A 57,671-nucleotide genomic window follows, 5' to 3' on the forward strand; every position below is an offset into this window, starting at 1 on the left:
ATTGCCAGGGCCACCACACTCAAAACGGTAAGTGTTGGCATATGAGCCGGTTTCCTGCCATTATCAAAAATTCCTATTTCAGGACTGAAGTGCACCTCAGAAAGTGGCTGCATTTGATAGCTCTGCACCCAATCCAAATCCTCGCTCTGCTCAGCCACATACTTATCCAAATCTTCCAGTTGAAGCATCACATCTGCCTCGCTTGTGTTTTTATTCAATCTCACCCAGAGTTGAGAAGAGCTATTCGTATTACCCGTCTCATCATTTCCAAACCTTTCTTTCAGCCATGATTTATCAATCGTAGCATGAGAAATAAAATCTGTGAATTCAAAGTCAGTATTGTAATCGGGCATTTTCACGATCCCGGAAACTGTTAAATTCAATGAGTCCTGATAGATCAAATCACGACCGATCATATCCAACCAGCTAATTTTTCCGAAATATTTTTGGGCTTGCTCACTGGTAAGGACAACTTTGAATGGTTCATCCAAGGATTCCTCCGGAGACCCAACCAGCCATTCATACTGATCAATGACTTTAAAGTATGAGGGAGCTGCTATTATAAAACCTCCTTGCCCATCAAATTCTTTTTTCTTTCCTGAGGGTTCTATTAAATCAACCTGAGCCCAAAATGTATGAATATAAGCGACCTCATCCAGTCCGGTAAAGGTCTCTTCAACATAAGGTCCGATGGGGACTGCCACCCCTTTATTAAGCGAAGTAAACGATCCGGTAAATGAGGTGTAAATTCTGTACACTTTTTCCTTCTCCGGTATCTGAGTGTTGAAACTCAATTCAAAACTCACTATACTCAAAATGGCTAGAAAGGCTCCCACTCCTATGGCCAGTCCAAGCACATTAATTGCAGCGGTCGATTTGTTTTTAAGCAGGTTTCTCCATGCAATCACGAGGTTGTGTCTCAGAAAAGTAAGTGATGTGTTTGCTTTGTTGTTTTTCATTTTAGTCCTTTTTAGTGCGAATGATCTGAAACTTCGAATGACGATCCACCAATAAAATAATTTCGCAAAACGAGCTCCCTTCTCTCGTATATGTTCATTGTAAACCTCATAAAGATCTCCTTCCAATTCTTCTAACCGATCGTCAGAACAGTAAAACCTGAATAGCTTCAGCGGTAACTTCGGTGGCTGATGGATACTCATGCTAAACTTTCAAATGCAATTTTGGGGATTTGATTTCTCATCCGGTTCCGCAATTCATTGGCAGTTTCCAGGGAGACTTTTCCTGCCTTCGAAATAGTGAAAATACGCTTCCGCTTGCCTCCTCTTTCACTTGACATTTCGCCCATTCTGGAATTTAGTAATCCTTTTTCCTCTAACCGATAAACAGCGGCATGCACCGAACTGATACTGACTTTTCGATCCGTTTGTTTGTTCAATTCCTGCTGAATAGCAACACTATAGGCATTGTCATACAATATTCCTACGGTTAGCAATACCAGTTCTTCAAACTCTCCCAGGTTAGTTCCCTTCATTTTTTGAAATATTAATTTCGTAAATGTAAGTATTATACTAAAAAAGAAAAGGAAGGTTACAGGTGTCTCATTTAAAAGTATTGCCCAATTCCAAGTACAAAACCATTGACCTCTGGTTTTTGTAGGTTAAATCCATAATCGATTCGAAATATTGCATTGTAGATTTTCTTGTGAATAAACCGAAATCCTCCTCCCGAGAAAAATACAAAATTCTGAGAATCAGCAAAGTCAGCAAAATCACCTCCCGGATTACGCCAGGAGCCAGAGTCAGAGAAAATAACTCCTTGAATTGCTACCTTATTTTTGTCCAAAAGGGTATGTCGATATTCTGCATTAAGAATGATAGCTCCTGTACCCCTATCCACTCTATTTCCCACCCCACGAATGTTCAGATAACTATCCAAAACAAAAGGGGCAAAAGGGCTTTCTTCGTTTGTACTTAAACCCAACCTCAATCGTGATGCAAAATTCCCTCTGTCGCCGCTCCTCCAAAAGTTCTTAATATCATTGAATGCGATATAAAATGCAGGGTCAGTGTCTAATGAATGTACCGTTTGAAGGTTAAGTTGATTGTGGAATCCTTCAAGGTAGTGAAAATGATAATCCACACGATTCCAAACAAATATTGCTTTTCCTAAAAGTTTATTTTTATCCACTTTATCAGGAGCACCCTCTATACTTCCAGATGTGAATTTCCTATAGTCCTCCGTAAAAAATGCAGCACCAAACTCCACTCGATCCGTAAAATTGAAGTGGCGAATTAAATTAGTTCCAATCGTATAGTTATCGTACTCATACTCTACTGTCTGATCGGAAAAGAACAATGGTTCCAGCGTAGACCACTTTATTATATTAAGGTTGACCCCCCAGTCACTTTGCTTAATTCGATCGAAAGTAAGATGGACAGCCAGAGAGCTACGGTCGTAATATTGATAGTAGGCTGTCAACTTATTCCCCCTCCCATCCAGATTTACTTCTGAAGCTCCTAGCTGAATCCAAAAATTTTCTTCAATTCCACCAAAACTGAAAATGGGCAAGAGGGTGTAGAGCTCTTGAAAAGTGAAAACAACTCCTACCCCGTCATTTTTGGATTCAACGTCAAATGAAACATCTGAAAACATTTCGAGATTAGACAGACGCTGCTTAGTGACCTGAAGTTGAACAGAGTCCAATTGATCGCCAATCCTAATAGATATAAACTGTTGTAAATAGGAAGGTTCGGTTTTCTTCAACCCAACCAATTGAACGGAATTGATCTCTTGTGAATGGGAATGGAGAACGTTCAAAAAAGCAAATACAACTATTGCAATGTTTTTCACTTTTGGTGTATCAACCGGATGCCCAAATTTATCGTTTCCCCGGCACCTTCTCCTTCGCTCCCATTCCAGAAGTTGGTGTATAGGCCTTCCAGCTCTATCAAATTAGGAACTAGCTGATATTTGAGTCCAATGCCGGATTGAATAAAATAAGAAAAAAAAGCTGAAGCTGCTTCCCCATTAAGATCATAGTGACGAGGAAAATATTCACTCATACCATAAACGGTCCATCGGCTTGTTGGAAAGTAACTATAAAAAATACTCGTTTGTGTTTCAAGAAAGTTATTCTCAACGGAGGATCCATCCTTTACCAAACGATACCAAAAGGCCTGTTGAAAAAACAATTGCGATTTATCGCTCAATAGCATGTCAAAAAACACCTGATTCAACCACAGGTTTGCATCCCATTCAAGGAAATACCTGGTACCAGACGCTCCTTCCGAATCATCAGCCGTATTGAATAGAAAAGTGCTTTGAATTGAAAGTCTTGGGATATTCTTAAATGGAGCAACTTTTATCTTGGGTCCAATACCTGTTAAACCAGTAGAAGAATTGAAGTTATCTGCAGAATTATTAGAGGTCTTAAGCCAAACATCAAAACCCACATTAACCTGATCATTTAAACCATATAGAAATTGGTTGATGGATGTGAAAAACGTTTCTCGAAAACCTTTGGAAAGTTTGATGCCATCAGAATCAAATTGTTTTGTCTGAGTGTATAAGTTTTGGAAAGTTTTATACTCCCAATCCCCTTTTTTAAACAAAATGGATGGGGTATAATTCTGAAGGTTACTTTGCGAGTGGATCGCTGTAGAAACCAATAAAAACAAGGTGATCAGCGTGATTCTCATTTCTTTTTTCGAACAAAGAAACGTGTAAGTCACATAAACATCGGTCAACCCAAAGACAATTACGCCAGCTTCTCTAAATCCCGGATCAGGATTCGTCTTCTATCAAAGGTGATCAGGTTCTTTTCTCTCAGCTCATTCATGACAGTGGTTACCGTTTGTCTGGATGTCCCAGTGAGGCTGGCAATGTCTTTATGGGTTAGATGATTTTTGATCATCATCTCAAAACCTACTTTTTGCCCCTTTTCTTCCGCCATTTCTCGTAAAAACTCCACAATTCTCGTTCGGGCATCTTTAAATACCAGTGATTCAATTTTGCGCTCCATTTTACGCAAACGGAAACCCACGATTTTCAAAATCTTGAAGCTGAGCTCTTTGTTGTCCAGCATCAAATTCTGTAAATCATCAATGGTCATGGCACATACACGCGTGTCATTATCCATAGCCTGTGCAAAATCCTGTCGTTTTTCTTCCCCGGCTAGTGCCAGTTCGCCAAAAATTTCTCCCCGTGTCAGAATGGCTTTTACAATTTCCTTACCATCCGGACCGTAGGTTCCTATTTTCACACGACCATATGAGACCATGTAAATGTTTTCGGAAGACTGATCTTTGAAATAGATGAAATCATCTTTCTTATATACTCCGGGAGTATGCTGATCCTCCATGTAAGGAGTCTTCTTTGGACACAAAACCTCGAATAGGTCCGTGTCTTCAAAATACCATAGATTTCTTTCGGCGCTCATGATTTTGTGATGTCGGGATTATGCAAATTTGCAACAACCACGGGTTAACAACAATTATAACTAAAAAGCTCCCGAATGGATTATTTATATCTGAAAGCTCTTCATATCATATTCGTAATAACCTGGTTTGCCGGATTGTTTTATATCGTAAGACTTTTCATTTATCACACGGAAGCCCTGGAGAAACCCGAACCGGATCGATCTATTCTATCCAAACAGCTTGCCCTGATGAGCAGAAAGCTGTGGTACATCATTACCTGGCCATCTGCTATTATAACAATAATCCTGGGCACATCGCTATTGGTTAGTCAGCCTTCGTGGCTAAAAATGCCTTTCATGCATATTAAGCTGGGATTTGTGTTTCTGTTGATTTTATATCACCTGGGATGTCATAGCATTTTCAGGCAGCTTCAAAAAGGAACTGCAAAGTACAGTTCCATTCAATTGCGCGTTTTTAACGAAGCAGCTACGTTAATACTTTTTGCAATTGTGTTTTTGATTGTATTGAAGAATGAGCTCAGCTGGATATGGGGCACGATGGGACTTATTAGTTTTGCGATCGTATTAATGATTGCGATTAAACTCTACAAAAGATTACGGTCTAAATGAAAAAACTAACATTTCTATTGATTATCCTGATTGCCTGCGATCAGCAGACCTCCTCAGAAAAACTTCCTGTCCTTGGCAATACAGTTTATGAAGAAAACGACACCATTTATCACACCATCCAGGATTTCCAACTGGTAGACCAGGATAGCAGTATCGTGACAAATGAGACGTTTAATGACAAAATATATGTAGCCGATTTTTTCTTCACATCCTGTCCAACCATCTGTCCGAAGATGAAGGCACAGATGCTTCGGGTTTATGGAAAATTTGAAGATAATCCTGAAGTGGCAATTCTTTCTCACACCATCGATCCAACCTATGACACGGTCGCTCTCCTCAAAGATTACGCAGAAAGGTTGGGTGTGAGCTCGGATAAATGGAAGTTTGTGACTGGAGATCAGGATGACATCTATGATCTGGCAGAAAAAAGTTACTTGTCCATTGCGGACGAAGATGCTGATGCTCCCGGTGGATATATTCACTCCGGCGCATTCTTGCTGGTGGATAAAAACAGAAGAATCAGAGGTTTTTATGATGGCACAGTCCCTGAGCAAGTGGATGTTCTGATGAATGATATTGAAAAATTATTGAACGAATGAGAAATAGATATTTTGTAATAGGATTTATTGCTGTTCTACTTTTTGGATGTGGAGGTGGAAAAGAGAAGCAGGAGGAGGAAAAATCAGGACTTAGCTCAAGGGACGAGATACGCTTAAAGCAGTATCAGGTACAGGGAGCAAAAGTTTACGCTACTTATTGTGCCAACTGTCACCAACAGGATGGAAAAGGACTCGCTTCCTTGTATCCTCCCTTAGCAGGATCTGATTATTTATTGGAAAATCTTCCAAGAGCAGCCTGCATCATTAAAAATGGGCAGAGCAAAGAGATTGTGGTAAATGGAGTAACCTACAATCAGATGATGCCGGGCAATCCTATCACAAACCTTGAAGTAGCCGAAGTACTCACGTTTATCGCTAACGCATGGGGTAATGAGGGCGGATTAATCGGAGTTAAGGATGTAGATAAATGGATAGATGAGTGTGCTGAGGAGTATTAATCCTCTAAAATCTCTTTCCCTTTCGCGAGCGACCCATTCATGTTTTCCTTAACCTGCTGAATGGATTTTTTCTGTTCTTCCAGGTATTTTCTGATTTCTTCATCTGTGCCTTCAAACTCAGGCTCATAATCCCGCATCCACTGCATCATGCTTTCATTCGCATCACCTATTTCATCTGCTGCTGTGGTGAGCATTGCAGCACGATCAGGATTGCTCTCAATCAATGAATCTGCCTGAAGCAAAAGATCTTTTCTGGTTCTTCTCAGCTCACTCATTTTAGGCATCACTTCATCGTGAATGGATAGCACTTCACTTTTAAGACTATCAAGGGTAATCTCGTCTGATTGGTTTTCTTTAGCTGTTCCGCATGCAGTCAAAAGAATGATTAATAGTAGGGATAGGTTTTTCATTTGATTAATCGATTTTTACTTCAGCGTCTTTGAGGATGTACATGAGTTGATCGTAATCGGTATCGTTGAGCTCTAGCCTTCCGGTCACCGTCACAGGTTTAGCAGTGTACTTCACTTCTTCTTTGAGGTAAGCTTCTGCTACCGTCTCAGGTCCACTACCTCCACAGAAAAAACATGCAGCGATAGGGAGAGAAGAAATGATGATGTGTTTAGGCTCGAACATGCCCTCAAAAGGAATGATGAACCCTTTCAATGAAACTGTCTTACCACTCATTTTTCGTACATCATCACCAAACTTAGGCACATAGATTTCACCGTATTCATCCTGTGATTTTTCGTATTTCACATCTGCCATTGTTTCCCAGTTTTTGCTGGAATTGGTGAATTGAGCAGTGGCTCCAACAGAAAACAAAAGAGTGAAAAGGATTAAGCATCCTCTTTTGTTAACCATTGAGATCAGTGAGTTTGTGACTTGAAAGTCGATCTTACCTATTCCTAAATCTAATGTCAGTTTCTTCATAATATTTTAATTTTCCTTTACACGAGAGAAATCTGAGTGTAACCTGATATTTCTTGTCTCCGTTTTCTCAGTGCAATCTCCGTGCGCTCAGCGGTTATCCTAAGCTTTTGAAAGCGTTTCCGAGATATCTGACTTATACGCAAGAAATGCCGGAATGATCGAGGCAAAAATACCAACTACAAGGCTTCCCAACATCACATAGTATTCGTCAGTCACAAAAAACATTCCACTCGTCTGGATTTGTTCCATGGAGTTAGTTAAAATACCAAATCCGGCATGTGCTAAACCAAATCCACACAGGCTTCCGATGATTGTAAGTACAATTCCTTCTGTGAGAATCAGCAAAAAGATTTTCAGTTGGCTTGCTCCCATCGAGCGCATGATCGCCAATTCGTATTTACGCTCTTTTAGTGAATTGATCAATGCAATAAAAACACTTGTGGCACTCAGAATGATGATTACAAGCCCCAGTACATTCACCACATCTACTCCTACTCCAATGATATTAAACAGTCGTGCGGTTTCGTATGGGGGTGAAGCTGCTTGTAAGTTGCTGGTTCCATTGACAATTCTTGGCAGCTGAACAGCTGCCATTGGTGAACGATATTTTAATAGCAATGAAGTAATGTCCTCATTTTCTAATTGTTCATTGGTCACTTCCAGTCCCAGTCGATCCAGAGACACCAGTTCATGATGATTGCCTCCCTCTTCATGATCATGCTCCTCATGATTGCCGTGTACTTCCCATACGCTTTGCACTGAAACCAAAATCAATTGATCCATGACAGAGCCTGTAGACGCCATAATGCCAACCACCTCAAAAGGATGCTCTTCATGCCCTCCTGCTCCTTCCGACAAACCGTGTGCACTTTTCAGTTGATCCCCAACATTGATTCCAAGGTTTTTTGCAATTGTAGATCCTACAGTGGCAGTCATTTCACTGCCAAACCATGCACCTTCAGCGAGGCTAGCTTCATAAAGCTGTGGATATTCTCGGGTTGTTCCTACTATCCGATAACCCTGATAACTATCCCCTAGCGACAATGGAATTGCTGAGGCTACCAGCCTATTTCTTGTGAGATTATTCGCATCCTCCAATGAAATATTCCCCGTAGGGAAGTCTATATGGAAAATACTTGCAAGAATAATTTGCAAAGGACTTCCTTTTGCCCCTACAACCAGATCAATACCTTGGGCATTTTTGTTGATTTCATTCTTCAGAAATGTGCTGGTGAGCAAAATGGAAACGATGATTGCCACTCCAAATCCAAAAAGCAGCACACTTAGCAATGAGCTGAGTGGCTTAGCAAAAACGTTTTTAATGCTGAGTGAAAATAGATTCATAAGTCCAGCTCGTTTTTAAATTCACTTTTCACGCGATGATCGTGGGTAGCAACAATAAGGGTAGCTCCTGTTTCCTCTGCTTGTGACTTAAGTAGATCAATTACTTTTTTACAATTTTCATCGTCCAGACTTGCTGTGGGCTCATCAGCCAATAAAAGTTTTGGTGAGTTGATAACTGCTCTAGCTATCGAAACACGCTGTGCTTGTCCCTGACTGATCTGATGGATTTTTCTATTTTTTAAATCCTTTATTCCCAGTTGAGCAAGTACCTCTTCAGCTCGTTTACCATCCGTTTTTTTCTGCCCCAGGTATTGGGATAAGGTCAGGTTCTCCTTCACTGTTAGAGACCTTACCAAGTGCGGTTTCTGAAAGACAATCCCAATGTTTTCTCCCCGAAATCGGTCGAGTTTGGCATTTGATTTTTCGGAAAGGTTTTCTCCTCCTACTTCCAATAAACCCTCTTTTGGAGGCATTAATCCTCCTATCAGATGCAAAAGTGTCGTTTTGCCACTTCCTGAGTTTCCTAATATAATTCCGTGATTTCCTTTTTCAACCTCCCAATCCGGATAGTCAATTGTTGAGCTTCCATCATAGGAATGCTTTAGTCCTTTGATTCGCAGCATTAAATTCCCAGTTGCTTTTTTATTCTCTTGATTTGATGAACATGATGAATTTGGTGATAAATAAATGAGTCAACAGCTCTTTCCAGGTTTTGCCTCCCGCCCATCGGATGTTTATACACAAGCTTATTCATCCATTGCTCAGGGTATTCATCTACAAACATCTGAATGGCCTTTCGAGTTTCAGCCCACTTCTTCTTAATCTCTTCGAATTCATATTCAGGAGGGTCAGAAATGTAGGAAGGCGCACCCCATTTCAATGAACTCTTTAAGGCCTGATTGGTCCACCACATTCGAAAAGCATTGCCCATTCCTGATTCCTTCATTCTGTCTCCAGCGTGTACTTTCTTTTGCATGTATTTCAATGAGGCGGTTTCTGCGTCATTCAGATGAGAAAAAACCTGGATAATGCTCCATCCGTACGTGTGATCACTTAATTTTTCAGCTGGAATACCATTCAGCGAATCATAGATTTTCTCCGTTTCAGCATTCAGCCTTTTCAGCTTTTCGTTTATCCTATTTTTCACCGATATTCATTTTTTGCTGAAAAATATAAAAAAAGTTATCTTCGTTCCTGTAAATCAGCCTTTTATAAGGTATAACCCACCAAATAAACCCTTTTAACCAAAGGTGGTACTAAAAGAAGTACCAAATTATAAAGTATTCTACAATCACCTGATGTATTCTTGTGATAGATCAGATACAAAAAGTTACTCTCATACGCTTGTATTATTGTTCGTACTGTTAGTTTTTAAAATTAATATTGCGTTGAATCACCTTTAAATTGCACGGAAGTGAGTATTCTCGACATTATCGCCTTATTTATCTTCCTTTCAGGAGCGTTTATTTTCATAAACACTTTTTACCTGAAACTGCCATCATCAATTGGATTGATGATTATGGCATTGGTACTTTCCTTTTTTGTCTTAATTGTTGGGAATGTATTCCCAGAACTGCACCTGGCAGAGCATGTGAAGGAGTATGAATTTGAGGAGGTGCTCTATCAAATCGTTTTGACTTTCATGCTCTTTTCAGGAGCTCTGAATATAGATTTTAGGAAATTAAGTAGTCAGCGAAGCTCTGTTCTTGTACTTGCGATTGTAGGAGTGCTTATTTCTACGCTTGTGATCGGTACCGGGGTATATTTCATGCTGGACGCCATGAATATCCATTTGGATTTTCTTTACTGTCTGGTATTCGGAGCATTGATTTCACCTACTGATCCGATTGCTGTAACACGAACAATCAAGAGATTTAATTTATCCAAAGAGCTTGAAATAAAAATTGCCGGAGAATCATTGTTCAATGATGGAATTGCCGTAGTGCTGGCACTAACACTATTAGATATTGCCCATGCGGGCGAAGATCATACACTGACCGTGTTTGAGACGATCTATATCGTAATCGCTGATGTTGGGGGTGGTATTTTCATCGGGCTACTATTGGGCTACATTGGCTACCGTTTGCTGAAATATGTAGACAATGATGCGGTTGAAGTAGAGGTATTGATCACTTTAGCTCTTGTCCTGGTTGGTTCACAATTAGCTGATTTCATTCACGTTTCTGCCAAACAAGCAGCGGTTGTAATGGGGCTGGTGATAGGAAATGAAGGAAAAAGCACCCATGTGGCCAGTGCTGCCGGTGACTATGTGTTCAAATTCTGGAAACTTCTGGAAGAAACTTTCAGTGCCATGCTTTTCGTGCTCATTGGGCTTGAAATGCTCGTTTTGGATCTCAGGTTAGATTTCATAGCAGCAGGATTTTTCGCGATATGTATTGTTTTATTCGGAAGATGGACGAGTGTCTTCGTTCCTATTAAAATGATGTCCGTAAAAAATCATTTTGCGCCAAATACTATTTCCGTACTAACCTGGGGCGCTTTACGTGGAGGATTGCCGATTGCACTTTCGCTATCCCTTACTGAGTTTCATGGAAAAGATGTCATAGTCACAATGACCTACATTGTAGTGGTGTGTTCAGTTCTTTATCAAGGATTGACTGTTCCCACGCTCATGAGGTCTGCCGGAAGTAAGAGTAATACATAAATAACCTTGCTATCTCTTCTGACGTATCTTGCTAAATTTATGGCATGATAAGACTTAGCTATGTGTGTCTTGTCTTTGCGATCTTATTTGGTTGTAAAGACAATAAAGGAGAAACTGAAAAACCATCCTCACCAAGGATTCGAAAATCGACCAGCATTGAAAGCCCATCACAGAATCAAAACTTTACCAGAGGTTCCAGCATTCCTGTTTCTATGGCCACTACAGATGAGTTCCCGATAGACTCCATTGAAGTATCTGTTGGCGATGAGAATGTCGTTTTTAGCGATCTGAATTTTGAAGTAGATATTCCAAATCGACGGGTTGGTTCCTGGAGGTTACTTATAAAAGCTTATAGCGGGGAAAATTCTGAAACACACTACCGGAATGTGGTCATTCTTCCTGAGAATAAACCTGAAGAATACACCTATACTGTGGTGAACACCTATCCGCATGACACAGAAGACTATACGCAGGGACTCCTGATAAAAGACGGAGTTTTATACGAGAGTACAGGACAGAAGGGCCACTCAACATTTAAAAAGAAAGACCTCAAAACCGGTGAAGCTTTGAAAGTGGTCAATCTTGCTTCCAATTTATTTGGTGAAGGGCTAGCAGTAATTAACGATGAATTTTATCAGCTGACCTGGACTGCAGGTCAGGGCTTTGTTTACAATCAAGAGATGGAGCAGATTCGAACCTTTAACTATACGGTTGAGGGGTGGGGGCTGACAACCTTAGGTGAGGAATTGATTTTAACTGACGAGACTGAGAAACTTTACTTTGTCGAACCAAAAAGCTTTACCATCCAGCGTGAGCTTGAGGTATACGACGATAATGGCAAAGTAGACTCACTCAATGAACTGGAGGTGATTGACGGGTTGGTTTATGCTAATGTTTATCAGGAAGATTATCTTGTAGTGGTGGATCCTGAAACCGGTGAAGTGCTCCGGAGAATAGATTGTACCGGCATGCTAACCAGTGAAGAAGCGAAAGATGCGGATGTCCTTAATGGAATCGCACATGATGAAACAACGGGGCAGATTTACGTAACCGGTAAATGGTGGCCTAAACTATTTGAAGTGACTTTTCAACCAAAAACCATACAATAATGACATTAGAGGAAATTACAGGCAAAATCCAAAAACTAGCTGATAAACATAGTGGACAGTTTCAAGGAAAAGCAAACTTTAAGTTTGATGAAGGGGTAGTTCATCTGGATGATACTGTATCACCCACGGTTGTGGTAAATGAAGAAAGAGAGGCTCCATTTGCTATAAAAATGAGTGCAGAAAATTTCAACAAAATTTTATCCGGTGATCTTAACGTGATGATGGCCTTTATGAGTGGGAAATTAAAAATTGAGGGAGACAAAGGTGCTGCTATGAAGTTGACCGCACTCTTTTAAGGATTAGCAAACGAAGAAAATTGAAGAGCCTCTATTTGAGGCTTTTATTCTCAATCATTTAGATCCATCGCCTCCAAATCTTCATCAGGCGTATTATCGTTTCCGAGATTTTCCCTATTTAAGTATTTTTCAAAATAGATGTAAAGCCCTGTAGCCATTATGACTCCTATTAGTGAACCTGCCATTACATCAATTAAAAAGTGTTGAGACAAGTAAATCCTGGAGAGAGCTGTAAGGCTTGCGCCAATCAAAAACATGGATGAATAATTATTGCTTTGAAGCATCAAAGACATGAACGCCCCTAAGGCAAATGCTGCCATAGCATGTCCTGAAGGGAAGGAGTTCATACTCAATACATCCACCCCACTTACAATATGTAAAAGACCCGGTTCAAAATATATAATAGGTCTGGGCGCCTCCGGAAATAGAATGAATTTAAAAAACAGGGAAATTGTTAATACTGAAATTCCAATAAGAGCAAGAATGAACCCAAATCGTCTATTCAAAAAAATCAATAAAATACAAATCGCAGTAAAAAAGTAAACACTGCCTGTATGGGTCCAATATTTAAAAAAGATATCCCAAACCGGATTGTGAAGACTATTGAGCCAAATAACGAAATCACCATGACTTTGATAGAAATAAAAAACGACAGACAACCCAAATAGAATAAGGTAAGGGATGTAAAAAAGACTTGCGTTTTTTAAGCGATTAATCATAGACTAACGCAAGATATACAGTTTGCCAAATCCATGTTTAAATGCCCGATCGGCACTGGTAGCTCTTTGCTTCAGCGCATTACCTTCAGAGTTTATGAAAACTTTATAGAAGTACACCCCATTTGCAAGCTGATCTCCGTATTCATCCCGACCATCCCAGGCATAACTTGTAATATTATTTCCGATTCTGATCGGCCCTATCTCGTCCTGGGTTATTTCCCTCACCACTCTACCGGTCACGGTCATTATCTGAATTTTTATTTGATCCGGAATTTCGCTTCCTGTCAGTGTGAAAACGAACCTACACCTGGTAGAGAATGGATTTGGGTACGGATAAAAATGGGTAACCGTTGATTCATTAATTACCTCAAAATTAATCTGATATGGCTCTGTGCCTGCTTCATTTCCTGACTCATCCTGCGCCTGAATCTGGATGGAGTGCATCCCGTCTTCCAATGGTCCCGGTTGATATGAAATCTGAAAATCCTGATTTTCAGTTGCCAGCGTATACGTCAAACGCGGATCAGAGAAATTTACCCGCTGAAACTGGCTCTCTTCACCAGGTAATTTCAATGAAATATTAATTCCCACTGTATCTGTCTTGAAAATAAATGGATTATCATCCCTCATCTTTACGACAATGTTTGGATTAGGAGAAACTATATCTCCATCTAAAATATGATACCCATCAAATGTAACATCAATTACGGGGTTGGTCTCGTCCGCTTCCACTTCAATGAGGTTAGCTAAAGTGAGTCGGTTGTTTGAAGTATACGCTTCATTTTCATTTGCCATCACTTCTACAATCAGGCTATTTCGTCCATCCATTTCAAATGATGGGAAATCAGTACTGAAGCTTGTGGTATCACCACTTGCAGGTGGAGTAATCTTGAAGCTGGATTCCAGTATTTCTCCTGATTGTTGGTTGACTAAAGTTGCCATAACACTCAACGAATCTGAAAAATCAATAGCTGAGAGGTTCAGGAAATTAAAAGGCCGGGAAATTGGCTCACCTTCCTTAATTGTCATTAATGATTTATCAGCCGGGAGCAATATTCCGTCAGGAGGATATTGATAGTTCAATTCCCAAAAATTCAACTGGGCTGGTGTTTGATCGGTCTCATCTTCAAAAGTGAAAGTCAATTCCATTTGAGGATAGAGGATTGGATCTACTGTAGAAACATCTATGGATTCTGTCCGTGCTCTAGATTCGAGGGTGGTCAGATTACCATCTTTGTCAATCCCCTTCAGTTCAATGGTTATGTTATCGTTGGTCTCTTCAGAAATACTATATGTAAACGCATCCCAACTTTTAGATGGCCCTATCCTTTTACTCTTGAATGCTCCGCTCACAAATTTGCCTGTTACATCATCCTGAAGTTCGATACTTTGCTCGGTTACTGGCGTAGCGGATCCATTGTCAATAACAGTGGTTGCGGTCCCAGGATCAGCTCCTTTTCTCCCAAGAAAAATAACCGGTTGTCCATCCGTCAAAGAAGCAATTGTTCCTAAACTCACCCCAAGAGATTCTAAGGTCGAAGTAACTTGTGCATCCCAATTGGAGTAAACTACGTTCCCGATATTGAACATAACAATCATATCTCCATCACGCATGTTATCAACCAACACCTGAAATCTTCTCTCGGTACCTATCATATCTGCTTCATCAAACTGATAAATGCGCTGTGGCAGCCTGCCACAAACTTCATTGTTTTCCACATCCCTTGCTGTTGTTTCTATTGGTTTGTATGGATCACCACTTTCCTTATCAAATGCAATCGCATTAAAAGTATTTGTAGCGCAAGTTGGATCAATGGTGTTCGAGGTTACGAAGAAATCAAGACCACCTATAATGGCTTCCATATCTTCATAAGAATAGGTAGTATTGTCTACTCCAAACGTGAAAATGTCTATAGGCGTCACATTTTCTAAAAACTCCCAATTGTTGGTTACGCCATTGTACTTCACTCCAGTAACATTATTTCCTTCGATCTGATCCGGCCTGTATTGGCCCCAACCTTCTCCTATGTTATTGATCAGCGTGAAAGAAGACTCAACCCATTCATTAGTTTCATCAGCACTTACATTGGCATACCTGGTTCTCCAATAAACAGTGGATGTGTCAGGCAATGAGAAGACAGAAAAATCGAATGCGTGAGAAAGGAGCACCTCACCTGAAACGGTAAACTGCCGTTGGTTTGGTCCGAAAAAATCAGGTTGCGTATCAATCTCTAATTGATAGGCACGCTCTTCTTCTAATAAATTACTGGACTGCCAAATGAAGTTAACTGAAGAGTTTGATTGAGTGCCATTGTCTATTGGGAAAAGGTGAACGGTATTTCCGCTGAATATCGGAACTTCTAAAGAAGCCGAATTATTTGTTTCGTTGAGTTCTTCAGTTTCATTCAATGGATCTAAAACAACTGAAAACAAATTCAATCCTTCATTATCTTTAAGAAGGTCATTCGGAATGAAAAACTCCAGCGTATCCTGCCGTAATGGTCGCTCGAATTCTTTTAAATAAACCTGCTGTGAGCCATCCACAAACGTTCGGGTAACCTCCACGAACAATGAATCCTGAACAGTCCTGCCAAAGTTTTTAACAATCACGTCAATTTTAAATGAATCCTGTGTAGCTAAAATTACATTAGCACCTATAGCGGATGCACTTAATGAATTATCCTCGATCTGATAATCAGGAAATTCAGCTCCAAAAATTTTATATGCCGGATCTCCCTGCAAGACCATTTGTTGTATTTGTGTCAAATTCACATCACTGGTTCCATATTGAGCAGCATATCTACTAGACGTTTCCACTATCACATTTCCTACTGTCTCACCTATATAGACATCATCACCAAACCCTAGTCCATAAAAGAGATCACTCCATCTTTTCAACGTGGAAGAAAGTGCAACATCTGAATGAGCGATAAAACCGATCGCTCCTAAGTTCGGGGTGTTGAGCCAGTCTTCTCCGAAAGTGAAACCACTGCCAAAAATCTCCCCTGCTTTACAACCATTGACGAGGAAAAGTGGATACTTGCCCTGATTTGAAAAGCCGAAAGAAGCATCGCTGACTCTACCTATTTCAATATCTGTAACGGTCCCGCTTGAGTGTCCAAAAAATGTGATGTACCCGACCCCCTTATTCACTCTATCAGTCACATCTACAAATTCAACCGCATCACTTGTCTTTTTCCCGGTATTGAATGCTCTCCCACCAATAAAATCATCTATTAAAATGGAGGTGAAGCCTTGGATGAAATTGGTGAAACTGTTGATCTCAGATTCTGTCAAACCTCCGCTTAATTGCAAGAAATCCTTTCTGAAAAGATCATCAAATGGAAGAGCCTCCATTTCTATTACCTTGTTTAAGTAGGCTGTTACATCAGAAGTAGTAAAAGCATTTAATCTCCCGACCGGTATGCCAGGCAAATCAGGATCACCTCCAATTCCTAGTGTATACATCAAATCACTTCCGGGCAGGCCATAAGTCGGCACATTAACCGCCATTTGATCTCCACGATAATAGTTGGTGTTCAGTGTAAATCCCTTCCCAATAATGAAGACATTTTGAATAGGATTTTGATTATTAGCATCAATAATAAAATTCCGAATGGCCAAAGGTGAAGGATCACCGTAACTATATAAGTTGAAAAGATCATCGATATTTCCAATCTGAATACTATATGCTCCCCCAGTTGCCGATTCACGATAATCCTTATAATCTTCTACTGGGTCTCCTGCCCCTCGTAAGTCAGGATGAGTAATGATCAAATAGTCCTTGTTTCCAAGATTGTATTCGGGTAATGTAATCGGCTCGATAACAGGTGCTGTCAATGGAGTCGTTACAGTTAAAATCTCCTTCCCCTGAATGGCATTCGGAATAACAGCTTCTACCCTATCAGAGAAATTAGTTGTTGCGATTCTGATGGCGTTGTAAGGGTCAGAAACATCAAAGATTCGTGTACTTGATGCATTAGATGTGGAAATGTGCATCCATGCTTTTGACTGTGATGGGTTATTCAATGTGAATATCTTATTCTCGTTGACACCCAAGTTTATTGACTGGGGATATTTTACTCTGACATAGGCTACAGATATCCTTTCTGAAACTTCAGGAAAGCCTTTTGCAGTAGCTCTCACTACCAATTCTCCCCCAGCACCAACGCTCGCGTTTGTAAATGATCCTGAGAAAAAAGTTTTACCCCAGCCATCAAACTCAACGTTTGAAAGGACTCCCAACGAGCTTGCATTCGGGCCAATACTGATTTCCACATTGTGAGTGAGGCTGTTCCCTCCAATTATAACCATCTCAAGAGTAGGATTGGTACCCGAGGATTCATAGTCCTCCAGAAGAAAGCTGAAATCCTTTGTTGCATTTTTAGATTGAAAATTTCCTGTCCATCCTTCGCCATCATCGTATTTACTCAGACTGAATGCAGAACCGGAACCGAACTTTACTCCAGCTGCGTAGTTGCTAGTGAAAATCTGTATCGAATCCGCAATGTGGTAAGGTTCTGGTGATAATCCAGTGGCATTTTTATCTGAAGAAAAAACCATTCGCTTTCCATTTCCACTTCCAAGTTTATAGGTTAGAAAATAGCTGGCTGTATCTGCAAATAGACTATAAAATGTGTGGGGTTGATCTCCCGCATCATACAGCGGAGTATCACTCTCACCATCGTTTTTTAAGCCATAAAACTCAAAGTAATTCAATGTAAAATCATCATTTTTGCTCACATTTATCGCCACTTCCTGACCCCTTCTAAAGAGTTGGATTCTGTCGGCATCAATTTGAGAGGGGAATCCAATCGCTTGCAATTGTTCCTGATTGACCCGGTAAAATCCATCCTCAGCTACCTTGATTTTATAATACGATTGCGCAAAGTCAATCCATTCATTTCCCACCTGCCCGACAGCAGATGTCGCTGAAAAGAATAATATCGCTATGAGTTTATTCCTCCACATTGAAATCTACTTTTATTGAAAAAACATGAGAGAAAAGACCTGGAGCTAAATCCCCAATGTCTGTTAATGCATAATCAATAGTCAGCTCTTTTATACTAACACCTACCCCAAGGTTGGGCTGATAAGTCCATGAGGTAGTTCCATCAAAATCTTTTATTTGTTGAAACTGATTTACTCCAAATCGTAAAAAACCAATCCGCTTATAATCAAATTCAACCCCGGCCTTCGGATCAAGAGATATAACTGAAGAATGTACCAACGTATTTCTTTCCCCGTCAAAAGTCATATCAAGATCAATGGATGCCATTGCTCCAAAGTGTTGGCTGATATCAAATTCCCGGGATCCACCTATTATTAGTCTTGGTAATGTCACCTCTACCGAATTTACCGGGACATCATTTCCAGTTAATGCATAAATCTCCTCAACCTCAGCGGCGTTATGTGACCAGGCATTGAAAGTTCCTAGAATATCTCTGGCTACCAAACCCAACTTCCATTGATTGATCTCTTTCTGAGCGCCAACATCAAAACCAAAGCCCCAGGCTTTCGAAAAACTACCAACTGTCCTGTGAATAACTTTCAGGTTACCCCCAACATCTAAACCACCCCAAACCGGAAGCTCCCTGGCGTAGGAAACTAGAAAGCCATAATCAGCCGATGAAAAAAATTGAATATTGTCATAGTTGATTGAGCCATTGACATCAACCAAGAAACGGGTATCTGGAATGTCATCCACTGCAAAACGAATAACTGAAAAGGCTATTTTACTTTTTTCATCTACGGAAGTGGCAAAAGCAGCATAATCGTAATTTGCCAGGCCTCCAAAATAGGATGAATGCATTAGAGCCATTTGGTGATCCGAACCAAGGTTGTTTAACCCTGCAGGATTCCAATATCCGGCGGTCACATCATCCACAAATGAAACGGCCGTAAAGCCCATTCCAAATGAACGCGCACTTACACCGATATTCATGAATTCATTGCTATACTTTGGCGTATTATCACGGGATTCGCTTTCGTCCTGTGCCATTCCGACACACACGATTCCAAGACTAAGAATAGCAACTAAAAAATACCTCATACAAACTCTTATCAATCGCAATTTAGCTATAGCCATTCTATTGAAATAAAAGAGATCGTTGAATTCTGACTTATATACGACAAAAGGCAAAAAGTCTATTTTATTGAACTTTTTAAATATAGTATATGAATAAATAAAGAATATTACGGGTTCCGGATAATTTTATTGAAAGTACTTGGCCATACATAGTACCTTTACGTATACAGAACCGAAACCTACCATGTCTAAATAAAAGTTTGACCGAAATGAGAGCACATGAAATGAGTCCAAAAATGAAAGGACGAATTCCATATGGTTTTTTAATAAAGAGAAAGACATATGAATATTGAAAATACACAAGTTCAAATGAGGAAGGGGATTCTGGAGTTTTGCATTTTGCATATCATCTCCAGAGGAGAAGTATATGCTTCCGATATGCTGGTGGAACTGACCTCAGCCAAAATCATGGTAGTGGAGGGAACTTTGTACCCTTTGCTGACTCGGTTAAGAAAAGCCGGTTTAGTAGATTACAAGTGGGTAGAATCGCAATCAGGACCTCCACGAAAATATTATACGCTAACAAAGGATGGTGAAGATTTTCTAGGCGGTCTGGATCAGACCTGGACTGAACTGGTAAACTCCACTAAAAAAATCATCGCTAATAAAAACACCAAGAAGAAATGATGAGTCAAGCCTATCCATCAAGGAAAGACCTAATTGAGACTCAACTAAAAAGACAATACACATGAAAAAGAATATAAGTATCAACATTGGCGGTATCATATTTCACATCGAGGAAGATGGATATGATAAACTGAAAAACTACCTAGATTCAGTCAATAAATACTTCTCATCTTTCGAAGACAGCAAAGAAATCATTGATGATATCGAAGGTAGAATTGCTGAAATATTCCTTTCCAAACTCGATGAAGGCAAGCAGATCATCACAAGCGTAGACGTGAAAGATTTGATTGCTACGATGGGTACCACAAAAGATTTTGAGGCGTCTATTGAAGTTGAGCCTGAAGAAAAAGCAGAAGAAACTGAAGCTGAGGAAAAAGAAGAGAAAGAAGAGCCTAAAGGCACACAGGAAAAAGCAAAACGCTTGTACAGAGATGCCAAGCGAAAAGTCATTGGTGGTGTAGCAGCAGGTATAGCAAACTACTTCGGAATTGATCCTATTTGGGTGAGATTACTAATGCTTGCATTCTTATTCAACATCTTTTTCTGGGGATTAAGTGGATTCATTCTTCTAACCTATATCATTCTATGGATAGCAGTTCCCGCCAGTGAAAAACTAGAAGATGATAAGGCAATCAAAAAGCTCTTCAGAAATACCGATGATCGTGTGCTTGGTGGTGTATCCGGTGGTATCGCTTCTTATTTTGGGACGGATCCTGTGGTAATAAGGGTGCTATTTGTCATCTCCATATTTCTGGGTGGTGCCGGCTTACTTGTTTACTTAATCCTCTGGATAATTACACCTGAAGCCAAGTCTATCACTGAAAAAATGCAAATGCAGGGAGAGCCTGTGACAATTTCTAACATCGAGGAGAATGTTAAGAAAAGCCTGAATGTAAAAGAAGGAGATGAAAATGTATTTGTGAAAATCCTTTTATTCCCTTTCCGACTGATCGCCATGATATTCAAGGCGCTTGGCGAAGTTTTGGGTCCACTTTTAAAGTTCGCCGTAGAGGCCTTGAGAATTGGTTTGGGTGTATTCCTTGTCTTCCTTGGTTTCGTCCTAATGATATGTTTCACTATTTCGCTTGCAGTTTTACTAGGTGTAGGAGGTGCTATGGAAACCTGGGTACAATTTGGAGATTTCCCGGCAAGGGAGCTATTCAGCTCAATGAGTACAATTGCTATTATCTCTTCCTATCTAACCTCAATGGTACCATCATTAGCTATACTCTTAGTTGGCCTAATGGTCATTCTGAAGAAGAAAGTAACAAATGCGTTGGTCGCCTGGAGTTTGTTTGGGTTGTGGCTCATCGGTATGATCGGTCTGGCTATCTCCGTACCTACCATTATTAGAGATTTTAGTGTAGAAAGCACTTTCAAAGAAGAGCGGACATTTACTGTAACTGAAGGAATAACAGAGCTGAAACTTAATGATCTGGATTGGGACACATATAATAGTGTAGATCTTAAGATTCGAGGACATGAAGATACAACAGCCTATCTGCTGGAAATGGAATTTGATGCAAGAGGATACTCAAGAACCAACGCCAAAGAAAATGGTGAGGCTGTTGATTATGTGGTGACGCAAGATGGAAATGTTTTTTATTTCGACTCTGAAATCACGTTTGGAGATGCTCCGTTTAGGTTTCAGGATGTGTCCGCTACCTTCTATGTTCCCTACGGCAAAGTATTCCGTATGGATTATGATTTAAGAGAAATACTCAGAAATACGCTTTGGATTCATGATTACGATTCGCGCGATTTGGGTGATAATGAATGGGTATTTGACGAATCAGGTCTAAAGTGTTTAACCTGTGATAACTCCAACAGGAGCTCGTACAATAGGGGATCATTTGGGTCAGATGCTGAAGAATATGCATTCCAGGATTTCAATGAGATATCACTCATTTCTTTGTTTGATTTTGACATTATTCGAGGCGATGAATATTCTGTGAGGCTTGAAGGAGTTGACGATGATTTGGATGATGTCTATTTAAGTCAAAGCGGGGATGAGCTGGAAATACGATATGGGAAAGATACAGACTGGTGGAAAAACCGGAAAAGAAAAGATAAAATCAAGGTATTTATTACAATGCCAAATCTTGAGTATTTAAAAGCAACTGGTGCCTGTACCGGAGAGGTGCGGGATTTCTCAGAATCTGAAATGACATTTGACATTGAAGGTGCATCAGAAGTTTGGGCAGATGTAAATGCTGCATATTTTCAAGTGGATCTCAGCGGAGCTTCCGAACTCATCTTGGTGGGAAGAGGGGATGATTTAAAAGCTGATTTAAATGGAGCGTCCGAATTGAATGCTTTCAGCTTTACAGTAGATGATGCAGATATTACGGCCTCCGGAGCTTCTACCGCCAAAGTGTATGTAAAAAATGAGTTGGAGGCTGATGCATCGGGAGCTAGCAAGATTCGCTACCGTGGAGACGCCAGAGTTTCATCAGAAAGCAACGGACTTAGCTCCATAAGAAAAGATTAAAAATATCTAAACTGGTCACGAGCCCATTGGCTCAGTCATTTAGGTTTTGGTATCCCTCGCTTTTGGTCGGGCGAGGGATTTTTTTATTGTGGATTTAACGAATAAGCCAGAGGCTTCCCACCAAACAATACTTTCGTTTTAGCCCAGGTATCTTCAAAAAATTCAGACTGCCGATATTTTTGTAGATCCTCTTCTCCTTGCCATTTGCTGAAAGTGTAATAAACGTGATCCAGTTTTGCATCCTTGCAAAGCTCCAGATGTGAACAACCGGGGAAGGCTTTAATCTTGTTTTCCACTTTTTCGAAGAGCTTCAAAAAATCCTTCACTTTTTCAGGTTTGAAATCCATCCGTACGATTCGTATGAGCATAATTATCCGTTTGCAAATTCAATGAGCACAGGCGAGTCAACCGACAGGCCTAATAACTCGGAAGCATTCCCTTTGTTAATTCCTATTTGAAGATTACCTGAAGAGTTGAATAATACAAAGCAATCTCCGGATTCAACCTCACTAAAATAGTTATGAAGATGCTGAAATTGCTCCCTGCCAAAGCGAATGGAATACCTCACTCCTGCCCCATTGATTTCCAGTATTTTCTCAAACTCCTCTTTATTGATATTGGTCATCAGGTTTCCATAATGATCCACCATAATCACATGTCCTGAAATCTCCCGCTTAGTCACTTTAAGCTGACGTGCATACAATTCCGTCATTCCTTCCACGATTGTACCTACATCCTTAAGCGTCTTACCATTGGCCAGCCTTAGTGCGGCTTTTGCTAAAACATCCTTAGCTGGAAAAGTAGATTCACCATTTTCAAGTTCTGCGATTTGATCTGGCTTTTTAGGTGAAATAAGGCTAAAAAGACCCGAATCAAAACCCAAAAAAACATGTCCGTCCATTTCAATGGCTAGTGTCCTTGACTTTTCTCGCATAGCATCCACAGCCACAATATGAACCGTTTTACCTGGAAAATCCTTGTATACATTACGAAGGACATTAGCAGCATGTGAGATATCAAATGGTCTGATATCATGTGTAATATCGGTAATGGTTTGAGAGGGTGATTCTGAGACAATAGCGGCCTTCACAGCAGCCACATAGTGGTCTGTTGTCCCAAAATCAGACATGAAGGTGATTATCGCCATTTGCAGGAATTCAGCTTACATTTGCTCTCACAAAGCTATATATTTTACTCACACAGTGAGTTTTTAAACCACTAGGTTTATCACAAAAAATCGCAATGAAATTTGGAAAAAATATTGTGTTCCATAAATGATTTACATTCGAAGGATTAACTGAAATATCGATTGCTGGAAAAAATAATTACACTTGAAAACGTTTCTCTGGTTGATTTCCTTGGAATTGAAAACCAGAACATCAAAACCATTGCTACGGCCTTCCCGGATAGCAAAATTGTGAGCCGTGGCAATGAAATAAGGATCAAAGGATCCGCGCCGCAAATCCTTAAAATCAACGAAATTTTAAACTCGCTTTTAGCTCACTACCATGAATATGGAAAAGTGACAGCAGAAAACGTAAAAGATTTTGTGGACAATGAAGAAAACACAATTGATGCCAATAAAGATTCAGCTGTTTTGGTTCACGGTACCAGAGGCTTTCGGATAGTACCAAAGACAGTAAATCAGAAAAAACTTGTTTCTGCAGTTGAGAAGAATGACTTAGTTTTTGCAATCGGTCCTGCAGGAACCGGTAAAACTTATATATCAGTAGCGTTAGCTGTACGGGCACTAAAAAACAAAGAAGTAAAGAAGATCATCATCACAAGACCAGCGGTAGAAGCCGGTGAGAATCTGGGGTTTCTGCCTGGAGATCTGAAGGAAAAGATCGATCCGTACCTTCGACCTATCTACGATGCACTCCGTGATATGATTCCATCAGAAAAGCTGAGGTACTATCAGGAAAATGGGGTAGTAGAAATTGCGCCACTTGCTTACATGCGTGGAAGAACATTAAATGACGCCTATGTGCTTTTGGATGAAGCTCAAAACACCACTCCCATGCAGATCAAAATGTTTTTGACACGGATGGGGCCACAATCCAAGGTGATCATTACCGGTGATGTATCGCAAATTGACCTTCCTAAAAAGCAAACTTCGGGATTGATTGAAACCATGAAAGTACTCAAAGAAGTAAACGGTATTGGGTTTGTCCAGCTCGACGATCGTGATGTGGTGCGTCATAAACTCGTAAAAGCAATCATAAAAGCATATAATCAATATGACCTACAGGGTGACTCTGGTAACAACCGATGAGCTAAAAAAGAAAGCTTTTGAAATTCGTGAAGAAGTTTTTGTAGTTGAACAGCAGGTATCACGAGAAGAAGAGTTCGATGAATTTGAAGATGAATCATACCACTTTGTAGCGCTAGATGAAAACGATGATCCAATTGGTTCAGCACGCTGGAGATATACAGAAAAGGGGATTAAACTTGAACGATTTACCGCTAAGAAAGAGTGGCGAGGAAAGGGACTTGGCACTTCCATTGTACAATCAGTGATAGATCATATTTCCCAAAATGCAGACAAAGGCACTTTCTTATATCTACATGCACAACTAACTGCCGTCCCGCTTTATTTAAAATTTGGATTTCAAACCAAAGGCGACCAGTTTGATGAGTGCGGGATCATGCATTATTTGATGTGGAGGGAGTTGTAGAGCAGAATTCTTCCATCTTTTAGACTTCCGAAGTTTTAGAACTTCGGAAGTCTGTACATGACGAGAGTTATAAATTGTACTGTCATGGTAACAGAACTGGAATACAACATACTTACAAATAATTCTTCAATAGCGTTAGTTGCATTTTAAAGAAAACCTAAACATCTTTATCATGCATCGGCATGTATTTTTGGAATTCATATCCCTTTGTGCGACTTACGATCGCACTCATTTTAGGCATTTTTAGCTTCGATCACTTCTCCAGTTTATGGACTAAGTCGATAATAACATTGTGTTTGGGCTTTCTTAGTTATTCGATACTGGTAATTCTCTCTCATAAGTTTGGCTTTTATAAACTGAGACTCCTAAACGGAACGCTAGCTATTTCTATCATCTTTTTTATAGGCGGATGCTTTACTAAGTTCATCTACCATAATCACACAACCTCTCATTACACCAATCTTAATGCTGATATTCTTGGCTTTTCAGGCACAATTGCTAGTCCGGTCAATGAAAGAACCAACCACTATCGCTTCGATTTTGAGCTTGATCAGGTTATTACAAAATCTGATTCCATTCACCTAACCGAAGGTATTATCCATTTATACGTTAGAAAAGATAGTTCAGGCAATTCACTTAAATATGGAGATCAACTCAACATTTATGGTGGATTCTACCCCGTTCCAGGACCTGATAATCCAGATGAGTTTAACTACCAACTTTACCTAAAAAGACAAAATATTTACAGCCACGCTTTTGTTAAAACGAGTGATATTAAGGTCAACGGTAATTACCCGCAAAATCGATTTTTAAGTTGGGCATATTCGCTTCGTGAGGTAGCCGCACAAACAATAGATAAAAACATACAAAACCCGCGTGAAAATGGGATCGCAAAAGCTCTGCTTATTGGCATCAAGGATTATTTGGATAATGATGTGAAGCAAGCATATTCATCCGCTGGAGCAATGCACGTACTTGCAGTTTCTGGTCTGCACGTAGGGATCATTTTTCTGATCATAAAGCTCTTCCTTGGTCGACTTAGAGCATACGGAAAATGGGGAAAGTATGCCTTTGGATTCATAAGTGTTTTCATTATTTGGCTATATGCGACTGTAACCGGATTAAGCCCTTCTGTACTAAGAGCAGCAACAATGTTTTCACTAGTAGCCATTAGTCAGGCCTCTGTGAGAGAGGGGAATATTTATAACACTTTAGGATTTGCTGCATTTATATTGTTGATTTTTGATCCATACCTGATCTATTCTGTAGGATTTCAACTATCGTTTGCGGCAGTTATTGGGATTGTATACCTACAACCAAAGTTGTATCGACTCTTGGACTTCCGTTTATGGCTTACTGATAAAGCTTGGGCAATTACTTGTGTTTCAATTGCCGCTCAATTAGCCACGTTTCCACTTTCAGTATATTATTTCCACCAGTTCCCAACATATTTCCTCGCTTCAAATTTAATCGTGATACCAGCTGCATTTATCATGTTGGTGGGAGGAATGAGCATGCTCATAATTGAACCAATTTATGAGTCACTAAGTACAGTTATTGGTCAGCTTCTGGGTCACTTTATGTGGCTAATCAACGAGATGATTAGTTATGTTGATATACTTCCAAACAGTCTCATTGAATGGATTTATATAGATCAAATGGGGCTTTTGCTTACGTACTCTATAGTTTTTACCCTCATTGCCGGATTCCACTATCGATCCTTTAAGACAATTTTTGTTTCCGCATCACTAGCTATCACTTTCATTGGATGGACCTTCTTTTCCAATCTTGCCCAATCAAAAAGGCAAGAGCTAGTGTTCTATGAAATATCAAATAAACTGGCCATAGACCATATAGACGGACATCAGGCACGGTTATATCTTGATGAATTCAAAAACGAAGAATTAGAATTACTTTCATTCCAAATTAATCCACACAGGTTGTCCTCTCATTTACAACCCATCGCCGAGTCTTTTTCAGTTTTGGATTCAACTGGCTTCAAAGAAATTAATGAAATAAAAGCAGGAATGATTGCCGGAAAACGATTTCTCATACTTGATTCCACGACCTTTCATGTTGACTTCAAAAAGATAATCGAAACGGATTTTATTGTGATTAACAATCAGGCTATTAAAAGTTTAAAATGGCTCAAAGAGCATTTTTCCTTCGAAACAGTCATAATCAGCAACAGAAATTCTAATTATTATTCTCGTAAAATGAAAGATCAGGCTACCAGCCTTGACATAAAGATTCATTCCTTGAAAGCGGATGGTTCATTAAAAATCGACTTGAAAAAGGATATAAAAAAAGAGCGGACAATTCAGTCCGCTCTGTTCACCACCAATCCCGACTAGCATCGGGAAAAAACTTACTACCGCCTAGTAGTATCACAAATGTATATACTTAATGTTTTACACCAAAGCACTTTTTTGAAAAAGTAATGATTAAATGTCCCATTTAACGATACACCCTGCAAATGTCAGTCCACCGCCAAACCCTATCATCAGTATTGTGTCCCCTTTTTTAATACCTCCGTTGGTCATAGACTTTTTTATCGCCAATGGGATAGAAGCAGAAGAAGTATTTCCAAACTCTGTTACACTTTCAGGTATCTTTTCCATTGGATAGTTCAGGCTCTTGGCAATTGCCTCAATAATGCGAAGATTAGCACTGTGTGGCACTATGTAATCAATATCATCAATTGTCAATCCGGCTTTGTTTACCAATTCATGAATTTTTTTAGGAATATTTCCCACTGCCCATTTAAAAACAGATCGTCCATTTTGGACAATTTTTCCATGTGGATTAATTCCTACTCCATTAATGCTGTTCTTTTTATGACTTAAATAGAGGTCATGGCCAAAATCCCCATTTGTACCTGAATTAAAGGCGATAAATTGCTCCTTATCGCCAGGTTCAACTAGGGCAGCTCCGGCAGCATCTCCAAATAGAATACAGGAAGTTCTGTCTTCAATATCCATGATCTTGGAAAGTGTTTCTGCCCCAATCACCAACACTTTTTTGTACACTCCGCTGTTCACAAATCCGTGAGCCACCTGCAACCCATATACAAACCCTGCACATGCGGCATATATGTCGTTACACCCACAATTTTCGATACCTAACTTATATTGTACCCTTGAAGCAGAATTGGGCATAGGCTGATCCGGTGATGTAGTACAAACTACAATAAAGTCCACATCAGAAACATCCTTACCACTTACTTCCATAAGGTTCTGAACAGCTTTTACAGCCAGATCACTGGTATACTCACCTTCTTTTGCAAAACGGCGCGTCTTTATCCCGGTACGGGAAATGATCCATTCATCATTAGTGTCAATGAATTCTTCGAAATAATGATTGTCTACAATTTTTTCAGGCACATATGTACCGAATGCTGTGATTTGTGACATAATAAGTATTGGGAGTTTTTGGTTTGAAAAAGATTTTCTTTGGGCACAGTTATCTACTTCCAAAGCAAGTTGAATCAGGAAGGTCTTAAATCCAAAGAACTACTTGTTTTCTTTCATCAACTTTTCTATCTCTTGAAGTTCGTCTCGTAACCTGGCGGCTTCCATAAAGTCAAGATCTTTGGCAGCTTTCTCCATTTTCTTTCTCGTTTCTGAAGCAAGCTTGCTCAATTGATCTTTAGACATGTAGGCAACAACCGGATCTGCAGCCAAAGTATGCTCTTCCTCCATATAATATTTTTTAGCGCCTTTCTTCTTGTCCGCCACTCCTGTTTGACGTAAAATTTCCTCCTTGTTCTTTTTCAATGAAAGCGGTGTAATACCATGCTTCTCATTGTATTCCATTTGGATACTTCTCCTTCTATTGGTTTCATCAATGGCAAGTTTCATAGAACCGGTTACCTTATCTGCATACATGATGACTTTACCACGGTCGTTTCGAGCCGCCCTACCAATCGTTTGAACCAGTGATCGTTCATTTCTCAGGAAACCTTCCTTATCAGCATCCAGAACGGCCACTAACGAAACTTCCGGAAGGTCAAGCCCCTCCCTAAGCAGGTTTACTCCAACAAGTACATCAAAAACACCAAGACGAAGTTCCCGCAGTATCTCCACCCTATCGAGTGTGTCCACCTCTGAGTGGATATATCTGGTTTTAACTCCGGCATTCAGCAAGTATTTGGTCAGCTCTTCTGCCATCCGTTTCGTCAATGTGGTAACCAGCACCCGATCTTCCATTTCAATGCGTTGCTGAATTTCATCCATCAAATCATCTATTTGATTCTGACTTGGGCGAACATCTATCACAGGATCTAATAAGCCAGTGGGTCGAATCAGTTGCTCAATGATAACCCCTTCTGATTTTCGAAGCTCATAATCAGCTGGCGTAGCGCTTACAAAAACAACCTGATTGAGCATATCCTCAAACTCGTTGAAGGTCAATGGCCGGTTGTCCATCGCGGAAGGCAATCGAAAGCCATAATCGACCAGATTTACCTTCCTAGCCCTATCTCCACCCCACATCCCTCGCACTTGCGGCACGGTTACATGACTTTCGTCAATGATCATTAGGAAATCATCAGGAAAATAATCCAACAAACAGAATGGTCTGCTACCCGGGGATCGACGGTCGAAGTATCTGGAATAGTTTTCTACTCCAGAGCAATATCCGATCTCCCGGATCATTTCCAGATCAAATTCAGTTCGTTCTTTCAAGCGCTTGGCCTCTAAAAACCTTCGCTCATCTTCAAAAAATTGCACCTGCTCCACCATGTCATCCTGGATTTCCCTGACCGCCACCTGGAGCTGATCCTTGCCAGTAACAAAAAGGTTAGCTGGAAAAATAGTAACAATGCGTTCGTCTGATTCTTTTTCTCCTGTAACAGGGTCAATACGTTGAATTGACTCAATTTCATCTCCCCAGAAAATAAATCGATAAGCAAAATCGGCATAAGCTACAAAGACATCTACTGTATCCCCTTTCACTCTGAAAGTCCCCCGTTTGAATTCGGCCTCTGTCCTGCTGTACAGAATATCCACCAGGTCAAAAAGGAATTTATTCCTGGGAATGCTGTCTCCTTCCTGAAGCCTAATGACATTTTTTCCAAATTCCTCAGGATTCCCTATACCATAAATGCATGAAACAGACGCTACCACTATGACATCCCTGCGCCCAGAGAGTAATGCTGAAGTAGCACTTAACCGCAGTTTTTCAATTTCGTCATTAATTGAAAGATCCTTCTCAATGTAAACATTGCTGGTCGGGATGTACGCTTCCGGTTGATAGTAGTCATAGTAGGATATGAAATATTCCACAGCATTGTCTGGAAAGAATCGCTTAAACTCTCCGTACAATTGAGCTGCAAGTGTCTTATTGTGACTAAGTACCAGCGTCGGCTTTTGCACTTGTTCCACCACATTAGCCATTGTAAATGTTTTGCCCGATCCAGTAACGCCAAGAAGGGTTTGAGAAGCCTCCCCATTGTTTATGCCCTCCACAAGCTGACGGATGGCTTCCGGTTGATCGCCTGTTGGGCTGTATTCAGAAGTTAGTTTAAAATCCATGCAATTATTAGCTATTCCAGATATCCCAGGATCTTTCTGCCTGAAGCTCCAACATCTCCAGTCCGTTTTTAGTTTTTGCACCCTGCTCCTTGCCTAGTTTCATAAAGACAGTCTCTTCAGGATTATAGACCAAGTCATACAAATAGCTGCCATTGGATATTTTCTTATATGGAATTTCAGGCTTGGTTTCATTATTCGGAAACATTCCGAGTGGAGTGGTATTGACTATTAAATTAAATCGCTTAATAATATCCGGGTTGCTTTTAAGCTGTTCATAGGTGTAGTCACCTCCTTTTATATTGCGACTCACCTGATTATATGGGATATTTAAATCAGTTAGCCCTGCCTGAACTGCTTTAGAAGCACCTCCTGAGCCTAAAACCAACGCTTCTCCTTTGAAATCACCAATCCATTTCTTTAAGGATTCCCGAAAGGCCATATAATCTGTATTGAATCCGATCAGCTTACCACTTTTTTTCTGAATTACGTTTGCAGCGCCAACTTTTATCGCACTTGCATCCTGCTTGTCCAAATATTTCAATACTTTTTCCTTGTGAGGTACAGTCACATTTACCCCTGCAAGATCACCATGCTTCAACCAAAGAGCGGGAAATTCATTTAGATATTCCATCTCAAATAGCTCATAGGAATGATCCTTCAGTTTAAGTTTTTTAAACTTTTTCTTAAAAAATTCCTGAGAGTAGCTATGCCCAACAGGGTATCCGATCAAACCGTATTTTTTCATTGGAAAATAAAGTTACCGCGAAAAGATGAAGCAAAAAGGAAAGGTTCAACTATTCTGCCACTCTTCCAAAACGCTCAAGAATGATGACTAATACACCACCTACAACATAAAAAATAGATGCCAGCACGAATTCATTCGGTTCACCAGTCATCTCCTCAAACTGCGAGGGTAAAACATTATTAAATGACACTTCAGAAGATGTCTTCCATGGCCATATTTTATTAAGCGATCCAAGCATAAACCCTGCTAAAGTAGCCATGGTTATAGCCTTATACTTTTGAAGCAGCCAATGGATCAATTTTGAAAAAGATAAGAGTCCGGTAGCGCATCCTAAGCCAAAGATTATGATGATTTTGAAATCGAATTCTTTAACTGAATTTAAAATGAACTCGTATTTCGCCAGTAGAATCAGAATAAATGATCCGGAAATTCCTGGTAAAATCATGGCACAAATTGCAATAGCCCCTGAAATGAATATAAACCAGAGCTGTTCTGAGGTTTCCAATGGAGTCAATGATGTGACGATATATGCGCTTGCAGCTCCGATTATTACAAATAAGAATGAGGTGAAGCTGGTCTTTTTAGGCATCACATAAAATGCTGAGACCAATATCAGTCCAAAGAAAAAAGACCATAATGGTATTGGATGATTTTCAAGAAAAAAGGTGATGAGTTGAGATAGGGAGAAAATGCTTAGCAGAATTCCACCAAATACGTGTAGTAGAAACAAACCATTTACATGCTGCCATAAATCTTTTATCCTGAGCTTCAGCAACAATTTCAAAGCCTGACCATCGATGGACTTGATTGAATTGATCAACTCCTCGTAAATGCCTGTAATTAAGGCAATTGTACCTCCAGAAACCCCGGGGATCAGATCTGCACAACCCATAGCTGCACCTTTAAAGAAGAGTTTATAATTGATCATTGAATAGCTGAATAATTTTTGAAGTGGCAAATATTAATAAAAATATTTTGGGGGAATGGGTATTAATTCATTCCTTAATGAAAAACACAAAAAATCACCTAATGAAACCCTTAATCACACTTTTAGTAATCGCCTTTGCTTCACAATCAGTTGCGCAACAAATAGACACTGACTATGCTAAAAATAAAAAGAAAGCGATCAAGTTTGAATTCTTTTCACCTTTGACCGGGAATTCTACAATTGGTTATGAAAGCTACATAAAGGATTGGCTTTCATGGGAAGCTAAAGTCGGATTCATTGGTTTAAACATAGGAACTGCCTCAGATATCAATCAATCCGGCTTCCTAATAAAAGGCGGACCCAAGTTTAAATTAAATCCTGATTTTGTAACAGACGATCTAAAAAGCGCTCATCTTTTAAGCGGAAAATATATTCGCCCGGAAATTGTTTTTTCACAATACACTGAAGATTTTAAAGGTTACAACGGAAGTCTTGAACTGCAGAGGCAAAGTTTCACCTCGTTTGCATTTCTGATAACATACGGCCATCAATATGTCCTCGCCAATATTATGACATTGGACTATCATTTTGGTTTAGGCTATGGCTATTCTTCCGCAAAAGATGGAAAATACAACTATAGTCACAGCTCTGGAGACTCAAGTTTTCCCATTGCTGTCTCAGCTGGCTTTACTATTGGTGTGCTTTTGAAGTGATTTAAAGGAAAAAACTGAACGTATCCCCCCTTAGTCCTAATCTTATGGTTTCTAGTGGGATTACTTCATTTGGAGCAATATTTCCAAGGTTCACATTTGGCCCGCTGAGCTTGATAAACCAAACTTGCTGCGCTTTTTGAGGTGCCTCCCACAGGATTTTTTCTGATGGGATTTTGGTTAAAATCTCTTCCACAAGTCCCTGTCTTACTTCACCTGAATCCCGGAAAAGGCCTACATTACCACTCTCACGAGCCTCGCCAATGACCTTCCAGGCACCAGCTTCCAGTTCAGTTGACATCTGCTCAATCCATTTATATGGAGGGATGATTTTAGCGGCATCTTTCGACCCAACCTCACTCAATACCGTCACTTGTTTTGCCAGCGTACTTATATATTCACATTTTAAGTCATGATTCATTTCTAAAGACCCATCAGAAACTTCCGCGTACTCCAGACCAAATTCATCAAGAATCTTTTGATAGTCAGCAAACTGATCACGTACGACAAATGCCTCAAATAAGGTACCTCCAAAATAACATGGAATCCCGGCAGATTTATAAAGGGCAATTTTTTCATTGAGTTTGGGATAAACATATGATGTGGCCCAGCCAAACTTGACAATATCTATGTACTCGCCACTGGATTCTATCATGTCCTCAACCTCTCTCAAGCTGAGTCCCTTATCCATAACCATTGTATAGCCTTCTGTTCTTGGCTTATTCGTTCGCTCTGGTATGTTATTAAGATGGTAATTCATGTAGGTTATTTGGTGCTTATTTCAAAAGAAGCCCCAAAAATCACAAATTATCTTTAGACGGTCAAAGTTTATTTGTTATCCTGACGAAACTGATCAATAATTCTGTATAGAGCCTTTTGAGTTGGTAGATTAGGGAAGAAATCAAAAAGAACTTCATGACCTTCAAAATCCAGGATTAGAGCCGTCTCTAATCTATTGATTGCGTTCTTATAACTGCCTGAGCCTATTAAGTAAACTACTCCTCTGTAATACATTTCAGCATTGTCCGGACACTCGTCCAATCCATTTTCCAGAATAGAGATGGCTTGGTCATAATCTCCTTGTTCATAATACACCATTGACCAATCAAGCCAGATTTTAGGATCTTCCGAACTCATCTCGCTTGCCTCGCGATAAGCATCCAATGCCGAAACCATATTTCCGGTTTTATACTCTGCATCGGCTACAGCCTTCCAGTAATGGGCATTTTCAGCATCTAGTTTAAGTGCTTTGTTCAAAAAATGAATTGCCTCATACCATTTATCCTGAAGCGCAAGACATACCCCAACCCCATACCAGGCTTCATGGTACATCTGATCCAATTTGGTAGCCTTTTGATAGTATTTGATAGCTAGCTCGTGTTGCTGTAACTTTTCATATGCAGCCCCAATATGGCAGTAAGTTTCAGGTGAAGCCCCTTCCTGATCATATGTTTTTAGGTATGACGCCAGTGCCCTGTCATATTTTCCTAGGTTCATCAAGGCATTGCCCATATTAAACCAGGCACTACTAAAGTCCTCATCAATGGCAGTTGCATATTCATATGCGTCAACCGCCTCATCAAAGCGAGCAAGTTTGTTGTAGACAATTCCCAAGTTGTACCATGCATATTCTGAATATGGATCCTGATCAATAAACTTTTGATAGTAGGAAAGACTGCTTTCCAGTTCACCTGAAACATCAAGACAATAAGCCAACTCATAAAGTGCATTTTCATTGAGCATGTTAATCTCAATTGCTAGCTTATATTGTTCAGCAGCCTCATTATATTTCCCGAGCCCCTGATAGGCCATTCCAATGCTGAAATAAACCTCATCTTTCTCATCCACATTCAAAAGGGCATTTCCATAGGTTTCAATTGCCTCTTCAAATTCTGATAACAAACAATGAATCGCTCCTTTCTGAAGTAATAATTCAGGGTCGTTTGGTTGGATATTAAGTGTCTCTTCCAGGAGTTCTATCGCCTCGTCAGCCTTTTCCATCTTCACCAGAACATCAGATTTTTCAATGGTAATATCTATTGAGTAGGGGAATTGCTCCAATGCAATATTTGATGCCTTTAATGCTTTACTCAATTTATCATGTACACTATAGTAGCAAATGATCTGAATCATCGTTTCTTCATCGAAGAAATGGTTCTCCCTGTTTTTAAGAAATGCTTCAAACTTTCTTATCAACTCTCTCTCTTCCTTACGTTTATGTTCTTCAGCCATGCCAAAAGTTTATTTTCCGGTGGTAAATGATAGGAGGAATTTAGACGAAAATGTGTTTAAATCCCTCGTGGGAGGGCTTAAAAAGTTTTCCACACCCTCATAAAAGTTCTTTATTTTTTAATCGATTCTGATTGATACATTTTTGAACTTCCTTTGATTTCATCCCTTTTTTTAGAAATTCCAAATGGGTTTCCCGATGTAAGTCAGAGCCTAAAAAATCAACCATTTCTTTTTGAAGCAATCGCCTGCCTATTTCTTGTGGCATTGCCCCATAATACCCGCCAATCGATCCTAAAGTAACCTGAAACAGCACCCCCATACTTTTAAGTTCCTCCAGCCAGTCTATTCTTCCTTCTAAAAATTGGTAACGCTCCGGGTGAGCCAAAACGGGTCTATAACCCTTAGATTGTAAATCAAACATTACAGATTCAAAAAAAACTGGCTTATTTACAAAAGAAGACTCTACCAACACATATCGATCACCAAACGATAAGATAGGTTCATCGCTGGACAATTTTGCATAAAAAACTTCATCTACATAGTACTCCGCAGCAGCCTCAATCTCAACGTCCATTTTTTTTCGTTTTATTTCTACCTGCAATTCTTTGAGCCCCGACATTATAATTTCAGTAGTATTTGGGTAGCGTGGATGTATATGAGGTGTGGTAATCAGCTTTTTAAACCCTATGGATATCAGCTCATTGATCATTCCAATGCTTTGTTCCAATGATTGTGATCCATCATCAATATTGGGTATCAAATGAGAATGGATATCAACCAAAAGTGGATTTATACTCTTTTTCCCAAAGAGCTTCATTAGAATAGATTTTTTATACTTGAGGCTACCCTTTTTGTTTTTGATTCATCTTCGGTATAGTAGCCATACCCGTAACCATAGCCATAACCATAACCTGGCGTTGAGTCAATTGAATTGAGAATGGTGGTCATGTTAGGAAACTGGCCAGTTCCTTTCAAATCATTGATCACCTTAATAAAACTTCTCTTCGAGTAATCAGCACGGACTATGTATAACTGAATATCACAATATTTCATAACCAATCTACCGTCTGTAACTAAACCAACAGGTGGTGTATCAAGAATTACCACATCGTATATTTTTCGAAGACCTTCCAACATATCATTAAATTCTGACTGTAGCAGAAGCTCAGAAGGATTTGGTGGTGTCGGGCCTGCACCAACAAAATGTAAATCTTTGATAGGCGTCTCCTGGATGCTACTTTTTAGTTTGCTTTTTCCTGACAAGATTGTGCTAACTCCATCTTTGCTACTCACTCCACCAAATGCAAGGTGTACTTTGGGTTTTCTCATGTCAATATCAACCACACACACTTTCTGTCCTGTCATGGCTATTATAGCACCAAGGTTTGCAGCAACGAAGGTTTTTCCTTCCCCTGAAATAGTAGAAGTAACGCTTATTGTTTTTGAACCTGCTGAAGAATGGATAAAATCCATGTTGGTTCTGATCGTTCTCAATGCCTCGCTTAATGAGCTTTTAGAGTCTTTCTTAACAACCAAAGAAGTATGACTAAGCGATTCCTTTTTATAATGAGGGATGGCACCAAGAACAGGGACCTTTACCAGCCTTTCCAGCTCCCTTACCCCAGCGACTTTGTTATGAGCGAGGTACCTAATCAATAGATAAACTACACTTATAACTAGTCCAATCATAAGCCCTGCTCCTATTATTAGTACCTTTTGAGGTTTAACAGGAATAGAAGGAAGCGATGCAGGCGAGAGAACTACATTTTTTGTTACTGTTCCAGCTCGGGTTATCTCAAGCTCCATTTTAGAAGTTTGGAGGGATAACATAAACTCTTCTTGCAATTCATAAAAGCGACGGTTTTTACCATACTCAGTACCCATAGATGGCATTTGCGTCAAGTTGTTTTCAAGGATATTTCTTCTTCTATCGACTTGTGCCATTCGATCCTCCAAGGTCTCTTCATACGTTTCAAGAAGATCGACCAGCAGATTTTTTGATTTATCAAGCTTGGTATCAATTTGTTCTATGATGTAGGATGTCTCGTTGTAAGAGGCAAGCTTCAACTCTCTCTCCTGCTGTAGTTTTGAATATTCTGTGATTGATTCTGTTAATGATTTAGGTAATTGTTCCATTAAAAAAGGATTGACAGCAATAGCACCCTTTGCATTGACCTGCTTGTGTATGAGATTGAAGTCATTCATGCTCTTTTTCAAAAAATATCGCTGAGAGTCCAGAAGGGCAAGCTGCTCAATGGTTCTGTTGAGGTCTTCTCCTAGATTTGTAGTTCTATTTTCAATGGTGAATTCTTCAAAGTAATCCTCGTATTCTGAAAGCTTCTTTTCAGTGCTCTCAATCTGACTATTCAGGAATTGAATTTTCTGTTCAATCGCAACATTTTTAACCTCCCTGGTATAATCTAAATAAAGAGAGTCTATCAAGTCTACCAGGTCCCTGGCCTTATACTTATTATGATCTGAGTATGAAACTTTAATTGTTTTAGCATTAAAATTTTCAGGTATCACATTTAAGTTTTCTTGTAATGTAGAGATCAGCGCATCTCTACTTGAGATTATAAAAAAGTACCTATTGTCATCTGAGGAATCAAAGTTTTCAGTCCGTTCAATCAACAGGTTAAATCCATCAGTTTGTATTTCGTCACCGAAATTGTACGTCTGAGATGTTTCTTCTCCTCCTTTTATAAATGTGAGCTTAAAAGAATCTTCAGCTCCAAATTCAATATCGAATGGCCTGTTGAAATAGATGGGGTCATGGATTTTATAAGAAACCCTAAACGGTGAATTTTTATATCGCTCGTCCGTCAGGTATCGACCATATACATGATATGAAACATCCATCTTGGCAGACTCGGCTACTCTTGAAAGAAACAATCTGGATTTTATCAATTCAATCTCTCCGGAGATTTCATTTCTCTCTTGGGTGTTTACAACTTCTACCAAGCCTAGCACGTTGGCCTCACTTTCAAACTCAAGTTTGATGATTGATTCAGAATTGTAAACCGGCTTAGTGTACCTGACATACACATATGCAAGAGAAGTGGTCAAAATAACAAAACCAACTAACCAGAATTTGCTTCTTTTAAGAACATACCAAAACCTCTCCAGGTCAAACGACTCAAAGAAGTCTTTTTCTGCCTCCATACTTTTATGTGATGGTAAATTGTTTTCCATTTACAGATTCTGAACGACTACAATTAACGTTAGGACACTGGAAACCAAACTAAGGGCAGGTGAAACATCCCTGAGTGTCTCAAGCCAAGGTCTTCTCCATGGTTCTACATATATGATGTCTCCGGGAGCTACCAACATATTTGTTTGCTTCATGCCGCTAATAGTAGCCAGGTTTATGCGGTACACATCTTTGCCCCTTATCAATTTAATATTTTGCGCCTTTGCGCCCATATCCAAACCTTCTGATGATGCAAGTACTTCTACAATACTTGTATTTTCATTTGGCAATGGGACCACTCTCCCTCCGGGAGCACCTAGCACAAACACTCTTCGATTCGTAATTCTAAGTTTGACAAATGATCCTTTATATACTTTATCAAACCTTTCGGCAATAGCAATCTCAGCTTCAAAAAGTGTCATTCCGGCAAGGTTAACATCACCAATCATTGGAAAAGTAGCTTTTCCATCTACCTGAATAATATATTGAAACCGATCCCTAAATTGCTGTTGCTGTTGTCCGGGGTTGGCCATCAATTCCTGGTTGGGGTCTATCAACCTCTCACCTTCATTTGTGAAAACATCCAGCAAAAGCGCATCATTTGGCTTAAGGATATAGTTACTTTCAATTTGATCAGTTACGGTCGATAAATCACTTTCAGTAAATTCATCATCAAGACGAAACATAATATCCTGTTTGTAAGCTTTGCAGCTACTTAAAACAGCGATTAAAACAATTAATACTAAACGGTTCACAGATAAGTGTTTATATGTCGTAAAAATAGAAGAAATATTCTATGCTCACCCGATGATTCGACGTATTGTCTGTTCATACATATCAATGACGATATTTTCATCAAATGACTCTTCAACCAATTTACGAGAGTTAGCTGCAAGTTGCTTTCTTTCCTGCTTATTTAAGGAAAGAAATAATCTGATTTTATCAATCAAGCTCTTCGAGTTTTGGACTTCAAAAAGAAATCCATTGTACCCGTCCCTCACGACTTCCTTACATCCGGGAACATTGGAAGCTAACAAGGGACGCCCCATGGCGGCTCCCTCGAGCAATGTTCGCGAGGTTCCTTCACGATAAGACGGCAAGACCAGCGCATCCGATTTTGCTATCAGATCGACAATTTCATCAGAATGCTCTTTATAGTCAATTATTCCTTCCTCTATCCAATGGTTCAGTTCGCTTTGAGGTATGGATCGTGAATGATCTGGATCAAATTTCCCAATCAATGTAAATTTTACATTTTTTTCTTCTTTGAAATGAGAGGCAGCCTCAGCAAATTCCCTAACGCCTTTTTCAATGATTACTCTTGAAACCATCAGAAATTCTATTGATTCATTATCCGGAATAGTTGTAGGTAAAAATTTCTTCAAATCGATCCCTGAACCCGGTAATATCCCAATACGCTCTTCTGAGATATTTACTTGGTTAGTGAAAAGCTCCCTATCATCCTGATTTTGAAAAAATACATAAGTCGCAGATCGAAAAGCCACTTTATATAGCCTCAGTGCAATCTTCCCTATCAACCCCTCCACCAAAAAAACAGTACCCAAGCCACTCACATTGCATATCACTGGCACCCCAGTGAATTTACCTGCTAAAGATGAATATATATTGGCCTTGATCGTGTACGATAGGGCTATTTCAGGCTTTTCGGATTTGAATATTTTTTGAAGCTTGAGAAAATATGACATATCTCTCATCGGATTTGCTCCCGTTCCTTGAAGTGGGATATCAATCCACTTGACTCCCCATTCCACAATTTTCTCTGCGTATTCATCCCAGGGTGCTAGTACAATAACCTTATCACCTTTTGAAAGAAAGTGGTGAACGAGACCTTTACGAAAATTGTAGATATTCCAGCAAGTATTGGCAACAAAAGCGATCTTCACTGTGTAAACTCTTTGAGTAGCAAACTTTTGTAAGCTATGCTTAATTAGCAAACTTTGCGATAAATATGATAGAAACTGCAAAAAAGAACGATCGAGGGGTTCTCGTGGCTGTTGGCTCAAAATCTGAGTCTGACGACCGTATGGAAGAAATGATGGATGAGCTTGAATTTCTTTCTCAAACGCTTCAAATAGATATTTTGGGTAAAATCACCCAAAAACTAGAACATCCTGATCCAAAAACATTTGTAGGTAAAGGGAAGCTTGAGGAAATCAAAACCATATGTAGCATGGACAAGATTGACGTTGCGGTTTTTGATGACGACCTCTCTCCCTCACAACTTAGAAACCTGGAAAAAGAGCTGAAAGTAAAAATATACGATCGCAGTTTACTTATCCTTGATATTTTCCTGAAAAGGGCAAAAACCGCTCAGGCTAAAACACAGGTTGAACTTGCACGATACCAGTATTTACTTCCACGACTGACACGCATGTGGACTCACCTGGAAAGGCAAAGAGGAGGAACCGGTACACGTGGTGGTGCCGGTGAAAAAGAAATAGAAACAGATAGAAGGATGATTCGGGATCAGATAAACGTTCTGAAAAAGAAGCTAGAGAAAATAGAAAAGCAATCCAATACTCAGCGCAAATCCCGAAGTGGAATTGTAAGGGTTGCTTTGGTTGGATATACGAATGCGGGCAAGTCAACGCTCATGAAGGTCTTGAGTAAGGAGAAAGTTTATGCAAAAGACGAATTGTTTGCTACAGTAGATTCAACGGTTAGAAAAGTAGTTTTAAATAATATTCCTTTCTTGCTTTCTGACACAGTTGGATTTATCAGAAAGCTTCCACATTCACTGATTGAATCCTTCAAATCAACACTGGCTGAAGTAATGGAAGCTGATATTCTCTTACATGTTATTGATGCCTCGAACCCATCTCATGAAGATCACATGAGAGTAGTGGACGAAACTTTAGCTGAAATAGGGGCAGGAGACATCACCACCGTTAAGGTCTACAACAAAATAGATAAAGCTGATGATGTCATAACAACGAATGGTAATGGCACATCCATTCAAATAAGTGCTAAAAAAGGAACTGGCGTTTCGGATCTTAAGGAGTTGCTAACTGCAGAGGTTAGAAAAGTTCATATGAAAATTTATCCTAACTACATGCAGCAGGAGACATACTAAGCTGACAAAATGACCTATCCAAAAACGTTAGCCCGATATTCCACTATTTTGGAAAGGAATTTGATTTCCAGATTACTTAAAAAAAGGAGGTAATAATGGGAAAGTTAGCACTCGGTTTATCAATCATTTGCTTTGCTATTGCTATCCTCTTTCTATTTCTGATGAAGGCCGTCGGCCTGGTTAGATCAGATGAATTAATGCTGTTAAAGAGGATAGTAACCCAAGATAATAATCGGCGATTCAAAAAAGAAAGAGGGGGCGACACACGTTTAAGGTGATTGCCTTTCTCATAAGTTTATATTTTTGCTCTTCTTGGCGTTGTAGCTCAATGCCTGCCTGTCACAGACAGGGATAGATAGAAGTTATTATGGCCTCTTAGTTCAAGGGATAGAATAGGCGTTTCCTAAACGCTTGATCCAGGTTCGAGTCCTGGAGAGGCTACTAAAAATCTGGGGAAAATTTTCTAAACACATGATCCAATCGGGACGCTGGTGCGATTCGAGTCCTGATAACTATATCTGTCAACTCCCACAATTTTTCCCGTAATTAAAACAATTTTCTCATTTTGAGAATTGGCTTCAGTGACAGATCGAACAAACCGTGGCTTTCGGCTATAAAATCAAGGAGTTCATCTAGCTGATTCCCGTTGGCACAGGCTTAGCACTAGTCCCTTGTGAAAATTAATGTTGAACAAAAAAAATTATTCACAATGAAAAAGTTTAAAATAACATCGAAATTATTAGGGATTCTATTGCTTACAGGACTCTTCGCATGTGGCGATGGAAGTGCTGAAATTGAATCCAAAGGAAAAGTCAGGGTATCAGCAACTGATGCTGCAGTAGATGCCAGAAACGTAAACAGCGTAAACTTATCTGTTAGTGAAGTTAGAGCAACTGCAAATGGAGAATCTAGAACCGTTGCTACTTTTAGTTCGCCTAAAGAGTTTAACCTGATGGCTTATCAAAATGGTGAAACCTATTTTTTAGGTGAAGGTGATATTGAAGCTGGGTCATACTCAGATCTCCGATTCATTCTATCTGGCGCATCTGATTCATACGTAGAAATGAAAGATGGATCCAGAAAAGATTTGATCATTGAGAACGCAACGACAACAGGTTATCAAATAAGTGGAGCTTTTGATGTGGCTGCTAATAGCACTACAAACCTAGTGGCTGACATTGACTTGAGAAAAGCTATTGTAGCAGAAGCTAACAATACTTCTGAGGCTTCATTTAGACTTAGATCAAATGGCCGTGTAGTAGTAGAAGATCTATCCGGTGAGATCAAAGGAACCGTAGAAGGTGAAGCAAATTCTAGTCATCAACTAGTCGTATATGCTTATCAAAAAGGTACCTTTTCTGCTTCTGAAGAAGCTGAACCAGGTGAAGGAAGAACCAGATATGAAGGTTCTATAAACTCAGCAATTGTAGCTGAAGATGGGTCTTATACACTGGCATTTATGGAAGAAGGTGACTATGAAATAGTTGTTGCTTCCTACTCTAACATTGATGATGATGAAGACCTTGAATTTCAGGGAAGAGTTGAATCCGAACTTATGATTGACGGATCACTTTTTAACACGATAAGTGTTACTTCAAACTCAACAGTTACTGCTAACATTTTGTTGAAGTAATAATTTTGAACTTTAAGAGGGCACTTTGCCCTCTTTTTTTATGTTCACACAACTATCCACCTTTGTCTGAAAAAATATCTTTGAAAAGAAATCGATTCCCATATATACTGGGTTCCTCACTTTTGGTACTAACCATTGGAGCTGCATTCCTGGGGTTTTTTACTTATAAAAACCTTGACCAAATAATTGGGTCTTTAGAAAAGGAAGTTGAACCAAACATAAATCTTCTCTTACTTAATAATATCACGCTTGAACTTCATGCAGTTGAAAACTCCATGGAGCGATATGTGTACACAGGCGAAGACCTGTACATGAATAATTTCAAAAAAAGCATAGCATCTGCTGTTCGAATAATAGATACACTCAAAAAGCAAAATGATGATAGAGTTGTCCTTAATTCATTGGATTCACTTCAAAACCTAATTCTGAACAAAGGAACAGTTTTATCTCAGGTTGCTGATCTCGATTATGAGTCAATGGAAGAAACGTTTGCCAATCTGAAACTGCAACTAAATGACATTCAAACCAAGCAAATTTTAGAAGACACCCTCCTTCGAAAAAAGCGTGGGTTTCTGCAAAGTCTTTTTGGGAAAGATGAGCAAGTAATCGTTTCAGATACTGTCGATATTTATGAGTCGAATGAATATAAAGATTTGATTAATAGTCAACTTGACTCAATTGCAAATCGATCACAACGAAGGGCATATAAACAAAAGTTAAAAGAGTTTTCACTTCAGCAGGACCATCAGGAAATTCAGACTCAAATTTCATCCCTCCTTGCCGAAATGGAAAAATGGGAACTAAACCGCATAAGGGATCACGCTGCAAAAGCCAGGGAAATTGCCCGATATACTAACAAGTATGTCACCATGTTCAGCATTGTGATGCCGCTTCTGCTGCTTATCACTTTTTCTGTTTTGGTGATCTATATTCTCCGCACAAAAAAGCATCAGGAAGCAATGGATTCATCTCGCAAAAACGCCTTAAAACTTGCGAAGGAGAAAGAACAATTCTTGGCCAATATGAGTCATGAAATCAGAACCCCGATGAATGCCATTGGTGGATTTGCTAAACTTTTACTAAAAACTGATCTAAATCAGGAACAGGAAGAACATCTTCGAATCATAGACAAATCCACCGAGCACTTAAATCATATCCTCAATGATGTCCTGGATTTTTCTAAACTTCAAAGCGGCAAAATCAAGCTGGCAAGGAAGCCTTTCAAGCCGGCTGAGCTACTCCATGATACAATAAAACTTCTGGAAGATAAAGCCGAAGAAAAGAATCTGAGGCTGGAGTATGAGGTTCAAAACCTACCAGAAATTGTGATTGGAGACCCATATCGTCTCAGACAAATACTTCTGAACATCATCTATAATGGCATAAAGTTTACCGACAAGGGAGGGGTTTATGTTACAGCAAGACAGGAAAAAATCACAAAAAAAGGGATACAGATCACTTTTGAAATTATGGATACAGGGATAGGTATCCCATCGACGCGAAAAAAACACATCTTTAATGAATTCGAGCAGGTCAATCGTGATGACAAGCGTAAAGGAACCGGGCTAGGACTTTCCATTACTAAAAGATTGGTGACCATTCACCGAGGCAAAATAAAAGTGGACAGTACCGAAGGAAAAGGCTCCACTTTTACAGTAACCCTACCCTATTTATTGGCTGACAAAGACACAAGGGCCGTCAAAAATTCCGTAATGGAAGAAATAGAATTGAGTAATATGCACATCCTCATTGCTGATGATGAGGCATTTAACAGAAAGCTACTAATTGCTATTTTCAAAGAACATGATGTCACATTTGATATTGCCGAAAACGGAAAGGAAGCTTATGAGCTCCTGAAAAAAAAGAAATATGACATTGTGCTGATGGATTTTAGAATGCCTGAAATGGACGGCCCTCAGGTGGCTGAAAAAACGAATGCGGAAAAAGGGATCAATGCAAAAACACCTATTATTGGCTTGACAGCAACCGTGTCGGATCAAGATCTAAAAGAAGCCAATGAATCAGGTATTGTTGATGTGTTGCGAAAGCCATTTGATGCTGAAACCCTCCTATCGCTAATAAAAGAAACCTATATATCATCCAACATGAAACAAGAAAGACAGCCAAAAGACGTTGAAGGAATGTTCGACCTGGTTGCCCTCAATAAGATGGGTGATGAAGCATTCGTATTAGACATGGTAGAAACCTTCATAACCAGTACGCATGAGAATTTACGTCAGCTAGACAAAAGGGTTAAAGAGGAGCAATGGAAGGATGCTGCTGAAGTGCTGCACAAAATCATAGCCCCAGCCAGGCACCTGAGAGCAAATGAGCTGGTAAGTCTACTGAAAAAGCAAGAAACAAGCGCCCGGGCAGCTGATCCAATTTCAAAAGAGGATTATCAAAAAATCAAATCATCTACTCAAAATCTCGTTGAGGCGCTTCAATTACATTTACAGAAAAAGGGGAAATAATGAGCGAACAATCATTCAAAATATTTGTGGTAGAAGATGACGAATGGTATAGAAAACTACTCGTTCATACGCTTAGTTTAAATCCAGATCACCATGTCAAAGCATTTGAGGATGGTGCTTCCATGCTCGCTGCTCTGAAAGACAAACCACAACTTGTCACGCTTGACTTCCGCCTACCGGACTACTCTGGATCTGAGCTCTTTGATAAGATTAAAGCTATTGATCCTTCCATTGAGGTTATCATAATCTCTGAGCAACAGGACATTGAAACTGCCATAAACCTACTCAAAAAAGGAGCTTACGATTACCTTACCAAAACAGATGACATACGTGATCGATTAATCCATGTATTGAACAAATTGGGTAAGAATAAAAAATTAGAAGCGAGGGTTGAATCCTTGCAGGAAGAGGTTGAGAAGAAGTATGAGTTTCAATCTAATATCATAGGTCAGAGTCCCGATATCAAACGAGTCTTTCGTTTGATCGAAAAAGCAATCTCTACTAATATCACTGTGATGATCACAGGTGAAACGGGTACAGGAAAGGAGGTAGTTGCTAAATCCATTCATTATAATGGCAGGCAAAAAACCAAGCCTTTTGTTCCTGTAAATATGAGTGCTATTCCCAAAGACTTAGTTGAAAGTGAGCTTTTTGGTCACGAAAAAGGCTCCTTTACAGGAGCTACGGGAAAACACATTGGGAAATTTGAACAAGCTCATGGGGGCACACTTTTCCTGGATGAAATCGGAGAAATGGATATTGCACTGCAAGCGAAATTACTCCGCGCATTGCAGGAAAAAGAAATTATCAGAGTAGGCGGATCAGCTACTATCAAAGTAGACTGTAGGGTAATTGTTGCAACTCACCGAAACTTACAGCAAGAGGTGAAAAATGGTAACTTTAGAGAAGATCTTTATTACCGCCTTTTTGGATTGCCAATAGAATTACCGCCACTCCGGGAAAGGGATAAGGACATTATCATCCTAGCCAAACACTTTGCAGGGCTATTTGCTAACGAAAACGATCAGGAATTAAAGACCTTTAGTAAAGAAGCCATGCAAAAACTGATGAACTATTCGTTCCCCGGAAATATACGCGAGCTAAAGTCCATCGTAGAACTGGCTATGGTAATGGCAGACGGTGAAGAAATCATGCCGGATGATATCACATTTGCCCAAAAGGATGTATTAGCAGATATTTTATCAGAAGAGATGAGCATGAAAGAATATCAAATGCGTATTATCCACTCTTACCTAAAAAAATACAATGAAGACATCAAGCTAGTTTCAGAAAAGCTTGATATAGGCCAATCCACCATCTATCGGTTGCTGAAAGAAGAGAAAGAATCCTCTCAATAAGATACATTTTCTCAAATTGAGAAATATCATCATCTTGTCTTAATCATAACTTACTGATTACTAGTGGTTTAATTTTAAGGCACATCGATTGAGTATTCATAGTCGGAATTAAAACAAACGGCATGAAATATATAAAATCGATATCAATCCTAATTTTAGTTGGCTTTCTTTCTACTCCTGCAGTAGGTCAGCAATTAAAAACCGGAACCAGTTACAACACCGCTATCGGTGTTCGAGGATTAGGTACCTCCGGGTTGACAATCAAACATTTCACAGAATCCAATAAAGCACTTGAAGGTATTATCGGATTTTACCCGAATGCTTTCTCGGCTACTTTATTGGTGGAAAGATATGCCCCGGCATTTTCAGAGCCGGGATTGAATTGGTATTACGGTATTGGTGGCCATGTAGCTACTCAATCAGACGTAGTGAGAAATGACGGTCTCTATAGAAGAGAGACTTCCGAAGTAGGATTTGGAATAGACGGAATCTTCGGAATCGAATATAAAATACAGGAAGTACCTATTGCAATGAGTTTGGACTTCAAACCATTCTTTGAGGTAGCAACTGATGGCGATGCATTCATCGCTCTCGACCCTGGACTTGGAATCAAAGTAACTTTTTAATCAATGAATCATGGAACTAATAGCACTTGCATACATCCTACTCGGAATTGTGGTATGCACAATCGCACACTTAAGTACTTATAGAGATACTTATGAAGAACGAGTTCCGGTAATATTCAGATTGAGCGCATTAAAAAGATGGGTCAAATCAATTCTAAATCAAGTAAAATTTTAAACATATATCAATTATGAATAAGCAAACCAAAAACATACTAGCCGTGGTAATTGGCTTGGCCATTACCATAGGTCTTGCAGCGGTGTTTATCTCCATGCAAGAAGAGAAAGAAGAATTAACCGTACAATCGGTTAAGCTAGAAGAAGAACTACAAAAAAGGGATTCTGCCTACAATGAAATAATTGACATCATGTATGGGGTAGAAAATAAAATAGAGCGAATTAAAAAACGTGAAAACCTATTATCTGAGGTCAGCAATACCAGCGACTTTACATCCGCAGATAAAAAGCAGATGGTCAAAGACATGAGCATGATTGACAGTCTGATTGTGCAAACGAATGAGACGGTAGCAAAGCTTGTTGCTAAGCTCGACAATGCGAACATCAATCTTAATTCTTTTAAGAATAGAGTAAATCAACTTGCGAGTGAACTGGAAGATCGGAAAAAATCGATAGCCACACTAAGAGATGAATTGAAGCAAAAAGATGTGGCGATTGCTGAAATGACCTCCGACATTAAATCCCTGGAGTATCGCGTAGAAACACAGGAAGAAACCCTGGGCACACAAATGACGAAAATTAACATGCAGCAAGAAAAGCTTAACAAAGCATTCTTTGCCATAGGGTCTGAAAAGTCACTTATTGAAGACGGACTTGTCTCTAAAGAAGGTGGATTTCTATGGTTTGGAAAAACCAATGAACTTGATCCGGATGCGGCTAAAGACAAATTCAGCCAAATAGACATTCGAACAACAAATCGTTTGATTGTTGATGCTGAAAAAGTTGATTTGATCACAGAGCACCCTTCAGACTCTTATGAGATTGTAAAAGAAGGCCAAGTGATCAAGTATATAGATATCAAAAACCCGGACAAGTTCTGGGAAATATCAAAATACCTGGTTGTAGCTGTTAAAAGCTAGGATCAGTTATGGGTTGTGGTGACTCTAAGGGCCCACGTACCAGTGGGCCCTTCTTTTTAAATTATTTTCAAGCTTAAAACTCGAAACGACATGAAAACTAAAGCAATATTATTAAGCATATTTTTTATCACCTCAGGATTATTAATGGCTCAACGAAGTGGTATAAAAGGCGGGGCAAACTTCTCCAACCTTTACGTGGATGACGTGAGCGACGAAAACATGAAGATCGGACTTAATCTGGGTTTATGGCATCAGGCGGCAAGTGGAGCACTTCAGACAGAGCTAAACTATTCAAATAAAGGTGCAGAGGTCATTTATAATGGCGCACTCGGAAGTGGCAAATATCGATACAATCTGAATTACCTGGAGATGCCAATACTTTTCGTTGGGCATGTGGGAGATTTCAACCTTCACATTGGTCCATACATTGGTTTCCTTGTTGGTGCTAATATCAAAGATGTTGATTCAGACGGAAATATTAATCAGGTAGCACAATTAGATCGGGATGACTTCAACACTTTTGACTATGGTCTTTCCGGTGGTGCAGCAATCGAATTTGATGCAAGTCAAATCGGGCTAAGATATAACTATGGATTAAGAGAGATCGGCAAGTCCGGATCTTTTGCAGGTGAAGCAGCCAATAATGCAAAGAATTCAGTCTTTCAACTTTACGTAGCATTTGACTTTTAAGACTTGTCTTGTCCTCATCTGAAGAGCCTTCCCGAGTATAGGGAGGGCTTTTTTAATTTAATATTGTTTGTTATACGATTAGGAAACTAATTGAATGATCAAACGTATATCCTTTCAAATGAAACATACACAACTAGGTGAATTTGAAGAGCTGGTTCTCTTGTTGGTAGGCTCTTTAAATGAAAATGCTTACAGTATTTCCATTAAGAAAGAGCTTCAGGAAAGAACCAAAAGGAGCCCCAGTATCGGAGCTTTGCATTCTGCATTAAACAGGCTTGAGAAGAAAGGGTTTATTGATTCGCATGAAGGAGGAGCAACATCAGAAAGAGGTGGACGCAGAAAACGATTCTATCAAATCACCGCATTCGGGAGGAAGGCATTGGATCAGTCTTATGAATTGAGATCTGCACTATATCATACGCTACCTAAAGTCAGCTATGCCGGAGAATAGAAACACCAACTCATTGAATCCTCCAAAGTGGCCAGATAAATTCCTGGGCTGGTTTTGCCATGATGATCACCTGGAGATTCTAAGAGGTGATGTGTATGAGCTCTATGAGGAGCGTATTGAAAACATGAAGAAATGGAAAGCAGATCTTTTATTCATTCTCGATGTATTAGGTCTCTTTCGCCCTTTTGCATTTAAAAAAAGAAGTCAAAACTTAACTCAAATTGCCATGTTCAAAAACTATCTCAAAATCACTTATCGCACTTTTGTCAGGCAAAAAGTCTATTCATTGTTAAATGTTAGCGGCCTGGCCATTGGTCTCGCTTGCTGTATGCTCATTTGTTTCTACATCTATGATGAGTTGAGCTATGATACTTTTCATTCTAAATCTGATCGTATTTATCGGGTTATAGAAAAATTTGAAAGCGAAGGTGTCGGCGAACATTCTGCAAGCTTACCCTTCCCTACCGGTCCAGCGCTCAAGGTTGATTTTGACAGGCAAGTAGAACAGGTAGTACGTTTTTTTAATTTCCAGTCTCCATCACTAGCACTGACGAACAAAGCAGCAGATAAGGGCTTCAACGAATCAAATATCTTCTTCGCAGACTCAACCTTCTTTGATGTATTTGATTTCAGGATGATTGCCGGGAATAAGAATACGGCACTGAATGAACCAAACTCCATTTTGATCACCCGATCCATGGCAAAAAAATATTTCCGTGATGAAGACCCAATGGGTAAGACATTGGAGTTTCAGGGAAATCAAAACCTATTGGTTACCGGAGTGCTTGAAGACACACCAAATAATGCACATTTTAAGTTCGACTTTATCGTTTCATTCTCTACGCTGAAGCAGGCTTTTGGAGGGGGATATCCGACTACCTGGTATTGGAATCCATGCTGGACATACATTGTGTTGGAAGAAAACACCAACAAAGAAGACTTTGAGGCTCAGTTACCTGAGTTTGTCTTGAAATATTTTCCCGATTTTGTAAAAGAGGATATTGAACTTCAGCTTCAACCTATTGAGGATATTCACCTGCATAGCAAATTGGACTATGAAATCACCGCAAATAGTGACATAAAGAATGTGTACATATTCGGGCTTGTGGCCATTATAGTTTTAATCATTGCTTCAATCAATTTTATAAACCTCAGTACCGCAAGAGCTAATAAGCGTGTCAAGGAAGTAGGCGTCCGCAAATCTCTGGGAAGTCCCAAGTCTCAACTCATTAACCAATTTATTTTCGAGTCAATTCTACTAACATTTTTCTCATTGATAGCTGCAATAGTCATTGTAGCAATTGTACTCCCTGGATTTAATCAACTCACTGAGAAATCTGTAAACCTGGCGATTTTACTGGAGCCGATTTTTCTTTTTGGACTTATTGGTTCCGGGCTGATCATTGGGCTTCTGTCCGGGTTTTATCCGGCCTTTGTATTGTCTTCTTTCAAAACAGTGTTAGTGCTAAAGAATGGCCACTTAAAGACCAGTGGACTTTTGTTCAGAAGGATCCTGGTAACCTCACAGTTTTCCATTTCTATCATGCTGATTATTGGTACCTTGATTGTGCTGAGTCAGCTAAACTTTCTTCAGAATAAGGACGCAGGATTTGATGAAGAGAATGTGGTGATGATACCCGTTATCCAATCGCCAATGGGAAACCATTATGAAAGCTTCAAGACGATGGCCATTCAGAGTCCTCATGTTAAATCAATGACCGCTGTGGAAGAAATTGTGGGTGCAAAATTTCAAGTGGGTAACTATCAATTTGAAGGCATGGAGCAGTCAAAACCGTTTCCCCGATTTAATGTAAGACATGAGTTTATCTCAACAATGAATATTCCTTTGGCTGCAGGCAGAGCCTATGATCAAACCATCCAAACGGATGATTCGCTGGCACTTGTGATTAATGAAACCATGGCCAAAACTCTTGGCTGGAGTGCCGAAGAAGCTATTGGCAAACGTTTCAAGTTCAAAGGTGAATTTAGAGGTCAAATCGTTGGAGTGGTGGAAGATTACAATTTTGCCTCAAAACATCATCCTATTGCTCCCCTGGTAATTACGTTGAACACACACCCCGGTGCTTTTAATCTCTTCATAAAATATGTAGCAGTGAAAATAGATGGGCAACAAACCCAAAGTGCCATTAGCGATTTGGGTACCGCATGGACTTCCGTCCTTCCTGACCGACCATTTGATTTTTTCTTTCTCGATGATCGCTTAAATGATTCCTATAAGTCTGAACAAAAACTTAGCAGCGTAACGCTCATTTTCTCCATTCTGGCCATTCTTGTTGCCTGTTTAGGATTGTTCGGGTTAGCTACCTTCAGTGTAGAGCAGCGAACAAAAGAGATTGGGGTTCGAAAAGTGTTGGGCATCAACACTTCACAAATATTGATGCTTCTTTCAAAAGAATTTATGCTATTGATCGCAGTAGCTTTCCTTATAGCTATCCCACTCGCATACTATTCTTTAAATCAATGGCTAAATGGATTTGCTTTTCGGGTGGATATAGCGTTTTGGCCTTTTATAATTGCCGGAGTAGTGACCTTTATAATATCTATGGTTACGATCGCATATCACGCGATGAAAGCATCCTTTATTAATCCTGTGGAGACGTTGAAATGTGAGTGAGGGATAGTTAGCCTTCTCTCCAGTTTTCTATTGTTAGTGAGGGGATTCTTTGAAATTCGCTGACATTTGATGTCACGAGGGTTAAGTCATTTCCCAAAGCAGTTGAGGCTATTAGAACATCATAGGGGCCTATGGGTCTTCCGTTGCTCTCTAGATTGACCCTGATTTTAGCTGCAATTATTGATTCTTCCGTTTTAAATGGAAGAATTTCAATATCCTTTAAAAACCCTAGAACTGCGTCTTTGATATCCTTCTTTAAATTGATGTTTTTCGATAAGCCATAATGCAACTCATACGCAGTAATGGACGATATTTTTACCTGAAGCGGGGAAAGTGATTGCAGTTTTTTTAATGTGGGCCTATCTCCTTTTACAAAATCGCTAACGACGCAGGTATCTAAAAGATAATTCACTTAGAAAATGGCTTGATTTGGAGCTTTTAGGTTATCTCTTGATTTCTCAAATGGCTCTAGTGATGGATCACCTTCAAACTTATCCATCCACTTTCCCCATGATGTATTTTTATCTTGCTTCAAAAGAAGTTCGATAGCTTTTCTAAAAGCAGCACTTCGAGAAATCCCTTTGCTTTGAACATAGGCCTCAAATTGCTCTTTCAACTTATTCGGTAAATAAATGGATAAGTTCATTATACAAATATATTATAATATATTATACGAAAAGACTAGTAATCCGTTTTGATGGACTTATTCAATGGCAAACCAAGTTGATAGCTAATACTCTCATCTTTTGTTTCATCTGCAACATCCAAGCCGTATTTGATTTTTCGGGGGTCATCATACACGAAGGTGCCAAAAATTCGATCCCAAAGAGAAAAGATGTTTCCAAAATTGGTATCTGTCCATGGGCGCTCAAAATGGTGGTGGAATTTGTGAACATTTGGTGTAATGAATAAATAACTCAGCGGCTTATCCAACCAAGTGGGTATAGAAATATTTGCGTGTGAAACGTAGGTGAAGAAAATTGTACAAATCCGGTAGAATACATAAAATGAAACCGGTATTCCAAAAACGATCACCGTACCAATGGCAAAACATTCCCTCAATAAGTAATCACCGGGGTGATGACGAGTTCCGGTGGTTGCATCCACTTTTGTATCACTATGATGTACCATATGAAACTTCCACATCCACTTCACCCGATGCAACATATAGTGTACTACATATTGTGCGATAAAATCAAGGGCCATCACAGCAATCAGCAATTCAGCCCACAATGGCAGGTCTACCCATTGGAGCAACCCGACGTTGGCCTCACTTACCCAAAAGAAAACGCCTACAGTTACAATGCCAACCAAAACATTGATTACCAGTGAAAAAGAAAGGAAAACCAGGTTGATCCCATCATGTCTCCATTTTTTGTATTCATGTCGGACCAATGGAATTGCAGCTTCCAAAATCCACACGAAAAGCAAACATGCTACAACCCAAGCAAGTTTTTGGATGGCAGGCATATTTTCAAACAAGACAAGAAAGTCCTCCATGGTATACTGGTTAATTCTTTAACGAATATACAACAGAGGACTCTAAATGAATGTTTCTAAAACTCGCAATTACCCGGCGTACGTGGGAAAGGGATGACGTCTCTGATATTGCCCATGCCGGTAACAAACTGGATCATACGCTCAAATCCAAGTCCATATCCACTGTGAGGAACTGTTCCAAATCTTCGCGTGTCGAGGTACCACGAAAGCTCTTCTTTTGGAATGTTCATTTCGTCCATACGTGTTTCCAGGTTTGCTTTTCGCTCTTCGCGCTGGGAACCGCCAACTATTTCACCGATTCCGGGAAACAATACATCCATTGCAGCTACGGTCTTTCCATCATCGTTTTGTCGCATGTAGAATGCTTTGATATTCTTCGGATAGTTGTAAAGGATTACTGGTTTTTTGAAATGCTTTTCCACCAGGAATCGCTCATGCTCAGACTGAAGATCTGCACCCCACTCCTCTATCAGGTATTGAAACTTCTTTTTCTGGTTTGGCTTGGAGCGTTTTAGGATTTCAATAGCCTCTGTATAAGTGACACGCTCAAATTCATTTTCAGCAATAAATTTCAGTCTCTCCAATAATGACATTTCGCTTCGTTCATTCTGAGGCTTTTGCTGTTCCTCATCAAGCGCACGCTTATTCAAGAACTCAAGGTCATCCTTACAATTTTCCAACGCATGCTTCACCATGAACTTGAGCATCTCTTCAGCTAAATCCATATTGTCCTCCAAATCATAAAAAGCCATTTCAGGTTCCACCATCCAGAACTCCGCTAAATGACGGGTAGTGTTGCTGTTTTCTGCGCGGAAAGTTGGTCCGAACGTATAAATCTCTGAAATAGCCAATGCTGCCAACTCCCCTTCCAGTTGTCCTGATACAGTCAGGTTTGTCTCTTTCTCGAAAAAATCTTGTTTATAATCAACTTCACCCTCATCATTTTTAGGTACGTTGTTCAGGTCCATTGTCGTCACCCGAAATGTCTCTCCTGCACCTTCTGCGTCTGATGCAGTCAAAATTGGCGTGTGGAGATAGAAAAAACCTTTTTTATGAAAAAATGTATGGAGCGCATAAGCCATCTCATGGCGAATCCTCAAAATAGCTCCGAAGGTGTTCGTCCTTGGTCTTAGGTGAGCGATCTCGCGAAGAAACTCCAACGAATGACGCTTTGGCTGAAGTGGATACTCATCCGGGTGTGCTTCACCCAACACCTCAATATTTTCTACTAAAAGTTCTACCGACTGTCCTGCACCTTGAGATTCAGCCAATTTTCCGATCGCAGAAATACTCGCCCCGGTTGTAATTTTTCTTAGGAGCTGCTCTTCCATTTTTGGAACATCCAGCACCAGCTGTAAATTATTGATGGTAGAACCGTCATTCAGCGCTACAAAGGCTACATTTTTGCTTTCGCGCTTTGTTCTTACCCAACCTTTTACACATAATTCTGCTCCTGATTTTCCATCGTGCAGAATTTGCCTGATTTTTGTTCTTCTAAATTTGTTCACCATCTTTAAATATTTGCGCGGCAAAAGTAACGAATGTGATATTTTTGGCTCAATTAGTGAGGTCTTATACTTTTAGGCTTGCCTCTTTGTAAGACTTTATTAAATATTATGCTACTAGAGTTTACTCAGGGGGCACTAATTAGGACTTTAAAATGCAAAAACTCTCACTTACTCAATCTCTTCAACAAAAACTGTCTCCCCAACAGATTCAGTTTATAAAACTATTGCAGGTGCCTACTGCAGAATTAGAGGCACGTGTGGAGGAGGAGTTGGAGATCAATCCTGCATTGGAAGAAGGAAAAGAAGAGAAAGAGCAAGATGAACAGACGGATGAATTCGAGGAGGAGTATGATAGTACTACAGAAGGGATAGAGGACTACTTGCAAGATGACTATGCGGGATACAAAATGCAGGGGGACGGAAGAAGCCCTGATGAAGAAGACAAAGAGTCTCCGATCTCTATGGGAAAAACCTTGCACGAACACCTCATTTCGCAACTTGGGTATTTGAAATTAGATGAGAGGCAAGAGATTCTTGGACGTCAGTTAATTGGGAGCATTGACTCGGATGGCTATATCAGAAGGGAATTAGAAGCGATCGTAAATGACCTGGCTTTCTCACAAGGAGTAGAAACGGATGAGGAAGAGTTGGAAAGTTTGCTTTACAAAATTCAAAATTTTGATCCGGCCGGAATTGGCGCGAGGAGCCTTCAGGAATGCCTTTCCATTCAATTGGATAGAAAAGATGAGGATAGTGAAATCGTTCAAATCTCAAAAAGAATTATCGATAGTTGTTTCAATGAATTTTCTAAAAAACACTACGATAAAATAGCCAGGAAGCTTAGCATTGACAATGAGGACTTACTTAGAGAGGCTATCTATCTGATTACGAAGCTTAACCCCAAACCTGGTGGAACAGGAGATGATATTGTAAAAACACAGTATATCATTCCTGATTTTATACTGGTAAATAATGATGAAAAACTGGAGTTATCACTCAATTCAAGAAACGCTCCACAACTAAAAGTAAGTCGCTCATACTCCGAAATGCTTCAGGCTTATGACAAGAGTGACAAAAAAGATAAAAAACTCAAAGAGACTGTTTCGTTCATCAAGCAAAAGCTGGATTCAGCCAAATGGTTTATTGATGCCATTCGCCAGCGACAGCAAACGCTGCTAAATACCATGCAGGCCATCATCGACTTTCAGTATGAATATTTTCTTGAGGGAGATGAAAGTAAGTTGAGGCCGATGATCCTAAAAGATATTGCAGAACGTATAAACATGGACATATCCACTGTGTCCAGGGTGGCGAGTAGCAAGTCAGTACAAACAGAGTTTGGGGTGTTTCCACTTAAATATTTCTTCTCCGAAGGCATTTCGACCGAATCAGGTGAAGATGTGAGCAGTCGGGAAGTGAAAAACAAGCTGCGATCTTTCATTGAAGCTGAGGACAAATCGAAACCACTATCCGATGAAAAATTAGAAAAAGCACTAAAAGAGTGTGGCTACAACATCGCCAGAAGAACAGTAGCCAAATATAGGGAGCAGCTAAACATACCTGTGGCACGCCTCAGAAAAGAGCTTTGAAGATATTCATGAAGATAATTTCGGTGGTATTCCACCCGTTGCTGATGGCGACCTATCTCAGTGCGATACTGTTTACTAAAACTCCTGAGTTATTCCCACGAGTTATGCCGCAGATCGTACCTGAGTTCGTACTTGTGGTTTTTATCACCACATGCTTGATGCCTGCACTCAGTCTTCTTCTTCTTCGCACATTTTCCTTTATCACTAACCTGGAATTAACCCAACGGAGTGAACGGATAAGACCTTTCATCTTTATCGCTTTCTACTATGGCGCCTCCTCCTACCTATTTTCGGACAAACTCGAGATGGGGCCCGTATTCATGACTGTAATGATCAGTGTTTCCATTTTGATTTTAATCCTGCTGATTATAACCACATGGTTTAAGGTCAGCATTCACTCTGCAGCAATATGGAGTGGGGTTGGATTTCTGACAGCTCTGGTTTTGCATCTGGGAGTCATCATCGGATGGTATTATTTTGGCTTTATTCTGGCAGCCGGATTGACAAGCTCAAGTCGGTTATATCTTGGCTACCACAAACCAAAAGAAGTATGGTCAGGTGCCATTCTTGGCTTCATATACAGCTACCTGACCATTGTATTATTTCTTTAGAATCCTGTGACGTTGATACCAATGGTGGTCATCACCGGATTGCTTCCATCTTCAAAT

General features: G+C 39.7%; 54 protein-coding genes and 1 tRNA gene (2 of these 55 only partly in view). 25 read left to right on the top strand and 30 right to left on the bottom strand.

What is annotated here, in order from left to right:
* From RIC88_RS06755 to RIC88_RS06775, 5 genes are all read right to left on the bottom strand, one after another.
* Positions 1 to 1,160, bottom strand: the beginning of a protein-coding gene (locus RIC88_RS06755) for an ABC transporter permease (protein ID WP_350216756.1). It extends 1,498 nt beyond the left edge of the window; 1,160 of the gene's 2,658 nt are visible here — the first part of the coding sequence; it begins with the start codon at positions 1,158 to 1,160; the stop codon falls past the left edge of the window.
* Positions 1,157 to 1,492: a PadR family transcriptional regulator gene (locus RIC88_RS06760; protein WP_350216757.1), complete on the bottom strand. Its 336-nt coding sequence runs from the start codon at positions 1,490 to 1,492 to the stop codon at positions 1,157 to 1,159. The genes RIC88_RS06755 and RIC88_RS06760 overlap by 4 nt, the downstream gene beginning before the upstream one ends.
* A 71-nt stretch (positions 1,493 to 1,563) precedes the next feature.
* The gene (locus RIC88_RS06765; protein ID WP_350216758.1) at positions 1,564 to 2,811 is read right to left on the bottom strand and encodes a POTRA domain-containing protein; all 1,248 of its coding nucleotides are present in this window, start codon (positions 2,809 to 2,811) and stop codon (positions 1,564 to 1,566) included.
* Entirely contained in the window at positions 2,808 to 3,659 is an 852-nt protein-coding gene (locus RIC88_RS06770; RefSeq protein WP_350216759.1) for a hypothetical protein, read from the bottom strand. The genes RIC88_RS06765 and RIC88_RS06770 overlap by 4 nt, the downstream gene beginning before the upstream one ends.
* A gap of 59 nt (positions 3,660 to 3,718) precedes the next feature.
* Entirely contained in the window at positions 3,719 to 4,399 is a 681-nt protein-coding gene (locus RIC88_RS06775) for a Crp/Fnr family transcriptional regulator (RefSeq protein WP_350216761.1), read from the bottom strand.
* A 75-nt stretch (positions 4,400 to 4,474) separates the two neighbouring features.
* Here RIC88_RS06775 and RIC88_RS06780 point away from each other — a divergent pair, with 75 nt between their 5' ends.
* From RIC88_RS06780 to RIC88_RS06790, 3 genes are read left to right on the top strand one after another with little or no spacing between them, the layout of a single operon-like run.
* A complete protein-coding gene (locus RIC88_RS06780) occupies positions 4,475 to 5,008 on the top strand; it encodes a CopD family protein (protein WP_350216762.1) in 534 nt (177 codons plus the stop codon).
* Positions 5,005 to 5,607 (top strand): SCO family protein, encoded by a 603-nt coding sequence (locus RIC88_RS06785; RefSeq protein WP_350216763.1) that lies wholly within the window; start codon positions 5,005 to 5,007, stop codon positions 5,605 to 5,607. The genes RIC88_RS06780 and RIC88_RS06785 overlap by 4 nt, the downstream gene beginning before the upstream one ends.
* Positions 5,604 to 6,065, top strand: a complete 462-nt coding sequence (locus tag RIC88_RS06790; protein ID WP_350216765.1) for a c-type cytochrome — start codon at positions 5,604 to 5,606, stop codon at positions 6,063 to 6,065. Before RIC88_RS06785 ends, RIC88_RS06790 begins: the two co-directional genes overlap by 4 nt.
* Here the strand turns inward: RIC88_RS06790 and RIC88_RS06795 are convergent.
* From RIC88_RS06795 to RIC88_RS06815, 5 genes are all read right to left on the bottom strand, one after another.
* Positions 6,062 to 6,475, bottom strand: coding sequence for a hypothetical protein (locus RIC88_RS06795; RefSeq protein WP_350216766.1), 414 nt, complete (start codon positions 6,473 to 6,475; stop codon positions 6,062 to 6,064). The two genes, RIC88_RS06790 and RIC88_RS06795, sit on opposite strands and share 4 nt — an antisense overlap.
* A gap of 4 nt (positions 6,476 to 6,479) precedes the next feature.
* Entirely contained in the window at positions 6,480 to 6,995 is a 516-nt protein-coding gene (locus tag RIC88_RS06800; RefSeq protein ID WP_350216767.1) for a hypothetical protein, read from the bottom strand.
* A gap of 99 nt (positions 6,996 to 7,094) precedes the next feature.
* Positions 7,095 to 8,339 (bottom strand): ABC transporter permease, encoded by a 1,245-nt coding sequence (locus RIC88_RS06805; protein ID WP_350216768.1) that lies wholly within the window; start codon positions 8,337 to 8,339, stop codon positions 7,095 to 7,097.
* Positions 8,336 to 8,962: an ABC transporter ATP-binding protein gene (locus tag RIC88_RS06810; protein WP_350216769.1), complete on the bottom strand. Its 627-nt coding sequence runs from the start codon at positions 8,960 to 8,962 to the stop codon at positions 8,336 to 8,338. The genes RIC88_RS06805 and RIC88_RS06810 overlap by 4 nt, the downstream gene beginning before the upstream one ends.
* Positions 8,962 to 9,486 (bottom strand): DinB family protein, encoded by a 525-nt coding sequence (locus RIC88_RS06815; RefSeq protein ID WP_350216770.1) that lies wholly within the window; start codon positions 9,484 to 9,486, stop codon positions 8,962 to 8,964. The genes RIC88_RS06810 and RIC88_RS06815 overlap by 1 nt, the downstream gene beginning before the upstream one ends.
* 267 nt (positions 9,487 to 9,753) lie before the next feature.
* Here RIC88_RS06815 and RIC88_RS06820 point away from each other — a divergent pair, with 267 nt between their 5' ends.
* The 3 genes from RIC88_RS06820 to RIC88_RS06830 are packed head-to-tail and all read left to right on the top strand — an operon-like array spanning position 9,754 to position 12,409.
* Complete coding sequence (locus tag RIC88_RS06820; protein ID WP_350216771.1) at positions 9,754 to 11,004, top strand: cation:proton antiporter; 1,251 nt, start codon at positions 9,754 to 9,756, stop codon at positions 11,002 to 11,004.
* Between the two features lie 44 nt (positions 11,005 to 11,048).
* Positions 11,049 to 12,113, top strand: a complete 1,065-nt coding sequence (locus RIC88_RS06825) for a glutaminyl-peptide cyclotransferase (protein WP_350216772.1) — start codon at positions 11,049 to 11,051, stop codon at positions 12,111 to 12,113.
* Complete coding sequence (locus RIC88_RS06830) at positions 12,113 to 12,409, top strand: SCP2 sterol-binding domain-containing protein (RefSeq protein ID WP_350216773.1); 297 nt, start codon at positions 12,113 to 12,115, stop codon at positions 12,407 to 12,409. The genes RIC88_RS06825 and RIC88_RS06830 overlap by 1 nt, the downstream gene beginning before the upstream one ends.
* 50 nt (positions 12,410 to 12,459) lie before the next feature.
* Here RIC88_RS06830 and RIC88_RS06835 read toward each other — a convergent pair whose 3' ends face one another.
* From RIC88_RS06835 to RIC88_RS06845, 3 genes are all read right to left on the bottom strand, one after another.
* The gene (locus tag RIC88_RS06835; RefSeq protein WP_502879996.1) at positions 12,460 to 12,915 is read right to left on the bottom strand and encodes a phosphatase PAP2 family protein; all 456 of its coding nucleotides are present in this window, start codon (positions 12,913 to 12,915) and stop codon (positions 12,460 to 12,462) included.
* 216 nt (positions 12,916 to 13,131) lie between these two features.
* On the bottom strand, positions 13,132 to 18,099 hold the full coding sequence (porU2, locus tag RIC88_RS06840; protein WP_350216775.1) for a putative type IX secretion system sortase PorU2: 4,968 nt from the start codon (positions 18,097 to 18,099) through the stop codon (positions 13,132 to 13,134).
* The gene (locus RIC88_RS06845; protein WP_350216776.1) at positions 18,086 to 19,180 is read right to left on the bottom strand and encodes a putative type IX sorting system protein PorV2; all 1,095 of its coding nucleotides are present in this window, start codon (positions 19,178 to 19,180) and stop codon (positions 18,086 to 18,088) included. Before RIC88_RS06845 ends, porU2 begins: the two co-directional genes overlap by 14 nt.
* Positions 19,181 to 19,525: 345 nt before the next feature.
* Here RIC88_RS06845 and RIC88_RS06850 point away from each other — a divergent pair, with 345 nt between their 5' ends.
* Positions 19,526 to 19,843: a PadR family transcriptional regulator gene (locus RIC88_RS06850; RefSeq protein ID WP_502879997.1), complete on the top strand. Its 318-nt coding sequence runs from the start codon at positions 19,526 to 19,528 to the stop codon at positions 19,841 to 19,843.
* Between the two features lie 61 nt (positions 19,844 to 19,904).
* Positions 19,905 to 22,334 carry a PspC domain-containing protein gene (locus RIC88_RS06855; RefSeq protein ID WP_350216778.1) on the top strand — a complete coding sequence of 810 codons (2,430 nt, stop codon included), beginning with the start codon at positions 19,905 to 19,907 and terminating at the stop codon, positions 22,332 to 22,334.
* A gap of 83 nt (positions 22,335 to 22,417) precedes the next feature.
* On the opposite strand, the gene RIC88_RS06860 is transcribed toward RIC88_RS06855, so the two are convergent.
* The gene (locus RIC88_RS06860; protein WP_350216779.1) at positions 22,418 to 22,702 is read right to left on the bottom strand and encodes a putative quinol monooxygenase; all 285 of its coding nucleotides are present in this window, start codon (positions 22,700 to 22,702) and stop codon (positions 22,418 to 22,420) included.
* A 2-nt stretch (positions 22,703 to 22,704) separates the two neighbouring features.
* Entirely contained in the window at positions 22,705 to 23,481 is a 777-nt protein-coding gene (locus RIC88_RS06865; protein WP_350216780.1) for an SAM hydrolase/SAM-dependent halogenase family protein, read from the bottom strand.
* 162 nt (positions 23,482 to 23,643) lie between these two features.
* Here RIC88_RS06865 and RIC88_RS06870 point away from each other — a divergent pair, with 162 nt between their 5' ends.
* The 3 genes from RIC88_RS06870 (at position 23,644) to RIC88_RS06880 (ending at position 27,366) form a co-directional block, all read left to right on the top strand.
* On the top strand, positions 23,644 to 24,609 hold the full coding sequence (locus tag RIC88_RS06870; protein ID WP_350216781.1) for a PhoH family protein: 966 nt from the start codon (positions 23,644 to 23,646) through the stop codon (positions 24,607 to 24,609).
* Positions 24,587 to 25,012: a GNAT family N-acetyltransferase gene (locus RIC88_RS06875; RefSeq protein WP_350216782.1), complete on the top strand. Its 426-nt coding sequence runs from the start codon at positions 24,587 to 24,589 to the stop codon at positions 25,010 to 25,012. The genes RIC88_RS06870 and RIC88_RS06875 overlap by 23 nt, the downstream gene beginning before the upstream one ends.
* A 182-nt stretch (positions 25,013 to 25,194) precedes the next feature.
* Positions 25,195 to 27,366 (top strand): ComEC/Rec2 family competence protein, encoded by a 2,172-nt coding sequence (locus tag RIC88_RS06880; protein ID WP_350216783.1) that lies wholly within the window; start codon positions 25,195 to 25,197, stop codon positions 27,364 to 27,366.
* A gap of 90 nt (positions 27,367 to 27,456) precedes the next feature.
* Here the strand turns inward: RIC88_RS06880 and RIC88_RS06885 are convergent, their stop codons facing one another.
* The 4 genes from RIC88_RS06885 to RIC88_RS06900 all read right to left on the bottom strand — a co-directional run bounded on the left by RIC88_RS06885 (position 27,457) and on the right by RIC88_RS06900 (position 32,219).
* A complete protein-coding gene (locus tag RIC88_RS06885; RefSeq protein ID WP_350216784.1) occupies positions 27,457 to 28,425 on the bottom strand; it encodes a ketoacyl-ACP synthase III in 969 nt (322 codons plus the stop codon).
* A gap of 99 nt (positions 28,426 to 28,524) precedes the next feature.
* On the bottom strand, positions 28,525 to 30,546 hold the full coding sequence (gene uvrB / locus RIC88_RS06890; RefSeq protein ID WP_350216785.1) for an excinuclease ABC subunit UvrB: 2,022 nt from the start codon (positions 30,544 to 30,546) through the stop codon (positions 28,525 to 28,527).
* Positions 30,547 to 30,553: 7 nt separating this feature from the next.
* Positions 30,554 to 31,291: a shikimate dehydrogenase family protein gene (locus tag RIC88_RS06895; RefSeq protein ID WP_350216786.1), complete on the bottom strand. Its 738-nt coding sequence runs from the start codon at positions 31,289 to 31,291 to the stop codon at positions 30,554 to 30,556.
* A 49-nt stretch (positions 31,292 to 31,340) separates the two neighbouring features.
* Positions 31,341 to 32,219, bottom strand: a complete 879-nt coding sequence (locus tag RIC88_RS06900; RefSeq protein ID WP_350216787.1) for a DUF368 domain-containing protein — start codon at positions 32,217 to 32,219, stop codon at positions 31,341 to 31,343.
* Positions 32,220 to 32,242: 23 nt separating this feature from the next.
* Here RIC88_RS06900 and RIC88_RS06905 point away from each other — a divergent pair, with 23 nt between their 5' ends.
* Complete coding sequence (locus RIC88_RS06905) at positions 32,243 to 32,932, top strand: hypothetical protein (protein ID WP_350216788.1); 690 nt, start codon at positions 32,243 to 32,245, stop codon at positions 32,930 to 32,932.
* 1 nt (position 32,933) lies between these two features.
* Here RIC88_RS06905 and RIC88_RS06910 read toward each other — a convergent pair whose 3' ends face one another.
* The 6 genes from RIC88_RS06910 to RIC88_RS06935 form a co-directional block, all read right to left on the bottom strand.
* Positions 32,934 to 33,689, bottom strand: coding sequence for a phosphosulfolactate synthase (locus tag RIC88_RS06910; RefSeq protein ID WP_350216789.1), 756 nt, complete (start codon positions 33,687 to 33,689; stop codon positions 32,934 to 32,936).
* Between the two features lie 68 nt (positions 33,690 to 33,757).
* Entirely contained in the window at positions 33,758 to 35,161 is a 1,404-nt protein-coding gene (locus RIC88_RS06915; protein ID WP_350216790.1) for a tetratricopeptide repeat protein, read from the bottom strand.
* A 97-nt stretch (positions 35,162 to 35,258) separates the two neighbouring features.
* Positions 35,259 to 35,978 carry a tyrosine-protein phosphatase gene (locus tag RIC88_RS06920; RefSeq protein WP_350216791.1) on the bottom strand — a complete coding sequence of 240 codons (720 nt, stop codon included), beginning with the start codon at positions 35,976 to 35,978 and terminating at the stop codon, positions 35,259 to 35,261.
* Entirely contained in the window at positions 35,978 to 38,353 is a 2,376-nt protein-coding gene (locus RIC88_RS06925; RefSeq protein WP_350216792.1) for a GumC family protein, read from the bottom strand. The genes RIC88_RS06920 and RIC88_RS06925 overlap by 1 nt, the downstream gene beginning before the upstream one ends.
* The gene (locus tag RIC88_RS06930) at positions 38,354 to 39,106 is read right to left on the bottom strand and encodes a polysaccharide biosynthesis/export family protein (protein WP_350216793.1); all 753 of its coding nucleotides are present in this window, start codon (positions 39,104 to 39,106) and stop codon (positions 38,354 to 38,356) included.
* A 45-nt stretch (positions 39,107 to 39,151) separates the two neighbouring features.
* Positions 39,152 to 40,255, bottom strand: a complete 1,104-nt coding sequence (locus RIC88_RS06935; protein WP_350216794.1) for a glycosyltransferase family 4 protein — start codon at positions 40,253 to 40,255, stop codon at positions 39,152 to 39,154.
* Between the two features lie 65 nt (positions 40,256 to 40,320).
* Here RIC88_RS06935 and hflX point away from each other — a divergent pair, with 65 nt between their 5' ends.
* From hflX to RIC88_RS06990, 11 genes are all read left to right on the top strand, one after another.
* Positions 40,321 to 41,445, top strand: coding sequence for a GTPase HflX (hflX, locus tag RIC88_RS06940; RefSeq protein ID WP_350216795.1), 1,125 nt, complete (start codon positions 40,321 to 40,323; stop codon positions 41,443 to 41,445).
* Positions 41,446 to 41,814: 369 nt separating this feature from the next.
* Positions 41,815 to 41,886, top strand: a tRNA-Arg gene (locus RIC88_RS06945).
* Positions 41,887 to 42,154: 268 nt separating this feature from the next.
* Positions 42,155 to 43,078, top strand: coding sequence for a DUF4382 domain-containing protein (locus RIC88_RS06950; protein WP_350216796.1), 924 nt, complete (start codon positions 42,155 to 42,157; stop codon positions 43,076 to 43,078).
* Between the two features lie 80 nt (positions 43,079 to 43,158).
* The gene (locus tag RIC88_RS06955; protein WP_350216797.1) at positions 43,159 to 45,552 is read left to right on the top strand and encodes an ATP-binding response regulator; all 2,394 of its coding nucleotides are present in this window, start codon (positions 43,159 to 43,161) and stop codon (positions 45,550 to 45,552) included.
* On the top strand, positions 45,552 to 46,910 hold the full coding sequence (locus tag RIC88_RS06960; RefSeq protein ID WP_350216798.1) for a sigma-54-dependent transcriptional regulator: 1,359 nt from the start codon (positions 45,552 to 45,554) through the stop codon (positions 46,908 to 46,910). The genes RIC88_RS06955 and RIC88_RS06960 overlap by 1 nt, the downstream gene beginning before the upstream one ends.
* Before the next feature lie 122 nt (positions 46,911 to 47,032).
* Positions 47,033 to 47,536: a hypothetical protein gene (locus tag RIC88_RS06965; protein ID WP_350216799.1), complete on the top strand. Its 504-nt coding sequence runs from the start codon at positions 47,033 to 47,035 to the stop codon at positions 47,534 to 47,536.
* Between the two features lie 10 nt (positions 47,537 to 47,546).
* Positions 47,547 to 47,711 (top strand): hypothetical protein, encoded by a 165-nt coding sequence (locus RIC88_RS06970; RefSeq protein WP_350216800.1) that lies wholly within the window; start codon positions 47,547 to 47,549, stop codon positions 47,709 to 47,711.
* A gap of 13 nt (positions 47,712 to 47,724) precedes the next feature.
* Positions 47,725 to 48,630 (top strand): Cbp1 family collagen-binding glycoprotein adhesin, encoded by a 906-nt coding sequence (locus RIC88_RS06975; protein ID WP_350216801.1) that lies wholly within the window; start codon positions 47,725 to 47,727, stop codon positions 48,628 to 48,630.
* 90 nt (positions 48,631 to 48,720) lie between these two features.
* Positions 48,721 to 49,320 (top strand): porin family protein, encoded by a 600-nt coding sequence (locus RIC88_RS06980; protein WP_350216802.1) that lies wholly within the window; start codon positions 48,721 to 48,723, stop codon positions 49,318 to 49,320.
* A 118-nt stretch (positions 49,321 to 49,438) separates the two neighbouring features.
* Positions 49,439 to 49,771 carry a PadR family transcriptional regulator gene (locus RIC88_RS06985; RefSeq protein WP_350216803.1) on the top strand — a complete coding sequence of 111 codons (333 nt, stop codon included), beginning with the start codon at positions 49,439 to 49,441 and terminating at the stop codon, positions 49,769 to 49,771.
* Entirely contained in the window at positions 49,758 to 52,406 is a 2,649-nt protein-coding gene (locus RIC88_RS06990) for an ABC transporter permease (RefSeq protein WP_350216804.1), read from the top strand. Before RIC88_RS06985 ends, RIC88_RS06990 begins: the two co-directional genes overlap by 14 nt.
* Positions 52,407 to 52,413: 7 nt before the next feature.
* Here the strand turns inward: RIC88_RS06990 and RIC88_RS06995 are convergent, their stop codons facing one another.
* Genes RIC88_RS06995 through asnS form a run of 4 tightly spaced genes read right to left on the bottom strand, consistent with a single transcriptional unit; the run spans position 52,414 to position 55,417 of the window.
* Positions 52,414 to 52,818: a type II toxin-antitoxin system VapC family toxin gene (locus RIC88_RS06995; RefSeq protein WP_350216805.1), complete on the bottom strand. Its 405-nt coding sequence runs from the start codon at positions 52,816 to 52,818 to the stop codon at positions 52,414 to 52,416.
* The gene (locus tag RIC88_RS07000) at positions 52,819 to 53,052 is read right to left on the bottom strand and encodes a ribbon-helix-helix domain-containing protein (protein ID WP_350216806.1); all 234 of its coding nucleotides are present in this window, start codon (positions 53,050 to 53,052) and stop codon (positions 52,819 to 52,821) included. It abuts the gene before it with no gap.
* A gap of 35 nt (positions 53,053 to 53,087) precedes the next feature.
* Positions 53,088 to 53,906, bottom strand: coding sequence for a sterol desaturase family protein (locus RIC88_RS07005; RefSeq protein ID WP_350216807.1), 819 nt, complete (start codon positions 53,904 to 53,906; stop codon positions 53,088 to 53,090).
* Between the two features lie 56 nt (positions 53,907 to 53,962).
* Positions 53,963 to 55,417, bottom strand: a complete 1,455-nt coding sequence (asnS, locus tag RIC88_RS07010; protein WP_350216808.1) for an asparagine--tRNA ligase — start codon at positions 55,415 to 55,417, stop codon at positions 53,963 to 53,965.
* 149 nt (positions 55,418 to 55,566) lie between these two features.
* Between asnS and rpoN the strand changes: the two genes are divergently transcribed.
* A complete protein-coding gene (gene rpoN, locus RIC88_RS07015) occupies positions 55,567 to 57,003 on the top strand; it encodes an RNA polymerase factor sigma-54 (protein WP_350216809.1) in 1,437 nt (478 codons plus the stop codon).
* 8 nt (positions 57,004 to 57,011) lie between these two features.
* Positions 57,012 to 57,614: a phosphatase PAP2 family protein gene (locus RIC88_RS07020; RefSeq protein ID WP_350216810.1), complete on the top strand. Its 603-nt coding sequence runs from the start codon at positions 57,012 to 57,014 to the stop codon at positions 57,612 to 57,614.
* Here RIC88_RS07020 and RIC88_RS07025 read toward each other — a convergent pair.
* Positions 57,611 to 57,671: the 3' end of an outer membrane beta-barrel protein gene (locus tag RIC88_RS07025; RefSeq protein WP_350216811.1), read on the bottom strand. It continues 662 nt past the right edge of the window; only the last 61 of its 723 coding nucleotides appear in the window; its start codon lies beyond the right edge, outside the window — the gene reads right to left on this strand; the stop codon is at positions 57,611 to 57,613. The genes RIC88_RS07020 and RIC88_RS07025 overlap by 4 nt on opposite strands.

The organism is Ekhidna sp., assembly GCF_040220215.1.
Lineage (GTDB): Bacteria > Bacteroidota > Bacteroidia > Cytophagales > Cyclobacteriaceae > Ekhidna.

Excerpts from the sequence above, each read along its gene's own strand:
- RIC88_RS06965 (WP_350216799.1), top strand. The coding sequence starts at position 47,033 with ATGAAATATATAAAATCGATATCAATCCTAATTTTAGTTGGCTTTCTT.
- RIC88_RS06980 (WP_350216802.1), top strand. The coding sequence starts at position 48,721 with ATGAAAACTAAAGCAATATTATTAAGCATATTTTTTATCACCTCAGGA.
- RIC88_RS06920 (WP_350216791.1), bottom strand. The coding sequence starts at position 35,978 with ATGAAGCTCTTTGGGAAAAAGAGTATAAATCCACTTTTGGTTGATATC.
- RIC88_RS06990 (WP_350216804.1), top strand. The coding sequence starts at position 49,758 with ATGCCGGAGAATAGAAACACCAACTCATTGAATCCTCCAAAGTGGCCA.
- RIC88_RS06865 (WP_350216780.1), bottom strand. The coding sequence starts at position 23,481 with ATGGCGATAATCACCTTCATGTCTGATTTTGGGACAACAGACCACTAT.
- RIC88_RS06825 (WP_350216772.1), top strand. The coding sequence starts at position 11,049 with ATGATAAGACTTAGCTATGTGTGTCTTGTCTTTGCGATCTTATTTGGT.
- RIC88_RS06950 (WP_350216796.1), top strand. The coding sequence starts at position 42,155 with ATGAAAAAGTTTAAAATAACATCGAAATTATTAGGGATTCTATTGCTT.
- RIC88_RS06910 (WP_350216789.1), bottom strand. The coding sequence starts at position 33,689 with ATGAATTACCATCTTAATAACATACCAGAGCGAACGAATAAGCCAAGA.
- RIC88_RS06805 (WP_350216768.1), bottom strand. The coding sequence starts at position 8,339 with ATGAATCTATTTTCACTCAGCATTAAAAACGTTTTTGCTAAGCCACTC.
- RIC88_RS06830 (WP_350216773.1), top strand. The coding sequence starts at position 12,113 with ATGACATTAGAGGAAATTACAGGCAAAATCCAAAAACTAGCTGATAAA.
- RIC88_RS07000 (WP_350216806.1), bottom strand. The coding sequence starts at position 53,052 with ATGAACTTATCCATTTATTTACCGAATAAGTTGAAAGAGCAATTTGAG.
- RIC88_RS06850 (WP_502879997.1), top strand. The coding sequence starts at position 19,526 with ATGAGGAAGGGGATTCTGGAGTTTTGCATTTTGCATATCATCTCCAGA.
- RIC88_RS06795 (WP_350216766.1), bottom strand. The coding sequence starts at position 6,475 with ATGAAAAACCTATCCCTACTATTAATCATTCTTTTGACTGCATGCGGA.
- RIC88_RS06900 (WP_350216787.1), bottom strand. The coding sequence starts at position 32,219 with ATGATCAATTATAAACTCTTCTTTAAAGGTGCAGCTATGGGTTGTGCA.
- RIC88_RS06925 (WP_350216792.1), bottom strand. The coding sequence starts at position 38,353 with ATGGAAAACAATTTACCATCACATAAAAGTATGGAGGCAGAAAAAGAC.
- RIC88_RS06780 (WP_350216762.1), top strand. The coding sequence starts at position 4,475 with ATGGATTATTTATATCTGAAAGCTCTTCATATCATATTCGTAATAACC.
- RIC88_RS06810 (WP_350216769.1), bottom strand. The coding sequence starts at position 8,962 with ATGCTGCGAATCAAAGGACTAAAGCATTCCTATGATGGAAGCTCAACA.
- RIC88_RS06770 (WP_350216759.1), bottom strand. The coding sequence starts at position 3,659 with ATGAGAATCACGCTGATCACCTTGTTTTTATTGGTTTCTACAGCGATC.
- RIC88_RS06880 (WP_350216783.1), top strand. The coding sequence starts at position 25,195 with ATGTATTTTTGGAATTCATATCCCTTTGTGCGACTTACGATCGCACTC.
- RIC88_RS06960 (WP_350216798.1), top strand. The coding sequence starts at position 45,552 with ATGAGCGAACAATCATTCAAAATATTTGTGGTAGAAGATGACGAATGG.
- RIC88_RS06860 (WP_350216779.1), bottom strand. The coding sequence starts at position 22,702 with ATGCTCATACGAATCGTACGGATGGATTTCAAACCTGAAAAAGTGAAG.
- RIC88_RS06785 (WP_350216763.1), top strand. The coding sequence starts at position 5,005 with ATGAAAAAACTAACATTTCTATTGATTATCCTGATTGCCTGCGATCAG.
- RIC88_RS06760 (WP_350216757.1), bottom strand. The coding sequence starts at position 1,492 with ATGAAGGGAACTAACCTGGGAGAGTTTGAAGAACTGGTATTGCTAACC.
- RIC88_RS06855 (WP_350216778.1), top strand. The coding sequence starts at position 19,905 with ATGAAAAAGAATATAAGTATCAACATTGGCGGTATCATATTTCACATC.
- RIC88_RS06985 (WP_350216803.1), top strand. The coding sequence starts at position 49,439 with ATGAAACATACACAACTAGGTGAATTTGAAGAGCTGGTTCTCTTGTTG.
- RIC88_RS06915 (WP_350216790.1), bottom strand. The coding sequence starts at position 35,161 with ATGGCTGAAGAACATAAACGTAAGGAAGAGAGAGAGTTGATAAGAAAG.
- RIC88_RS06800 (WP_350216767.1), bottom strand. The coding sequence starts at position 6,995 with ATGAAGAAACTGACATTAGATTTAGGAATAGGTAAGATCGACTTTCAA.
- hflX (WP_350216795.1), top strand. The coding sequence starts at position 40,321 with ATGATAGAAACTGCAAAAAAGAACGATCGAGGGGTTCTCGTGGCTGTT.
- RIC88_RS06975 (WP_350216801.1), top strand. The coding sequence starts at position 47,725 with ATGAATAAGCAAACCAAAAACATACTAGCCGTGGTAATTGGCTTGGCC.
- asnS (WP_350216808.1), bottom strand. The coding sequence starts at position 55,417 with ATGGTGAACAAATTTAGAAGAACAAAAATCAGGCAAATTCTGCACGAT.
- RIC88_RS06790 (WP_350216765.1), top strand. The coding sequence starts at position 5,604 with ATGAGAAATAGATATTTTGTAATAGGATTTATTGCTGTTCTACTTTTT.
- uvrB (WP_350216785.1), bottom strand. The coding sequence starts at position 30,546 with ATGGATTTTAAACTAACTTCTGAATACAGCCCAACAGGCGATCAACCG.
- RIC88_RS06970 (WP_350216800.1), top strand. The coding sequence starts at position 47,547 with ATGGAACTAATAGCACTTGCATACATCCTACTCGGAATTGTGGTATGC.
- rpoN (WP_350216809.1), top strand. The coding sequence starts at position 55,567 with ATGCAAAAACTCTCACTTACTCAATCTCTTCAACAAAAACTGTCTCCC.
- porU2 (WP_350216775.1), bottom strand. The coding sequence starts at position 18,099 with ATGTGGAGGAATAAACTCATAGCGATATTATTCTTTTCAGCGACATCT.
- RIC88_RS06775 (WP_350216761.1), bottom strand. The coding sequence starts at position 4,399 with ATGAGCGCCGAAAGAAATCTATGGTATTTTGAAGACACGGACCTATTC.
- RIC88_RS06845 (WP_350216776.1), bottom strand. The coding sequence starts at position 19,180 with ATGAGGTATTTTTTAGTTGCTATTCTTAGTCTTGGAATCGTGTGTGTC.
- RIC88_RS07005 (WP_350216807.1), bottom strand. The coding sequence starts at position 53,906 with ATGGAGGACTTTCTTGTCTTGTTTGAAAATATGCCTGCCATCCAAAAA.
- RIC88_RS07020 (WP_350216810.1), top strand. The coding sequence starts at position 57,012 with ATGAAGATAATTTCGGTGGTATTCCACCCGTTGCTGATGGCGACCTAT.
- RIC88_RS06895 (WP_350216786.1), bottom strand. The coding sequence starts at position 31,291 with ATGAAAAAATACGGTTTGATCGGATACCCTGTTGGGCATAGCTACTCT.
- RIC88_RS06885 (WP_350216784.1), bottom strand. The coding sequence starts at position 28,425 with ATGTCACAAATCACAGCATTCGGTACATATGTGCCTGAAAAAATTGTA.